The organism is Mesorhizobium sp. WSM4887, from assembly GCF_029625865.1.
Classification (GTDB): Bacteria; Pseudomonadota; Alphaproteobacteria; order Rhizobiales; family Rhizobiaceae; genus Mesorhizobium.
Genome location: NZ_JARTVP010000003.1, coordinates 1 through 57,671 on the forward strand (window position 1 = coordinate 1; position 57,671 = coordinate 57,671).

At 62.8% G+C, this 57,671-nt stretch carries 51 protein-coding genes, 1 tRNA gene and 1 pseudogene (1 of these 53 running past the window's edge); 44 read left to right on the forward strand and 9 right to left on the reverse strand.

Going from position 1 to position 57,671, the window contains the following annotated elements; translation table 11 throughout:
* Positions 1-164: 164 nt before the first annotated feature.
* Positions 165-1,514, reverse strand: coding sequence for an oxygen-independent coproporphyrinogen III oxidase (gene hemN / locus P9230_RS13565; RefSeq protein WP_063169226.1), 1,350 nt, complete (start codon positions 1,512-1,514; stop codon positions 165-167).
* 152 nt (positions 1,515-1,666) lie between these two features.
* On the opposite strand from hemN, the gene P9230_RS13570 reads away from it, so the two are divergent.
* The 12 genes from P9230_RS13570 to P9230_RS13625 all read left to right on the forward strand — a co-directional run bounded on the left by P9230_RS13570 (position 1,667) and on the right by P9230_RS13625 (position 15,825).
* Positions 1,667-2,410: a Crp/Fnr family transcriptional regulator gene (locus tag P9230_RS13570; RefSeq protein WP_024502861.1), complete on the forward strand. Its 744-nt coding sequence runs from the start codon at positions 1,667-1,669 to the stop codon at positions 2,408-2,410.
* Positions 2,411-2,904: 494 nt separating this feature from the next.
* Positions 2,905-4,524, forward strand: coding sequence for a cytochrome-c oxidase, cbb3-type subunit I (gene ccoN, locus P9230_RS13575; protein WP_063169225.1), 1,620 nt, complete (start codon positions 2,905-2,907; stop codon positions 4,522-4,524).
* Positions 4,524-5,255, forward strand: coding sequence for a cytochrome-c oxidase, cbb3-type subunit II (ccoO, locus tag P9230_RS13580; protein ID WP_063169224.1), 732 nt, complete (start codon positions 4,524-4,526; stop codon positions 5,253-5,255). The genes ccoN and ccoO overlap by 1 nt, the downstream gene beginning before the upstream one ends.
* An 11-nt stretch (positions 5,256-5,266) precedes the next feature.
* The gene (locus P9230_RS13585) at positions 5,267-5,416 is read left to right on the forward strand and encodes a cbb3-type cytochrome c oxidase subunit 3 (protein ID WP_024502864.1); all 150 of its coding nucleotides are present in this window, start codon (positions 5,267-5,269) and stop codon (positions 5,414-5,416) included.
* Between the two features lie 2 nt (positions 5,417-5,418).
* Positions 5,419-6,282: a cytochrome-c oxidase, cbb3-type subunit III gene (ccoP, locus tag P9230_RS13590; protein ID WP_063169223.1), complete on the forward strand. Its 864-nt coding sequence runs from the start codon at positions 5,419-5,421 to the stop codon at positions 6,280-6,282.
* A gap of 167 nt (positions 6,283-6,449) precedes the next feature.
* Entirely contained in the window at positions 6,450-8,009 is a 1,560-nt protein-coding gene (gene ccoG, locus P9230_RS13595) for a cytochrome c oxidase accessory protein CcoG (protein ID WP_063169222.1), read from the forward strand.
* Positions 8,006-8,503: a FixH family protein gene (locus tag P9230_RS13600; protein ID WP_063169221.1), complete on the forward strand. Its 498-nt coding sequence runs from the start codon at positions 8,006-8,008 to the stop codon at positions 8,501-8,503. The genes ccoG and P9230_RS13600 overlap by 4 nt, the downstream gene beginning before the upstream one ends.
* Entirely contained in the window at positions 8,500-10,779 is a 2,280-nt protein-coding gene (locus tag P9230_RS13605) for a cation-translocating P-type ATPase (RefSeq protein WP_063169220.1), read from the forward strand. The genes P9230_RS13600 and P9230_RS13605 overlap by 4 nt, the downstream gene beginning before the upstream one ends.
* A gap of 5 nt (positions 10,780-10,784) precedes the next feature.
* A complete protein-coding gene (gene ccoS, locus P9230_RS13610; protein ID WP_081714250.1) occupies positions 10,785-10,940 on the forward strand; it encodes a cbb3-type cytochrome oxidase assembly protein CcoS in 156 nt (51 codons plus the stop codon).
* A 728-nt stretch (positions 10,941-11,668) separates the two neighbouring features.
* Positions 11,669-12,286: a hypothetical protein gene (locus P9230_RS13615; protein ID WP_063169219.1), complete on the forward strand. Its 618-nt coding sequence runs from the start codon at positions 11,669-11,671 to the stop codon at positions 12,284-12,286.
* A gap of 280 nt (positions 12,287-12,566) precedes the next feature.
* A complete protein-coding gene (gene ubiM, locus P9230_RS13620) occupies positions 12,567-13,748 on the forward strand; it encodes a 5-demethoxyubiquinol-8 5-hydroxylase UbiM (RefSeq protein ID WP_024502870.1) in 1,182 nt (393 codons plus the stop codon).
* A 175-nt stretch (positions 13,749-13,923) separates the two neighbouring features.
* Complete coding sequence (locus P9230_RS13625) at positions 13,924-15,825, forward strand: EAL domain-containing protein (RefSeq protein ID WP_082826564.1); 1,902 nt, start codon at positions 13,924-13,926, stop codon at positions 15,823-15,825.
* 1,453 nt (positions 15,826-17,278) lie between these two features.
* On the opposite strand, the gene P9230_RS13630 is transcribed toward P9230_RS13625, so the two are convergent.
* Both P9230_RS13630 and P9230_RS13635 read right to left on the reverse strand, forming a co-directional pair.
* Positions 17,279-18,601: an integrase gene (locus P9230_RS13630; protein WP_063169217.1), complete on the reverse strand. Its 1,323-nt coding sequence runs from the start codon at positions 18,599-18,601 to the stop codon at positions 17,279-17,281.
* A 114-nt stretch (positions 18,602-18,715) separates the two neighbouring features.
* A tRNA-Ser gene (locus tag P9230_RS13635) sits at positions 18,716-18,805 on the reverse strand.
* 316 nt (positions 18,806-19,121) lie between these two features.
* Here P9230_RS13635 and rplU point away from each other — a divergent pair.
* The 3 genes from rplU (at position 19,122) to P9230_RS13650 (ending at position 20,921) form a co-directional block, all read left to right on the forward strand.
* The gene (gene rplU / locus P9230_RS13640) at positions 19,122-19,838 is read left to right on the forward strand and encodes a 50S ribosomal protein L21 (protein ID WP_067001574.1); all 717 of its coding nucleotides are present in this window, start codon (positions 19,122-19,124) and stop codon (positions 19,836-19,838) included.
* A 100-nt stretch (positions 19,839-19,938) separates the two neighbouring features.
* Complete coding sequence (gene rpmA, locus P9230_RS13645; protein WP_040991608.1) at positions 19,939-20,208, forward strand: 50S ribosomal protein L27; 270 nt, start codon at positions 19,939-19,941, stop codon at positions 20,206-20,208.
* Positions 20,209-20,333: 125 nt separating this feature from the next.
* Positions 20,334-20,921 carry a GNAT family protein gene (locus P9230_RS13650; RefSeq protein ID WP_067001577.1) on the forward strand — a complete coding sequence of 196 codons (588 nt, stop codon included), beginning with the start codon at positions 20,334-20,336 and terminating at the stop codon, positions 20,919-20,921.
* A 163-nt stretch (positions 20,922-21,084) separates the two neighbouring features.
* Here the strand turns inward: P9230_RS13650 and P9230_RS13655 are convergent, their stop codons facing one another.
* Complete coding sequence (locus P9230_RS13655) at positions 21,085-21,948, reverse strand: endonuclease/exonuclease/phosphatase family protein (RefSeq protein ID WP_278119500.1); 864 nt, start codon at positions 21,946-21,948, stop codon at positions 21,085-21,087.
* Between the two features lie 148 nt (positions 21,949-22,096).
* Here P9230_RS13655 and obgE point away from each other — a divergent pair, with 148 nt between their 5' ends.
* The 5 genes from obgE to P9230_RS13680 all read left to right on the forward strand — a co-directional run bounded on the left by obgE (position 22,097) and on the right by P9230_RS13680 (position 27,790).
* Positions 22,097-23,134 (forward strand): GTPase ObgE, encoded by a 1,038-nt coding sequence (obgE, locus tag P9230_RS13660; RefSeq protein WP_278119502.1) that lies wholly within the window; start codon positions 22,097-22,099, stop codon positions 23,132-23,134.
* Positions 23,131-24,288, forward strand: coding sequence for a glutamate 5-kinase (gene proB, locus P9230_RS13665; RefSeq protein ID WP_278057040.1), 1,158 nt, complete (start codon positions 23,131-23,133; stop codon positions 24,286-24,288). Before obgE ends, proB begins: the two co-directional genes overlap by 4 nt.
* A gap of 18 nt (positions 24,289-24,306) precedes the next feature.
* The gene (locus tag P9230_RS13670) at positions 24,307-25,593 is read left to right on the forward strand and encodes a glutamate-5-semialdehyde dehydrogenase (protein WP_278119504.1); all 1,287 of its coding nucleotides are present in this window, start codon (positions 24,307-24,309) and stop codon (positions 25,591-25,593) included.
* A gap of 249 nt (positions 25,594-25,842) precedes the next feature.
* Positions 25,843-26,430 carry a nicotinate-nucleotide adenylyltransferase gene (locus P9230_RS13675; RefSeq protein ID WP_067319708.1) on the forward strand — a complete coding sequence of 196 codons (588 nt, stop codon included), beginning with the start codon at positions 25,843-25,845 and terminating at the stop codon, positions 26,428-26,430.
* 82 nt (positions 26,431-26,512) lie between these two features.
* On the forward strand, positions 26,513-27,790 hold the full coding sequence (locus P9230_RS13680; protein ID WP_095799735.1) for an MFS transporter: 1,278 nt from the start codon (positions 26,513-26,515) through the stop codon (positions 27,788-27,790).
* 5 nt (positions 27,791-27,795) lie between these two features.
* Here P9230_RS13680 and P9230_RS13685 read toward each other — a convergent pair whose 3' ends face one another.
* The gene (locus tag P9230_RS13685; protein ID WP_095799736.1) at positions 27,796-28,647 is read right to left on the reverse strand and encodes a mechanosensitive ion channel domain-containing protein; all 852 of its coding nucleotides are present in this window, start codon (positions 28,645-28,647) and stop codon (positions 27,796-27,798) included.
* Between the two features lie 241 nt (positions 28,648-28,888).
* Between P9230_RS13685 and rsfS the strand changes: the two genes are divergently transcribed.
* The 10 genes from rsfS (at position 28,889) to P9230_RS13735 (ending at position 38,447) form a co-directional block, all read left to right on the forward strand.
* Positions 28,889-29,266, forward strand: a complete 378-nt coding sequence (rsfS, locus tag P9230_RS13690) for a ribosome silencing factor (protein WP_059189846.1) — start codon at positions 28,889-28,891, stop codon at positions 29,264-29,266.
* A gap of 61 nt (positions 29,267-29,327) precedes the next feature.
* Positions 29,328-29,810, forward strand: a complete 483-nt coding sequence (gene rlmH / locus P9230_RS13695) for a 23S rRNA (pseudouridine(1915)-N(3))-methyltransferase RlmH (RefSeq protein WP_095799737.1) — start codon at positions 29,328-29,330, stop codon at positions 29,808-29,810.
* A 147-nt stretch (positions 29,811-29,957) separates the two neighbouring features.
* Entirely contained in the window at positions 29,958-31,292 is a 1,335-nt protein-coding gene (locus P9230_RS13700; protein ID WP_127216286.1) for a murein hydrolase activator EnvC, read from the forward strand.
* 1 nt (position 31,293) lies between these two features.
* Entirely contained in the window at positions 31,294-32,625 is a 1,332-nt protein-coding gene (locus P9230_RS13705; RefSeq protein ID WP_067001610.1) for a S41 family peptidase, read from the forward strand.
* 212 nt (positions 32,626-32,837) lie between these two features.
* Complete coding sequence (locus P9230_RS13710) at positions 32,838-34,037, forward strand: divergent polysaccharide deacetylase family protein (protein ID WP_095824110.1); 1,200 nt, start codon at positions 32,838-32,840, stop codon at positions 34,035-34,037.
* Positions 34,038-34,088: 51 nt separating this feature from the next.
* On the forward strand, positions 34,089-34,604 hold the full coding sequence (locus P9230_RS13715; protein WP_067319545.1) for an RNA pyrophosphohydrolase: 516 nt from the start codon (positions 34,089-34,091) through the stop codon (positions 34,602-34,604).
* A 251-nt stretch (positions 34,605-34,855) separates the two neighbouring features.
* Entirely contained in the window at positions 34,856-35,947 is a 1,092-nt protein-coding gene (gene alr, locus P9230_RS13720) for an alanine racemase (protein ID WP_095824198.1), read from the forward strand.
* Positions 35,948-36,219: 272 nt separating this feature from the next.
* Entirely contained in the window at positions 36,220-36,639 is a 420-nt protein-coding gene (gene rnk, locus P9230_RS13725; RefSeq protein WP_067319541.1) for a nucleoside diphosphate kinase regulator, read from the forward strand.
* Positions 36,636-37,166 (forward strand): nucleoside-diphosphate kinase, encoded by a 531-nt coding sequence (locus tag P9230_RS13730; protein WP_278114299.1) that lies wholly within the window; start codon positions 36,636-36,638, stop codon positions 37,164-37,166. Before rnk ends, P9230_RS13730 begins: the two co-directional genes overlap by 4 nt.
* Positions 37,167-37,187: 21 nt before the next feature.
* Complete coding sequence (locus P9230_RS13735; protein WP_127216283.1) at positions 37,188-38,447, forward strand: D-amino acid dehydrogenase; 1,260 nt, start codon at positions 37,188-37,190, stop codon at positions 38,445-38,447.
* Position 38,448: 1 nt separating this feature from the next.
* Here the strand turns inward: P9230_RS13735 and P9230_RS13740 are convergent, their stop codons facing one another.
* Positions 38,449-40,539, reverse strand: a complete 2,091-nt coding sequence (locus tag P9230_RS13740; RefSeq protein ID WP_278120015.1) for a phosphatidylserine/phosphatidylglycerophosphate/cardiolipin synthase family protein — start codon at positions 40,537-40,539, stop codon at positions 38,449-38,451.
* Between the two features lie 68 nt (positions 40,540-40,607).
* A complete protein-coding gene (locus P9230_RS13745; RefSeq protein ID WP_095782605.1) occupies positions 40,608-41,048 on the reverse strand; it encodes a hypothetical protein in 441 nt (146 codons plus the stop codon).
* Between the two features lie 76 nt (positions 41,049-41,124).
* On the opposite strand from P9230_RS13745, the gene P9230_RS13750 reads away from it, so the two are divergent.
* A complete protein-coding gene (locus P9230_RS13750; protein WP_278119507.1) occupies positions 41,125-41,382 on the forward strand; it encodes a hypothetical protein in 258 nt (85 codons plus the stop codon).
* Between the two features lie 80 nt (positions 41,383-41,462).
* Here the strand turns inward: P9230_RS13750 and P9230_RS13755 are convergent, their stop codons facing one another.
* Positions 41,463-42,344, reverse strand: a complete 882-nt coding sequence (locus P9230_RS13755; RefSeq protein WP_127239276.1) for a LysR family transcriptional regulator — start codon at positions 42,342-42,344, stop codon at positions 41,463-41,465.
* Between the two features lie 374 nt (positions 42,345-42,718).
* Between P9230_RS13755 and P9230_RS13760 the strand changes: the two genes are divergently transcribed.
* From P9230_RS13760 to P9230_RS13770, 3 genes are all read left to right on the forward strand, one after another.
* The gene (locus tag P9230_RS13760) at positions 42,719-44,215 is read left to right on the forward strand and encodes a CoA-acylating methylmalonate-semialdehyde dehydrogenase (protein WP_067319526.1); all 1,497 of its coding nucleotides are present in this window, start codon (positions 42,719-42,721) and stop codon (positions 44,213-44,215) included.
* A gap of 430 nt (positions 44,216-44,645) precedes the next feature.
* Positions 44,646-44,945 (forward strand): hypothetical protein, encoded by a 300-nt coding sequence (locus tag P9230_RS13765; protein WP_067001648.1) that lies wholly within the window; start codon positions 44,646-44,648, stop codon positions 44,943-44,945.
* Positions 44,946-45,186: 241 nt separating this feature from the next.
* The gene (locus P9230_RS13770) at positions 45,187-45,504 is read left to right on the forward strand and encodes a hypothetical protein (RefSeq protein ID WP_067319522.1); all 318 of its coding nucleotides are present in this window, start codon (positions 45,187-45,189) and stop codon (positions 45,502-45,504) included.
* A 42-nt stretch (positions 45,505-45,546) separates the two neighbouring features.
* Here P9230_RS13770 and P9230_RS13775 read toward each other — a convergent pair whose 3' ends face one another.
* Positions 45,547-46,206 (reverse strand): GntR family transcriptional regulator, encoded by a 660-nt coding sequence (locus P9230_RS13775; protein ID WP_127216854.1) that lies wholly within the window; start codon positions 46,204-46,206, stop codon positions 45,547-45,549.
* A gap of 115 nt (positions 46,207-46,321) precedes the next feature.
* Here P9230_RS13775 and P9230_RS13780 point away from each other — a divergent pair, with 115 nt between their 5' ends.
* The 10 genes and pseudogenes from P9230_RS13780 to pyc all read left to right on the forward strand — a co-directional run.
* On the forward strand, positions 46,322-47,215 hold the full coding sequence (locus P9230_RS13780; protein ID WP_067319518.1) for a dihydrodipicolinate synthase family protein: 894 nt from the start codon (positions 46,322-46,324) through the stop codon (positions 47,213-47,215).
* A gap of 62 nt (positions 47,216-47,277) precedes the next feature.
* The gene (locus P9230_RS13785; protein WP_278119509.1) at positions 47,278-48,594 is read left to right on the forward strand and encodes an FAD-dependent oxidoreductase; all 1,317 of its coding nucleotides are present in this window, start codon (positions 47,278-47,280) and stop codon (positions 48,592-48,594) included.
* Positions 48,595-48,630: 36 nt separating this feature from the next.
* Entirely contained in the window at positions 48,631-49,632 is a 1,002-nt protein-coding gene (locus tag P9230_RS13790) for a 4-hydroxyproline epimerase (RefSeq protein ID WP_278119511.1), read from the forward strand.
* 453 nt (positions 49,633-50,085) lie between these two features.
* Entirely contained in the window at positions 50,086-50,988 is a 903-nt protein-coding gene (locus P9230_RS13795; RefSeq protein ID WP_067001669.1) for a branched-chain amino acid ABC transporter permease LivH, read from the forward strand.
* A 5-nt stretch (positions 50,989-50,993) separates the two neighbouring features.
* A complete protein-coding gene (gene livM / locus P9230_RS13800) occupies positions 50,994-52,385 on the forward strand; it encodes a high-affinity branched-chain amino acid ABC transporter permease LivM (RefSeq protein ID WP_067001672.1) in 1,392 nt (463 codons plus the stop codon).
* Positions 52,385-53,458, forward strand: a pseudogene (locus P9230_RS13805) (ABC transporter ATP-binding protein); the annotation flags it as partial. The gene livM and the pseudogene P9230_RS13805, both read left to right, overlap by 1 nt.
* A 32-nt stretch (positions 53,459-53,490) precedes the next feature.
* Complete coding sequence (locus P9230_RS13810) at positions 53,491-54,219, forward strand: ABC transporter ATP-binding protein (RefSeq protein ID WP_067319509.1); 729 nt, start codon at positions 53,491-53,493, stop codon at positions 54,217-54,219.
* A 17-nt stretch (positions 54,220-54,236) separates the two neighbouring features.
* A complete protein-coding gene (locus P9230_RS13815; protein WP_067001681.1) occupies positions 54,237-54,584 on the forward strand; it encodes a DUF6867 family protein in 348 nt (115 codons plus the stop codon).
* Positions 54,585-54,723: 139 nt separating this feature from the next.
* Positions 54,724-55,842 carry a branched-chain amino acid ABC transporter substrate-binding protein gene (locus P9230_RS13820; protein WP_067001684.1) on the forward strand — a complete coding sequence of 373 codons (1,119 nt, stop codon included), beginning with the start codon at positions 54,724-54,726 and terminating at the stop codon, positions 55,840-55,842.
* 263 nt (positions 55,843-56,105) lie between these two features.
* A protein-coding gene (gene pyc / locus P9230_RS13825; protein ID WP_278119514.1) for a pyruvate carboxylase crosses the window boundary here: on the forward strand, positions 56,106-57,671 show its beginning. 1,893 nt of this gene lie beyond the right edge of the window; 1,566 of the gene's 3,459 nt are visible here — the first part of the coding sequence; the start codon lies at positions 56,106-56,108; its stop codon lies off the right edge, out of view.

The following is a 57,671-nucleotide window of genomic DNA, read 5'->3' on the forward strand; positions in this document are numbered from 1 at the left end:
TTGTCGCTCTTGATTGCCCTGCTTCAAATCCGGCCGAAGCCGGTCGCCGCTTAGGGCTCGGATTGTTCACGGTCGACGATTTGATGCGGTAGTCGCCTATGAGCGGTCAAAACGAACGCAGCTGGTTCGCCGATCGACCAAACGGCGAGCGCACTGTGCTTTGCTCAGACCGCCACCGAGTGCCTCGCCGTTCCCCCTTTGAAATATGTATCGAACTTGGCCGCGATGGTTCGAATGAAGGGGCGACTTTCAGTCCGTACGAGGAAACTGTCACCATCGAATTCAAGCGCTCGGGCAGGATCGTGGAGTGCGATGGACCTCGAGCGATGAAGGAGCTGCTCGCCGGCTTTGCCGAACCGCTCCACCAGGTCGACTGCCGAGAAGGCAAAATCACACATCAGCCGCTCGATGATCCAGCCACGGACGCGATCGTCGTCGGAAAGGGCAACGCCGCGGACGGCAGCCAACCCGCCATCCGCAACCATGCGCCCGTACCCGGCAGTCGAAGCCATGTTCTGCACGTAGCCTTGGCGAAAACGACCGATGGACGAAGGGCCAAGTCCGATCAGTGTCGGGCAGCGATCCTCAGTGTAGCCCTGAAAATTGCGATGCAAAACCCCTGCGCGGGCCGCTATGGCCAGCGCATCGTCGGGCTTCGCGAAATGATCGAGTCCTATTGCCTCATATCCCTTGGCGACAATTGCCCGCGCCGCGAGTTGAGATTGGGCGAAACGCTCAGTGGGACTCGGCAGCCATGCCTCGTCGATCATCGTCTGATGCTTCTTGAACCAGGGCACATGTGCGTAGCCGAACAGGGCCATCCGGTCTGGCTCCAAGGTCAGTGCCTGCGCCACCGTGGAACAGATCGTCTCGCGTGTCTGATTCGGGAGCCCGTAGAGCAGGTCCAGATTGACCGATTCGACGCCCCGCGAACGAACCCCGTCGACGACTGCCTTGGTCTGCAAAAAACTCTGCTCACGATTAATTGCTTTTTGCACTTGCGGATCGAAATCCTGCACGCCGAGGCTCGCCCGCGTTACGCCGATTTGAGCAAGTGCATCAAGGCGCGCCTTGTCCATGTCGTTGGTTTCGATTTCGATGCTGACCGTAGCATCCGGGAGAAGGTCGAAGCTGTCCCGCAAGGCCGCTCCAAGAGCAACCATATCATCGGGCCTCAGAATAGTTGGCGAACCGCCACCGAAGTGGATTGCACGGACATGTGCCTTGCCGCTCACCAGACCGGCAATCGTGACGATTTCGGCATTCAGCGAGCGCAGATAAGCGGCCACCGGCTCATATTGGTGCGTCTGCTTGGTGTGGCAGGCGCAGAACCAGCAGAGCTTGTCGCAGTAAGGAATGTGCAGGTACAGCGAGATTTCGTCGCCGCTTTCCAGCGTCTCCAACCAGCCACGGTAAATGGCAGCATCGATCCCCGAATGGAAATGCGGCGCCGTCGGATAGCTGGTGTAGCGTGGGACGTTCTCGCTGAGTTTGACAGCTATTTCCGATTGCATCTCGCGTTCACCGTGTTGCCCGCCGGAACACTGCACGCATCGCTGAAGCAGACCCTGATCTCGATCAGCCGCGCTCATGGACAAACCGCCGCAGGATTTCTCTACCCTGGATGGGTATCCTGCCGGCAGTTAGGATCGGGTAAGGCGAACGCATGACCTTTCGGCAAGACATTCATAGTTCCGGCATTCCTGTTCTTTGCTTCCCTTGCGAGGCACGGCGTCGCGGTGTCTGCGGTGCGCTCGATCCAGACAATTTGGTTGGGCTCGCCAAGACTTGCTCGCGTCGCCGGATCGAGTCAGGAATGGAGTTGACCGGCGAGGCACAGAACGTCGACAGCTACTCCAACGTGCTTTCAGGCGTGGTAAAGCTATCAAAGAGCCTGTCGGATGGGCGCCAGCAGATCGTCGGTCTCCAGTTTGCACCGGATTTTCTGGGACGTCCTTTCAAGGAGGAAAGCTCGATCAATGCGGAAGCGGCAACAGCAGTCACGCTGTGTTCGTTTCCGCGAGCGGCCGTCGAACGGATGATGAAGGCGTCACGGGAATTCGAGCATCGCCTGCTCAAACAGACGCTGAATGAACTCGATGAGGCGCGCGAGTGGATGGTGACGCTGGGGCGCAAGACAGCTCCGGAAAAGGTGGCGACTTTTCTCCTCATGATGGCCCGGAATATCGATTCCAGTCTCGATGCGGCTTCCGGGTCGGCCTCCTTCGATCTGCCGCTGACGCGTGCCGAAATGTCTGATTTCCTTGGAATCACCAGCGAGACCGTGAGCCGCCAACTGACGCGATTGCGGGCTGACGGGGTGATTCGGATTGAGAACGCACGCCATGTGACGGTGGACAGCATAAGCCGTCTGGAGAAGCGCTGTGGCGGCGGACGCGAGCGGCCCTAAGCGGCGAGGCCATGTCGCATGACTCCGGGGCGGGCCGTGTTTGCCTTTTAATGCGATGTCGCCGCGCCTTCGACGAAGCGGCGTCACGGTTGTCGAGACAAACAGCTTTCGGGCTTTGATAGGAACGTGACCAATCGCCAGGTGTGTTTCGGCACATACCGGCGAAGCATGGTCCTTAATCTGCCACGGCTCGGCGGAACGATCGCGTTCGTTTCCAATGGGATCCGAACAACGTTTGGCAGGGCATCGGCAATAGCATCCAACGCGCGCAGAGCCTCAGCTTTCGCCTCAGCGATCGCGTCTGCGCCCGCCCAACCCAGGGAACGCCTTCCATGAGGGAGTGAGCCCGCGCTGCGTTCCTCGTTCATTCGCCACCTGCTGATTGCGCCGCACAAAATCGTGCGGCCTGACATAGATCAGGGCGAGGGGGCGGCGGCTGCGCGATTAGTGCGCTGCGGATTTGGCATCCACCAGATTCGAGATCGGGATCTGCAATGAAATTCGGCACAGAGATCGTCCTTCTAAGCGTGTTCGCTTTTGCGGCCCTGGTGGCCGCCGGCTTCGGCGTGGATGAACCTTTCCGCCGACACATGTGGGTGTTGTTCTTCGCAGTGGCTGGTTTCACTGCGATCCTGTTGCGCAACACGGAGTTCAGGCCAGCAGCTCCGATTGACCCATCCGCTTACATGGATGGTCCGATCCGCTACGGCGCGATCGCCACCGTGTTCTGGGGTGTCGTCGGCATGCTGGTCGGCGTGGTGATCGCGCTGCAGCTCGCCTACCCCGATCTCAACATCCAGCCCTGGTTCAATTTCGGTCGTTTGCGGCCGTTGCACACATCCGGTGTCGTTTTCGCCTTCGGCGGCAACGCGCTGCTTTGCACGTCTCTGTATGTCGTGCAGCGCACCTGCCGCGCGCGCCTCTTCGGCCGTGATCTCGCCTGGTTCGTCTTCTGGGGCTACCAGCTGTTCATCGTCATGGCCGCGACCGGCTACCTGCTCGGCATCACCGAGGGCCGCGAGTACGCCGAACCCGAATGGTATGTGGATGTCTGGCTGACCATCGTCTGGGTCGCCTACCTCATTCTGTTCCTTGGCACGATCCTGAAGCGCAAGGAACCGCATATCTACGTGGCCAACTGGTTCTACCTGTCGTTCATCGTGACCATCGCGATGCTGCATGTGGTCAACAACCTGTCCATACCAGTCTCGTTCCCGGGCTCCAAGAGCTACTCCGCCTTTTCAGGGGTCCAGGACGCCTTGACGCAATGGTGGTACGGCCACAACGCGGTCGGCTTCTTTCTCACCGCCGGCTTCCTCGGCATGATGTATTATTTCGTGCCCAAGCAGGCGAACCGGCCAGTCTATTCGTACCGGCTGTCGATCGTCCATTTCTGGGCTATCATCTTTCTCTACATCTGGGCCGGGCCGCATCACCTGCACTACACCGCCTTGCCCGATTGGGCGCAGACGCTCGGCATGGTGTTCTCGATCATGCTGTGGATGCCGTCCTGGGGCGGCATGATCAACGGCCTGATGACGCTGTCCGGCGCCTGGGACAAGCTGCGCACCGATCCGATCATCCGCATGATGGTGATGGCCGTCGCCTTCTATGGCATGTCGACCTTCGAAGGCCCCATCATGGCGATCCGGGCGGTCAATTCGCTGTCGCATTATACCGACTGGACCATCGGGCACGTCCATTCGGGTGCGCTCGGCTGGGTCGGCATGATCTCGTTCGGCGCGATCTACTACATGGTCCCGAAGCTCTGGAACCGTCAACGGCTCTACTCGCTGAGGCTCGTCACCTGGCACTTCTGGCTGGCGACACTCGGGATCGTCGTCTACGCCGCGGTGATGTGGGTGTCCGGCATCATGCAGGGCCTGATGTGGCGCGAATATGGCGAGCAGGGCTTCCTGGTCTACTCCTTCGCCGAAACCGTCGCCGCCATGCACCCCTACTATGTCCTGCGCGCCATCGGCGGCGCCATGTACCTCTCCGGCGCCCTGATCATGGCCTGGAACATCACCAGGACCATCCTCGGCCACCAGCGCGAGGAGGAGCCGATGCCGAGCCCCGTCGCCATCCGACCTGCGCGATCAGGAGCCAGGTAATGGGCTTGATGGACAAACACGCAATCATCGAGAAGAACGCCACGCTTCTTCTCGTTGGCTCGCTGCTCGTGGTGACGGTCGGCGGCATCGTCGAGATCGCGCCTCTCTTCTATCTCGACAACACGATCGAGAAGGTGGAAGGCATGCGCCCCTATTCGCCGCTCGAACTTGTCGGGCGCAACATCTATATGCGCGAGGGCTGCTACCTCTGTCATAGCCAGATGATCAGGCCGTTCCGCGACGAAGTTGAGCGCTATGGCCACTACAGCCTGGCTGCCGAGTCCATGTACGATCACCCCTTCCAGTGGGGATCGAAGCGCACCGGGCCGGATCTCGCCAGAGTTGGCGACCGCTACTCGAATGCATGGCATGTCGCGCATCTTACCGACCCGCGCTCGGTGGTGCCGGAATCGATCATGCCGAGCTATGGGTTCCTGAAAGACACGCCGATCGACGTGAAGGATTTCTCGACGCATCTGGTCGCCAACAGGCTTGTAGCCGTCCCTTACACCGATGACATGATCGCCCACGCCAATGCGGATCTGGCGGCGCAGGCCGATCCCAATGCCGACACATCAGGCCTTGAGGCGCGTTACCCAAAAGCCAAGATCGGCGACTTCGACGGCAACCCGCAACAGGTCACCGAAATGGATGCCCTGCTCGCCTACCTGCAGATGCTTGGCACACTGGTCGACTTCAAAAATTACGACGAAGCCGCCGGCTACCGCTGAGGAGAACGCTGATGACCTACAATTTGATGCGGGCGTTTGCCGACAGCTGGGGCCTGGTTGCGATGGCGCTGTTCTTCGTGGGGTGCATCGCCTTTGCCCTACGCCCCGGCAGCCGAAGGCTGGCCGACGAAGCGGCCCGCATTCCGCTCGAGGACGAGTGATCATGAGCGACGAGCATATCGATGAAATCTCTGGCGTCTCGACCACCGGCCACGAATGGGATGGTATCCGGGAGCTGAACAACCCGCTTCCCAGATGGTGGGTTATCACTTTTTACGTCACCATTGTCTGGGCGATAGGCTACACCATTGCCTATCCAGCATGGCCTCTGTTGCACTCGGCGACAACGGGTGTGCTCGGCTATTCCAGCCGCAACGAGGTCAGGAACGAGCTGACCGCGGCTGAGGCCGCCAAGGGCAAATATATCTCGGCGGTGGAGTCCAAGAGCGTCTCGGAAATCGCCGCGGACGACGGCCTGCGCGAATTCGCAATCGCCGCCGGTGGCGCCGCTTTCAAGGTCAATTGCGTACAATGTCATGGCTCCGGCGCCCAGGGTTCCAAGGGCTTTCCCAATCTCAACGACGACGACTGGCTGTGGGGCGGCAAGGCCGAGCAGATCCAGCAGACGATTACGCACGGCATCCGCTTCGCATCCGATCCGGACACGCGCCTGTCGGAAATGCCGGCCTTCGGCGACATCATTACCGCCGACCAGATCGCACAAGTCAGCGCCTACGTGGCCAGCCTTTCCGGCAAGGTCCGCGATGCAAGTCTGATCCAACCCGGCGCCAAGGTCTTTGCCGAGAATTGCGTGGCCTGTCACGGCGACAATGCAAAAGGCAACAGGGAATTCGGCGCCCCCGACCTGACCGATGCGATCTGGCTCTATGGATCCGGTGAGACAGCCATCGCCGCACAGGTCCGTGCGCCAAAACAGGGCGTCATGCCGGCCTGGGTTGGCCGTCTCGGCGAGATCAAGGTCAAGGAACTTGCAGTTTATGTCCATTCGCTTGGCGGCGGAGAATAGGAATGGAAGGTCCTATTCTTCGGTCCCCCCTGCCAAGCGGACGAGGCCCGGCGTGAGCCGGGCCTCGACACCATCCCTAATGCGATCTGCACAACCCGGCAAGGCTATCCTACGGCGAGGCTTTACGACAGGTGCCCCTGACATTGGCTGGGAAAGTGGAGTTGCACATGCGTGACAAGACGCAGTTGACAGGGCTCGAAACAGAAACTGTCAATTCCGCCAAAACCCGCAAGCCGCTTTATGCCGCGCGTCAAAAGATCTTTCCGAAGCGCGCCTCGGGCAACTTTCGTCGCTTCAAATGGCTGGTGATGACGATCACACTTGGCATCTATTACCTGGCTGCGTGGCTGCCTTGGGCTCGCGGTCCATTTGCCCCGGACCAGGCAGTCCTGCTCGATCTCGCGAACCGGCGCTTCTACTTCTTCTTCATCGAGATATGGCCCCAGGAATTCTTCTATGTGGCCGGCCTCCTGGTCATGGCGGGCGTCGGTCTTTTCCTGATCACCTCGACTGTCGGCCGTGCCTGGTGCGGCTATGCATGCCCTCAGACGGTGTGGGTCGATCTGTTCCTCGTCGTCGAACGTGCGATAGAGGGCGACCGTAACGCTCGCATGAAACTCGATGCAGGCCCCTGGACCGCCCGCAAGCTGATGCTGCGCTTATCGAAGCACGCCGTCTGGCTGGTCATCGGTGCGGCGACCGGCGGCGCCTGGATTTTCTATTTTGCCGATGCGCCGACGCTGGTTGGCGAACTCTTCACCGGCACCGCGCCACCCGTCGCCTACATCACTGTCGCCGTGCTGACGGCTACCACCTACACGTTCGGCGGTCTGATGCGCGAGCAGGTCTGCACCTACATGTGCCCATGGCCGCGCATCCAGGCAGCGATGCTCGACGAAAGTTCTCTCACCGTCACCTACAATGACTGGCGCGGCGAACCGCGTTCTCGCCACGCCAAGAAGGTCCTTGCCGCAGGGCTGCCGGTCGGTGACTGCGTCGACTGCAATGCCTGCGTCGCGGTCTGCCCGATGGGGATCGACATCCGCGATGGCCAGCAGATGGAATGCATCACCTGCGCGCTGTGCATAGACGCCTGCGACGGGGTCATGGACAAGCTCGGCAAGGAGCGCGGGCTGATCTCCTATGCGACACTGTCCGACTACAACGCCAACATGATGCTGGCGACCGCGGGCGGCTCCAGTTCAGTCAACCCGTCGCAGGTCAGGACCGCTGATGGCCTGTTCTCCGACAAGGTGGCGCATTTCCATATCCGCAAGATCTTTCGGCCACGCACCTACGTCTACATGGGTATCTGGTCGCTGATCGGCCTGGGTCTGCTCTATTCGCTGCTGACGCGCGATCGGCTCGAAGTCAACGTGCTGCATGATCGCAATCCGCAATTTGTCACGCTGTCCGACGGCTCGATCCGCAACGGCTACACCGTCAAGCTGCTCAACATGATCCCCGAGCCAAGGACGATCGTTGTCGCGATTCAAGGCTTGCAGGGCGCCGAGATGAGCGTGGTCGGCGACGACATCCCGGAAGGCCGTTCTTTTGCCATTCCGGTCGAACCCGACCGCCTGAAAATGCTGAAGGTCTTCGTGCGCCAGCCGGCGGATCAAATCCAGGGCACAGCGCAGACCTTCAAGTTCCGTGTCGAGGACAAGGCGAGCTTCGAGGCGGACGAATACACCGCCACCTTCAACGCGCCGGAGACTGCCAGATGACCGCTAACGCTGAAAAACCCCGCGTATTCACCGGCAGGCACATGCTGGCCATCATCCTAGCCTTTTTCGGGGTGGTCATCGCGGTCAATCTGACGATGGCAACGCTCGCCAACACGAGCTGGACCGGCCTTGTCGTCGAAAACACCTATGTGGCGAGCCAGCAGTTCAACAAGAAGGCCGAGGAGGGGCGGGCGCAGGCAGCGCTCGGCTGGACCGGCAAGCTGACCATCGCATGGGGCGAGGTCCGCTATAGCCTTACCGACGCCGTCGGCAAGCCGATTGCCTTGCATGGCGTCAAGGTGCTGTTTCGCCATCCCGCCTACGAGAAAGAGGACAAGGCGGTCAACCTCGCCCTCGCCTCCGGCCAGGAATTCGCAGCCCAGCACATGCCGAAGGATGGCGTCTGGATCGTCGAAGTCGACGCTGACGCCGGTCTGGCCGAGCCCTACCGCGAAGTCCGCAGGATCATGATTTCCCATGGAGCGCTGAAATGAGTTGTTGTGCACCGGGCGCCGAAATGGCGCTTGATCTGGGCAGCACCACGTCGGTCCTGCCGTCTAGTCAAGAGATCAGGCTGGCGAGCCGATCGCTTGGAGATGATCTCCGCCAAACCGATCTTTCGGTGCCGAGCGTTCATTGCGCAGCTTGTATCCAGACGATCGAGACGGCGTTGGGAACGCTCGATCGCGTCGAGAGCGCCCGCGTCAACCTGTCGACGAAACGGGTCTCGGTCCGCTGGCGTGGCGACGAGGTTCCACCGTTCGTCGCCGCGCTTGGACGGCTCGGCTACCAGGCGCATCTCTTCGCCCCCGAGATTGATGAAAAGGACAGGACGCTTTCGGAGTTGATCCGCGCCGTCGCGGTTGCCGGGTTCGCGGCGGGCAATATCATGCTGCTTTCGGTCTCTGTCTGGTCCGGGGCCGAAGGGGCTACCCGCGACCTGTTTCACTGGGTCTCCGCATTGATCGCCATCCCAGCGCTCGCCTTCGCCGGCGGCATCTTCTTCCGCTCGGCCTGGAATGCACTGCGCCACGGCCGCATGAACATGGACGTGCCGATCGCGGTCGGAGTGTCGCTCGCTTACGCCATGAGCCTCTATGAGACGATCAACCATGGCGACCACGCCTATTTCGACGCGTCGGTTTCGCTGCTTTTTTTCCTTTTGATCGGCAGGACGCTGGATCACGTGATGCGCGAACGTGCCCGCACCGCGGTGAAAGGCCTGTCGCAGCTGGCCGCACGCGGCGCCATGGTGCTGCGCGGCGATGGCGCGCGCGACTATCTGCCGGTTGGCGAGATCGAACCGGGGATGCAGCTGCTGATCGCGGCCGGTGAAAGGATCCCCGTCGACGGCAAGATCATCCACGGAGCGTCTGATCTCGACTGCTCGCTGGCCTCAGGCGAAAGCGCGCCGAAAAACGTGGCGCCGGGCGAAGCCGTGCAGGCCGGCGTGCTCAATCTTACCGGCCCGCTGACGATCGAGGCGACCGCCGCCGCGAAGGATTCGTTCCTCGCCGAAATGGTTCGGCTGATGGAAGCCGCAGAGGGCGGTCGCGCGCACTATCGCCGCATCGCTGATCGCGTGTCGGCACTCTACGCGCCCGTGGTTCATCTCACCGCCTTCGTGACATTCCTGGGTTGGATGGCGGCGACGGGCGACTGGCACCGGGCGATGACGATCGCCATTGCCGTTCTGATCATCACCTGCCCGTGCGCGCTCGGCCTCGCCGTACCGATCGTTCAGGTGGTCGCCGCGCGGCGTCTGTTCGAGAACGGCATCATGGTCAAGGACGGTTCGGCCATGGAGCGCCTGGCGACGATTGATAACGCAGTGTTCGACAAGACCGGAACGCTCACGCTCGGACAACCCCGGCTCCTCAATGCATCGTCGATCGATCCGGCCATGCTGGCAATCGCGGCAGACATGGCCGCGCACTCGCGTCACCCGTTTTCAAAGGCCATAACCGGCTTTGCCGCTCCTGGCGGGCAACACAAATTCGATGCCGTCACAGAGCATCCGGGGTTCGGGATCGAAGCCACTGTCGCCGGAAGCATCTGGCGGCTGGGTCGACGCGGATGGGCTGGATGGAAGGCCCGGACCGGTGGTGAAGGCAACCATGGCTATGGCGGAACGGTGCTGACAAAAGACGGGTTCATTGTCGCGACCTTCGATTTCGAGGATGCGCTGCGCGCCGACGCGGCGGCGGCGATCAAGCGATTGAACGATACTGGGGTGTCGATGCAAATGCTGTCGGGCGATACCGCAGGTGCCTGCGGTGAAGTTGCAAGAATGCTGGGTGTCGAGGACTTCGTTCCGTGCCTGCTGCCGTCGGGCAAGGTCGAGCGCATCGAGACCCTGGCGAAAGACGGACACAAGGTTCTGATGGTTGGCGACGGCCTCAACGACACGCCGGCGCTGAGCGCGGCGCATGTCTCGATCGCTCCGGCCACCGCCGCCGACATTGGCCGCAATGCCGCCGACTTCGTATTCCTGCGCGAAAGCCTTCTGGCAGTGCCTCTCGCGCTGGACGTCTCGCGCAAGGCGGGACACCTGATCCGCCAGAACATCGCGATTGCGATCGTCTACAATGCCGTCGCCGTGCCGATCGCCATCCTGGGCCACGCCACGCCTTTGTTAGCGGCGATTGCCATGTCTGCCTCATCGGTGCTTGTTATTGGAAACGCATTGCGCTTGCACGGCTTCGGGGCGAATGCGACGCTGCAAGTTATTCAAAAAGTCGGACGCTCCGCAGTCAGCTATTCGGCATAATCCTCGTGACGACGTTGCTCTATCTCATACCAGTGGCCCTTTTTCTGGGTGCACTGGGTGTGTCCGGCTTCGTCTGGGCATTGCGAAGCGGTCAATACGAAGATCTCGACGGAGCCGCCGAGCGGATACTAATTGATCGGGACGACAAACCGGAACGCTGATTTCAATCCGCTGTGCATAAGATGCGCGGATCGCGCTCGTCAGTCGAGCCGGCTCGGTCGGGAACAAGCTGTCCATGCTCCATGCTCCATGCTCCATGCTCCATGCTCCATGACCATCTTGACCTAAGCTGCACACTACATTTGTGAAAAGCCTCTGTCGTGCGAAGGACTGCCTCCCATTGCACCCAGTATGAGGCGTGTGATGCCACGAGAGTACCTCGCGTGGCCGGACGAGAGCTTGGCAATGTGCGCACGGGTTCCAAAGTGGAACGTCACGGTCGATCACCTGACCGTGAACCGCCAGTGCCGATTGGTCATGTCTGGCTGATCCAGATCAGGGTCATACTCATCGGCGTGGTCTATTGACCAGTCTTCGACGGAGAAATGCATGACTTACGGAAAGATTGGTCGTCATTATCAGCACCTTCACGGTTCTGGGTTTTCTGTCGTGTGGTCGGCCATGCCTTGTGCTTACGGCGCAGCCATTAGCTGACCGGCGTCGTGTGTATCTCGCTTGCTGGCTGACCATCCGCGTGGCTTGCGCGGACAGGGGGCCGATCAACAGCTTTCGCCTTTGATGGGTTGTGTGCGTCGTTGCCGATCCATCCCGATTCCCGGCCCGCGCCTTGAGGCTATGCGACGGTACCGGAACCCAGCGCACGTCACGCGGTTCCGCGCGCGTGGTGTCCGCTCGTCACGACGATGAACGAACAAGCGGCTGGAGTACCATGAACACCGTACACATCATCGACTGCCACAATGCAAATGACTACTTCGCCGACAGGCAAGAGGGACCGATCGTGCAGCACTTGTTAAAGGCTGTCAACATCCGCGCGGAGCTCCAAATGGCGTTGAACCGAACGAAATTTGGTGAGGCTGTAGTACGAGCGATGGAGGCGGAGTGCGACGTGCTTCACATCGCCGGGCACGGCAATGGTGACGGGATCGCTTCGTCCAGTGGGCGAAGTGGCCTTCTTTGGGCTGACTTCGTAAAAATGTTCCAGGGCTCGCATCCAGCGCCGAAGATCCTCGTGATGTCAACGTGCTGCGGAGCATCATCGGGGTTGGGACGTGCGTTTTCGAAATCGATCAACCGTCCGAAGTTGATCATTGGTTCGAGTGACGCGCGCTATTTCGACGACTATGTCGCCGCGTGGGCTTTGCTCTATCGGCGACTGAATTGCAAGGACATCGACATCGAAGCCATGCAGCAGGTTCTTGATGAGATATGCGCGGTCGTGGATAAAAGTTTCCGCTACCTTGGCTGGGATGACGAGAGAGAGCGCTACGTTCGATACCCTCACCCTCGCAAGAGAGCCCGCTTCGACGTCGTGGAGCGTGAGTAGTATGCGCAAGGGTTCCAGGTGGAATGTGGCGATCGATGCGGCGCGGCCGTCGCTGACCAGCGTCGCGAGTGTCTCGCTTGCTGGCGGCGATCTGCGCGGCTGCGCGGCGAAAGGGCGGGATCGGTTAGCCGCATCCACCTCTGAGCGCTTTGAGTGCTTCGTTGCCGATCGATGCGAATCTCCCGGCCCAGCGCCTTTAGGCAATGCGGCGGGCACGGAGCTCATGTCACTCGGCTCAGTTCCACCGTTACACGAGGATAGGCGACCGGATGGCGGCACGCTGATGGGCTCTGACGATAATTTTGACATCGTTGTCGTTGGAGCCGGCCCGGTCGGCCTTTCGTTCGCTGCGTCGCTTGCCCAAAGCGAACTCAAGGTGGCAGTTGTTGAACAGAACACATTCGATAGTCTGGCGAATCCGGCTTTCGATGGTCGCGAAATCGCGCTGACCAACGCTTCGATCAGAACCCTTCGCGAGCTCGGCGCCTGGGATGTCATCCCGGCTTCGGACAAATCAGCACTTCAAGGCGCGCGCGTGCTCAACGGCTCGAGCGCATTCGCTCTTCGTTTCGATCCTCCCAGCAACTCTGGAGAACCGCTGGGGGTTTTGGTTCCAAATTGCCGGATCCGCGAGGCGCTGTTCAAAATCGTCCGCTTGCAGGATCGCGCCCGGCTGTTGTGCGGCCACTCGGTCGTCGATGCAACAAACAGCCAAGAAGGAGCAGTCGTAACGCTCTCTAATGGCGCGCGTTTAACTGCTCGGCTGGTTGTTGCCGCGGATTCGCGTTTGTCCGCCACGCGTGATCTGCTAGGCATCGGCGCCGATATCAACCGGCTTGGCCACTCGATGCTGATTTGCCGAGTGAGGCACGAGCGCGCCCACCACCAGATCGCCATCGAATGGTTCGATCACCATCAGACGATAGCGATATTGCCCCTCGCGGAGGGCATGTCGTCGCTGCTGCTCACATTGCGCTCAAACGAGGCCTATAGACTGCTTGCCTTCGATGATGATTTGTTCCTGTCGGAGTTGACGAAACGGTGTCGAGGGCGCCTTGGAAAAATGACCTTGGCAAGCAAGCGCCACACCTATCCGCTGGTCACGACCTGGGCGCACAAATTCCGGGCGCCGAGCGCCGCACTCATCGGCGACGCTGCCATCGGCATGCACCCGGTGACCGCTCACGGATTCAACATCGGTCTCAGCAGCCAGAAGCAACTCGCCCGTGGAATCATGACTGCGTGCCGCGACGGCCGCAATGTTGGCGACCCCGACATGCTGCATATATACGAAAGGCGGCTGCGCCTGTCGGCGGCGCCGCTCTACCATGCAACGAACATATTGGTTGGACTCTACTCCAGAGACCACCTGGCGGCACGGCTTGCAAGGCATCTGGGGCTTCGCTTTGCCCAACATGTTCCCCTTGTCCGGCATGGGATTTCGGCGGAGCTCCAGCGGTGATACTGCACCAGCAGTCGCATTTTTGCGCGTGCTGGGCGAGCGATGAGAGAGTGCATGATGCACCGGAGTAATCCTGCTCCCCGACGCTGATCTCCGATTGAAGAATTAACCCGTCCTTCAGGGGGGCTGCATAGGCTGCGGACAAGCAGGAGTAAGCAAGCTGACCCGTCCAGCCTTGGAAAAAGAAGATCCGCTGGAGGCGAGAATCCTTCAGGACCAGCTCGCTGATCTGAGGGCAGGCCTTTTCGTCTCAATGCCGATAAGCATTGTGCTGTCCGGGCTGATTTTGACCGTGCAGGCCCTTTCCGGGAACGGTCTTGCTGGCGCGGCCTGGTTTTCGGTCGTTAATGCGATAAATGCCGCCCGCCTTGCACTCGCCCGTCATCAGCTGAAGGAACCCGGAGTCCAGGATGATCTGACACGGGTTTGGCTGCGGCTTCGCTGGTTTGGCAGGCTTGCTCTTCTGGCGGGATTCACCTGGTCATTCCTTGCCGTCCTAACGGCTGGATACACGACGTCTCAAGCATCGCTGCATCTAATAATTCTGGCGGGCATTTCAGCTGGCGCGGTCACGTACGGCAGCTCATATGCTGCGGCAGCGATATGCTTCATCACACCGCCACTCCTCATTGCCGCCGCATGTTTGCTGACGAAGGGAGCCCCGGAAAACTACATTCTGGCTTTTGCCGTCCTGCTTTTCGAGGGCGGCCTGGTTCGATCCTCGTTCGTTGGACAAGCGCGCTTCCGTGACGCGAGCCGCCTGAGACATCAAGCCGAGCGGCTTGCCGCGGAAATGGAGCGCAATTCCAGGGAGGACCATCTTACCGCGCTCCTCAACAGGCGGGGCCTCGAACATGCAATCGATCAGTTTGAGAACACCGATGGACCCTTTGTGGCCATGCTGATTGATCTGGACGGGTTCAAATCTGTCAACGATACCTACGGTCACAGAACGGGTGACGAGCTGCTTGCCAGGATCGCCCGCCGAATAGAGGAAGAAGCACCGGAGGGCTCAACGCTCGCCCGCATCGGTGGGGATGAATTCGTGCTGGTTTTTTCTTCGCGAAAGAATTCTCCTTCTCCCACCAATCTCGCGTCCAATCTCATAGCCAAGCTTGCTCGCCCCTATCCTGGGATCGCATCAGTCCGCATTGGAGCGTCTATAGGAATCTACTTGGCTGAAAACCCCGGACTAACGGAAATGTTGTTGCGGGCCGACATCGCCCTTTACACAGCTAAGCGCCGCGGCAGGAATGAATTTTGTCTGTTCGATGCCGAGCTAGCCCGGGAGTTGCAACGCCGCCAGTCAATCGAACGCGATCTTCATTCGGCGATAACGATGAGAAGCTTGGTCGCTTGGTTTCAGCCAATCGTAAGACTCGAAACTGAAGCCGTCGTCAGTTTTGAAGCCTTGCTAAGATGGTCTCACCCGCTTCACGGTCCCATTTCTCCGCCCGAGATCATGACAGCGGCACGCGAAACTGGAATGCTTCAGCTGCTAACTCAAACGGTATTCGCCGACTGTTGCGCTCTTATCGAGGGCTTGGTCAAAGCTGACCGTCGTGATGTTCGTGTGGCGATGAATGTTTCACCGTGCGAGTTGGAAGCTGGCGATATTGACGAGATGATTCTTAATGGTCTGGCGGCAAAAGACCTCCCTGCAACGATGTTCGACATCGAGATTACCGAAGAAGCCCCAGTGGATCCGGACAGAGTGGATGAAAAGCTCGCCCGGCTTTCACATGCTGGCATTTCTATCGCGCTCGATGACTTCGGCACCGGTTTTTCGACGTTGGCATCGCTCAAGGACAGTCGGATCAGGAAGGTGAAAATAGATCAGGGCTTCGTTCGCGGCTTAGCCAAGTCCCGGGAGAATCGGCTGCTTGTCAAAGCGGTGATTGATCTTGGTAGGACGCTCGGGATCGAGGTCATGGCCGAGGGCGTTGAAACAGAGGCAGATCGGCAAACTCTGTACAAGCTTGGCTGCAGAACCGCGCAGGGCTTCCTGTTCTCTAAGGCAGTGCCTCTCCATTTGGCACTTGATTCGGTAGTAAAAGAGCACGCGAAGGAGTTGTGACCGGCCTCTCCGTCCGTGCTGCTCGCGGAACTTTCATGTGGGGTGGACCTGACGCGCGAAAGCCGTTTCGGACGGTAGAGTTATTACGGGGGCGAAACTGAGCACGTGGTTTGGATAGCAGCAATCCGGTCCACCGGCGCACATGCAGCGGCTTCATACAAGCGTTCAAGTTGCGAGATGAGCTTGAGTGAACGACGTCGGAGAATTGCGTCCTTTGGACGCTGGTTTCGCGGTTCCCGTAGGATTCGATTACGGGAAGCGTTCTTGGCTGCTTCTCGGCTCAGCGCTCATCGGGATGAACAACGTACCCGCGGTCAAGGTCTTCGCGACCTCAACCCAGTCACCATCCCGCAACAGCAGCGGTCGGGTCCTGATCAAGCGCTCAGCCTCAGCACAGGTGCTGGAGCAACGGTAGAGCGCGGAAAACGTGTATCGGAATGCGCTGGCTCACCATAGGAAGCTGCCACGGCATGTCGAATGTCCCCAGGGGGCGGACCGTTCCCTTGCATTTGTCTCGATGACGGGCTCTCAAAGCTAAAGCCAAGAGAGCTTTATAAAAATCGCACCCGATCGGCTGCGCAACGACGACCAGCTGAGGCCCGATCGGGTGCTAAGGTCGTGCCAAAAAAGGCGCGTCACTGTCGCATTTCTAGCCGGCTTGCGATCGGACGTCATCTCTTGGCGATCGCTGCCCCTTCTCTCAAATGCGCTTAGCGGCGCCGATGGCGAATAGCGCAAGCTTTTCCACCCGTTTCTACTCCACTACCGAGACTCGTCACCAACCTCCTTTTATTCGCTTCCATATGGCCCATCCTGTCTCCAATCGAGGAGGAGCGCGAACATGGGCCAAGCCGTAGAACGTCTCAGTCTCGGGAATTCTTCTGCTCGCCAAACTGCCGTTGTCGCCGGCACCATATTTGGCAGGGTGACAGTGCACGACAAGATATCAGGCGTTCTTGTCTGGGCTGAACTATGCTTGCAAGCCATAACCCAAAAATCGCCGATCCCTTTGAATTCGAGCCGGATGAATGGGTGTTTCAAAATTTTTGGCGGTTTTAGGCAGAACCCTCCGATGGCCCGCGTACCGGTCAAGCTTCGTGAGCACTTTAGGTTCGTCGATCAGGCATAGGTTTCTTTCCCATGCCACATGCTGGCCGTTTGCCTAGTTCGGAAGCCCTCGAGAGGCGTTGCTCGTCTTGGTATGGCGTCGCCCCTTTTTCCGATCCATCGGCCACGGAGCTAGAATGGTGTCTAGCTGTTGCCGCCTACTTGGTCATCCGGCATGGAGATGCCTATATACCGACCTTCGAAAGGCTGGAATACGAGGTCGAACAAATGCGGCGGAAGCTCGGAAATCGCGAGCGAGCGCAGCGCGTGCTGGCCACGCTCAACCTAAATGGCTCGGACAGCTGGAGCCGTGAGGTTGGTTCTCAAGGCCTGGATGGCGCCGCAATCACATTCGCCCGGGCGGGGTAAAAGCGATTTTTTGGAGCCACTCGCGCTTTTGCGCTAACGAAGGTCCCGCGCCGTATTTGGGCCGGATCCATTTGTGGCCCATCAGAGAAGCAATTACCTTCTCCGGCGCCTCAACTGCCGTCAGCCGGTCCTCGAAAGTGTGTCGCAGGCTATAAAGACTATGCTCGGAAGTCGGCAGAAGTTCCTTGCTGGCGAGCACCTTGTTGACGAGCGCTGAAAGTGACGCGGCCTTGTCGCGATAACGAGGAAAGCCGTCCGGATGGAGCTTGATGGCTGCAAGTGCGCCGCCAACCAAGGGAATGTCACGGGCTGAATGACCGGTCTTCAAGCGACGGCCATTGGGGCGCACCCGCACATGCGGGATTTCTCGATCGAGGTGGATTGTTTCGGTGGTGAGGTTTGCCGCTTCAGAAAGCCTGAGTCCGGTATCGGCAATCACATAGATTAGATGGCGGGCTTCGTCATTGAGTCCGTCGAGCGCGCCTTCAGCGAGTATCTTCTCCTGAATGAACTCCGCTGTGAACGCAGCGCGTTGCCCGGGGACGGCGCCGGAAAGACGCAGGTTTCGAAAAACCGGCTCCAGCTTGAGCTGGTGAGTCAGATCGACGACGCGCAGCATTTTCGAAACATGGCCGATGTCCTTGTTGGCCGTACCGATATCAAGTCCATCCTCAACGATCCGCTTTTGCCACCACTCGCGGAACGCGATTGCGTCGTCCCGAGTGAGGCTTGCGATCTCCTTGTCGCCAATGACTCCAACCAGATTGGCAACTGCGCGCTTTTTGGGGTTACGCCATTTCTTGATTTGGTTGGGCGACATGGTCAGCAAGTTCTGTTGCTCGATCGTCTCGAATTCCTTGATAAGACCGCTCAGGCGGACCGCTGGCCGCTTCTCCCCACCCATGACGGCCGAGACGTCCTGCGCGTCCTCGATCGATTTTTTGTCGAGGAGCAGCTTGATACGGGCCATGAGTTCGTCGAGCGGCCCCGCTGCTAGTTCCTCGTTAGTGCGATAGGCCAATCCAAATGACCGCGCGCGCTTCCTCGCGGCTTCGAAACGCAGCCCCGCCTCGGCGGATTGGCCTTCCCGCAGTCTACGCCAATACGCCTCCAGCCCCGCGCCGAGGCTTTGCACTGCATCTCGCGCCCGTACACCGCGGGGATCGTCAGCCACGGCGACGCCCGTGGAAATGCGTACTAGGCAGCGGCGATCAAACGCCGCGAATTCCTTCGGCACCCTGCGGACGAGATACCAGATGCCTTCACGTTTATGCGGCTTTGGCGCTGCGGAACGTCGCATTATCTTTCTCTAATGTTACACAGTTTGTTACACAGTCTAAGATATGTTTCGCTTCGTGCTGGTCAAGCGCAACAAGGAAGCTTTTGAAAGGAAAGGATTTTTATGGAAGCTAAATGGCGGAGAGGGAGGGATTCGAACCCCCGATACCCTTGCGAGTATGCCGCATTTCGAGTGCGGTGCATTCGACCACTCTGCCACCTCTCCGCGAGGTCATGGTCGGCCGTTGCCGGCGCGGCGCACTAGATAACGGCTGACCGCCGCAGTTACAAGGCCCTAGTCGACCGATTTCCCGCTTCTTGAAAAAGCGTCGGCGAGGCGACGGACCGGCGCGCGGCCCGCGGCATGCTCAGGAGCAAGGGCCGCTCGCCTTGACTTCCTTGCGACCTTCGGTTAGGGACAGCCCGCATCCGGCGTGGGGCTTCTCCGCGCCGCTTGTTTTTTGAACCCGCAGACTGACAAAAAGACGGCCGAACCGCCTGAAGCGGTTCATCGAGGCCGACCGAACAGCGAAAGGCAAAAAATGTTCGCAGTCATCAAAACGGGCGGCAAGCAGTATCGCGTCGCCGCCAACGATCTGCTCAAGATCGAGAAAGTCGAAGCCAAGGTCGGCGAGATCGTCGAGATCGGCACTGTTCTCGCGCATGGCGAGGGTGAGAATGTCACCTTCGGCGCGCCGTTCGTCGATGGCGCTCTGGTCACGGCGGAAGTCGTCGAGCAGGGCAAGAACCGCACCGTCATCGCTTTCAAGAAGCGCCGCCGCCAGAATTCGCGCCGCAAGATCGGCCACCGCCAGCTTCTGACCACCGTCCGGATCTCCGAGATCCTGCTGGGCGGCGCCAAGCCGTCGAAGAAGGCCACCGCCAAGGCTGAGGCCAAGGCGCCCGAAGCCAAGGCAGACGTCGCCGCCGAGGCGAAGGCCGAAGCCGCTCCGAAGGAGGCCAAGGCCAAGAAGGAAGCCAAGGCAGAGGCCGCCCCCAAGGAAGCTCCCGCCAGCGAAGAGGCCAAGGCCGCGCCGCTGTTCAAGGCACCGAAGGGCGAGCCGGACGATTTGACCGTGATCAAGGGCATCGGTCCCGTCGCGGCGAAGGATCTCGCCGAGCAGGGCATCGTCACCTTTGCGCAGCTGGCCAAGCTGACCGAGAAGGATGTCGCCAAGATCGACGAGCACATGCCGTTCAGCGCCGACCAGATCAAGGATTGGCGCGAGCAGGCCAAGGAGCTGGCGAAAAAGAAGTAAGGACGGTCGGCGATAATCGTCGCCGGTACGCACTTGAAACGGAACGCGAACGCGTTCATAAGACCATTCAAGCGCCTCAGGGCGCATCGGAGTTAGTTAGATGGCACACAAGAAAGCTGGCGGTTCGTCGCGCAACGGTCGCGATTCGCACTCCAAGCGTCTCGGCGTGAAAAAGTTCGGTGGCGAAGCCGTCGTCGCCGGCAACATCATCATTCGTCAGCGCGGCACGCAATGGCATCCGGGCACCAACGTTGGCATGGGCACGGACCACACCCTTTTTGCGCTCGAAGCCGGCGCAGTCACCTTCAACAAAAAAGCCAACGGCCGAACCTACGTCTCGGTAAACCCGATTACCAAAGCAGCGGAGTAGCCGGTTCCGCACCATAACACCGGCGCCCATCTCGGGAACCGGTGTCTGGCCAGGCCAGGAAAAGGATCAGGAGAGATGGGCTTCCATCTCTCCTTTTTCATTTTTCTTTGCCCTGGAGGACTAAAATGGTTGCCGAAGCGGAAGACACCGAAGACGAAAGTTACGCGATCGATTGCCCGGTGCTCGCCACCGAGCGCCTGGTCATGCGCGCTCCGCGCGAGAGCGATCTCGCGCAACTCGTCGCTCTGGCCGACAACCGTCACGTCGCCGAAATGCTGGCCCGCATGCCGCATCCTTACGGCGAAGCCGAGGCCCGCGCCTTCCTCGCCATGGCCTCGTCGCGACGCGCCGGCATCGCCTATGCGCTGACGCTCGCCGGCACCGGCACTTTCGTCGGCTGCGCGGGGTTGAATACCACCGATCGCGGGCTGGAGCTGGGCTACTGGATCGGCGAGCCTTACTGGAAGCGCGGCTATGCGACCGAGGCGGCGCACGCGCTGGTCGACCTTGCCTTCCAGAAGACCTCGATCCAGGTGCTGCATGCCTCGACCAGGGTCATCAATCCGGCATCGCGCCGCGTCATCCACAAGTGCGGCTTTCAGTATGCCGGCCAGGGCATGCTGAACTCGATCGTCGCCGGCCAGGTGCCGGTCGAGCGCTACCGGCTGGACCGCAAGACCTGGACGAGCCTGCGCAACTGGGTGCACTTCTAGGCATGTTGAAATTCAGGTGAAGCCGGCCTGCAAATGACGGTTTCCTGCGCTTCCGGTGCTCGCGTACTTTCAGTACGCTCCGCTCCGGTTCTCGGAAGCCGTCATTTTCGGCTCAGCCTGACCTGAATAGCAACACGCCTAGGCGTCGGCGCTCAAAGACGACTCAGCCCAATTCGACCCAGACCGGCAGGTGGTCCGATCCGCGCGCCTGCCGGTCGGCCCACAGGCGCTTCAGCGAGCCGGCGAGCGAAGCGCTGGTGAAGACGTAGTCGATGCATTTGTGGCGGCCCGCATCGTTGGGACGATTGGGGTCGATCCAGGTGAAGAGGCCGGAAACCTCCAGGCGCTGGGCGACATCGACGGCGAGATCGGCGGTGAGAGGCATGCCGAATTCATGGTCCGGACGTCCGGCGAGTTCGACATATTCGGGCGATTCGGGCAGCATGTTGAAGTCGCCCATGACGATGAAGGCTTCCGGATAGGGCAGGTCCGGCAGGCCGATTTCGGGAATGCCGGAAAGGCCGCCGCCTTCCAGCGCGTAGTTGAGCAGGCGCTGGCGCAGGAAACGGATCTGGCTCTGACGCTCGACGGGGCTGCGGTGGTCGAGATGGGTGGAATAGAAGCGGATGAAGCCGAGCGGCGTCTCGATCAGCGCCTCCAGCGCGCCGCGCTGGAAGTTCATCCGCTCCAGGCTGCGGCTGCGCGGCAGAAGGAGATTACGCGACAGATGAATGGGCGTCTTCGACAGCACCATGTTGCCGAGCTGGAAGGTGCGGGTGACGGCGCGGCCGGCATCCAGGCGCGAGCCGATATTGACCTCGAAATTGCTGGCATAGGCGACAAAATAGTCCGGCAGGGCCTCGCCGATCTCGGCCACCATGTCGCGGTCGCCGTTGCGCGGGTTGTTGCGGGTGACTTCCTGCAGGGCGATGACATCGGCGCCGCGCACCGCGTCGGCGATGCGGTCGACATCGTATTTGCCGTCGAGGCCGATGCCATACTGGATATTGTAAGTGACAAGCTTCATTCGCGCCTCCCGGTCTCGCCCGCGAACAGTGCTACCGCGCCCCTGGCTAAAGTGCATCCGGCGCTTTAGTTGCAAACGGGCCTCGCCCTTGGCTCCACCTTGGTTTAGAGCAATCCCGCAAGCGCAATAGCAGAAACCTGAAAATCCGATGAAATTCCTCGACCAAGCCCGAGTTTACATCCGGTCCGGCGACGGTGGTGCCGGATCGATGTCGTTCCGCCGAGAGAAATTCATCGAGTTCGGCGGTCCGGACGGCGGCGACGGTGGCCGAGGCGGCGATGTCTGGGTCGAAGCCGTCGATGGCTTGAACACACTGATCGACTACCGTTACCAGCAGCATTTCAAGGCCAAGACCGGCATGCACGGCATGGGCCGCAACATGACGGGCGCCAAGGGCGCCGACGCGACGCTCAAAGTGCCGGCCGGCACCCAGGTATTCGCCGAGGACAATGAGACGCTGATCTGCGATTTGACCGAGGTCGGCCAACGCTTTCTGCTCGCCAAGGGCGGCAATGGCGGCTTCGGCAACCAGCATTTCAAGACCTCGACCAACCAGGCGCCGCGCCGCGCCAATCCCGGCCAGCCGGGCGAGGAGTTGAGCATCTGGCTGCGGCTCAAGCTCATCGCCGATGCCGGCCTTGTCGGCCTGCCCAACGCCGGCAAGTCGACTTTCCTTGCGGCTGTCACCGCCGCCAAGCCGAAGATCGCCGACTATCCCTTCACCACGCTCTATCCCGGCCTCGGCGTCGCCCGCATCGACGGCCGCGAATTCGTGCTGGCCGACATCCCCGGCCTGATCGAGGGCGCGCATGAGGGCGTCGGTATCGGCGACCGCTTCCTCGGTCATGTCGAGCGCACGCGCGTGCTGCTCCATCTCGTCTCGGCGCAGGAGGAAAATCCCGGCAAGGCCTACAAGACCGTGCGCGCCGAGCTCGCAGCCTATGGCCATGGGCTGGCCGAGAAGATCGAAATCGTCGCCCTCAGCCAAGTCGACATCCTCGACGCGGACGCCCGCAAGAAGAAGGCTGCCTCGCTGAAACGCGCCGCCGGCCGCGCGCCGATGCTGTTGTCGGCCGTCACCGGCGAAGGCGTCGAGGCTGTGCAGCGCGCGCTGATGGCGGTGGTCGCCGAGGCGCGCGATGCCGTTCCCGCTCCAGTCGATACGCGCTGGCGGCAAAACCCATGAAATCGCTGAAGTCATACCGGCGCATAACCGTGAAGATCGGCTCGGCGCTGCTCGTCGACCGCGCGACCGGCTTGAAGCGCGATTGGCTGACCTCTTTAGCCGAGGACATCGCGGTGCTCGCCAATGCCGGCGCGGAGGTGCTCGTCGTCTCCTCGGGCGCCATCGCGCTCGGCCGCACCATTCTCGGGCTCGGCAAACGTGCGCTGAAGCTTGAGGAAAGCCAGGCGGCGGCGGCCGTCGGCCAGATCGCGCTTGCGGGCGCCTGGTCGGATGCGCTGGGCAGGGACGGGCTCAAATCCGGGCAGATTCTGTTGACCCTCGGCGATACCGAGGAGCGCCGCCGCTATCTTAACGCCCGCGCCACGATCTCGACCTTGCTCAAAATGAAGGCGGTGCCGGTCATCAACGAGAACGACACGGTCGCGACCTCCGAAATCCGTTATGGCGACAACGACCGGCTGGCGGCGCGGGTGGCGACGATGATGGGCGCCGATCTTCTGGTGCTGCTTTCCGACATCGACGGGCTCTATACGGCGCCGCCGGCCAAGGACCCGCAAGCCAAGTTCATTCCGGTGGTCGAGCGCATCACGCCGGATATCGAGGCGATGGCGGGCGCCGCCGCTTCGGAACTCTCGCGCGGCGGCATGCGGACGAAACTCGACGCGGGCAAGATCGCCAACGCCGCCGGCACGGCGATGATCATCACCGCCGGCACCAAGCTGTCGCCGCTGATGGCGATCGAGCGCGGCGAGCGCGCCACTTTCTTCAAGCCCAGCGCCAACCCGGTGAAGGGCTACAAGACCTGGATCGCGGGACAGTTGGAGCCGGCCGGGAGGCTCACCGTCGATGCCGGCGCTGTCGGCGCGCTGAAATCGGGCAAGTCGCTGCTGCCGGCCGGCGTCAAGCTCGTCAGCGGCAATTTCTCGCGCGGCGACACGGTGGCGATCCTGTCGCCCGAGGGCCGCGAGATCGCGCGCGGGCTGGTTGCCTATGATGCCGCCGATGCCGTAAGGATCGCGGGTTTGAAGACGGCCGAGATCGAAAATGTGCTCGGCTACGAGGCGCGCTCGGCGATGATCCATCGCGACGACCTTGTGGTAAGCCGATCCAGTGATCAAGTATTGGCCGACGACCAAGTTTTGGCCGACGAATGACCCAGCGGAGGATGAACCATGCTGAAGCTGCATGACAAATCCGGGGAACATACGGTGACGCTGATGGCCGATATCGGCCTCCGCGCCCGCGCCGCTGCCCGACCGTTGGCCGTCGCATCGACCAAGGCCAAGAACGACGCCTTGGCCGCGATGGCCGACGCCATCCTGCGCAACGAGCAGGCGATCCTAGAGGCCAACGCCATCGATATGTCGAACGGCGAGGAAGCCGGGCTGTCCGGTTCCTTCATGGACCGGCTGAAACTCAACCCCTCACGTATCAAGGCGATGGCCGACGGCATTCGCGAGATCGCGGCGCTCAAGGATCCGGTCGGCGAGGTGATTGCCGAATGGGACCGGCCAAACGGCCTCCATATCGAGCGCGTGCGCACGCCGCTCGGCGTCATCGGCGTCATCTATGAAAGCCGGCCGAACGTGACGGCCGATGCCGGCGCGCTCTGCCTGAAAGCCGGCAATCCCGTGATCCTGCGCGGCGGCTCGGATTCGATCAATTCATCGTCGGCTATCCATGCCTGCATGGCCGAAGGGCTGAAGGCAGCCGGTCTGCCGCAAGACGCCATCCAATTGGTGCCGACCACCGACCGCGCCGCGGTCGGCGAGATGCTCAAAGGCCTAGGCGGCAATCTCGACGTCATCATCCCGCGCGGCGGCAAGAGCCTGGTCGGGCGCGTGCAGACCGAGGCGCGCGTGCCGGTCTTTGCCCATCTCGAAGGCATCTGCCATCTCTATGTCGATCGCTCGGCGAAGCTCGACATGGCGGTCCAGATCGCCGTCAACGCCAAGATGCGGCGCACCGGCGTGTGCGGCGCCGCCGAGACGCTGCTCGTCGACCGCGCGGTGGCGTCCACGCATCTGGTGCCGATCCTGGAGGCCCTGCGCGCCGCCGGCTGTGAGGTCCATGCAGAGGTCGAGGTGATGAAAGCCTTTGCCGACGCCAGCCCGGCGACCGACGCCGACTGGGTGACGGAATATCTCGACGCGATCATCGCGGTGAAGCTGGTCGACGGCGTGGCCGGCGCGATCGAGCATATCGAGACCTTCTCCTCGCATCACACCGAGGCGATCGTCGCCGAGGATGCGCAAGCGGTCGACAAATTCTTCAGCGAGATCGACTCGGCGATTTTGTTGCACAATGCCTCGACACAGTTCGCCGACGGCGGCGAGTTCGGCATGGGCGCCGAGATCGGCATCGCCACCGGCAAGATGCATGCGCGCGGACCCGTCGGGGTCGAGCAGCTGACCTCGTTCAAGTACCGCGTGCGTGGGTCGGGGCAGGTGAGGCCTTGATATCGCTTGCCCTAAGAGGCTGAAGCTTGCGCCTAGGCACCCCCCTCTGGCCTGCCAGGCATCTCCCCCGCAGGGGGGGAGATCAGCTGATTTTCCCGGTTTCGCCAGTCGCCAACACTGCAGGATTTGCGGCTGCGAAGGAGCTGCCAATCTCCCCCCTTGCGGGGAGGATGCCCGGCAGGGCAGAGGGGGGTGCCTAGCGTCATGCTTTCCCAGCCCGAGCAGCCCGTCCCCGCGCCCTATCTCCACATGCCCCACGCTGGCAAAGGGCTGGCCGTCGGCCTGTTCGGCGGCTCGTTCAACCCGCCGCATGCCGGTCACGCGCTGGTCGCCGAGATTGCGCTGAGAAGGCTGGCCCTCGACCAGCTCTGGTGGATCGTGACGCCCGGCAATCCGCTGAAAAGCGCGCGCGAGCTGGCGCCGCTCGCCGAGCGCGTCGCGCTGTCCGAAAGGATCGCCAGGAATCCGAAGATCAAGGTTACTGCCTTCGAGGCGGCGCAGCATGTCCGCTACACCGCGGACACGCTGGCGCTGGTCAAGGCGCGCAATCCGGGCGTCGACTTCGTCTGGATCATGGGCGCGGATTCCTTACGCGACTTCCATCGCTGGCAGCGCTGGCGCGAGATCGTGCTGACCTTCCCGATCGCCGTCATCGACCGACCGGGCGCCACGCTCTCCTTCCTGTCCTCGGTCGTCGCCAAGACCTTCGACTATGCCCGCGTCGACGAAGGCGACGCGCCGCTGCTTGCCCGCATGCGGGCGCCGGCCTGGACCTTCATCCACGGCCCGCGCTCGTCGCTTTCCTCCACCGCGATCCGCAAGGCGGCGAAGGGCTGAGGCCACCCTTCTTCCACAAGGGGCCGAGCGATGTCGCTTTTACGGCGGCCTTTCGCGTTCCGATCAGCCAAGCTGCGAGGGCATGCTGACGCAGACCCAAACCGATCCCGGACAATCGGCGCCGCTGATTGCCATTGCCAGCGTCATCGTGTCGATGGCGCTGATCGCGATCGGCAACGGGCTGATGTTCGCCTTCATTCCGGTGCGGCTCGGCGCCGATGGTTTCGATCCGACCTGGGCCGGACTGATCGTCACCGGCCTTTCGGCCGGCGGGCTCGCCGGCTGCATCCTGACCGGACCCTTGGTGCGCCGGGTCGGCCATGCCCGCGCGTTCATGGTGCTTTCGGCGCTCATCGCGCTCTCCAACGTGGCGATCGGCGCCGGACCGATGCCGCTGCTGTGGATCGCGGCGCGGGCGCTCTACGGCTTCGCCATATGCGGCCTTTTCATCGTCGCGCAGAGCTGGCTCAACGACGCCTTGCCGAACGCCATACGCGGCCGGGTGATGGCGGTGTTCTACGTCGCCTATATCGCCGGATTGGGCGTCGGTTATGCGACGCTCGCCGCGATCGACATCCAGACGGCGGCGGCGCCGCTGATCGGCATCGCCTTCACCGCGTTGTCCATCCTGCCGGTGGGCATGACGCGGCTTGCCCAGCCGCCCGCGCCGCAGGCCGCTTCGGTGGCGCTCGGCCAAGCGTGGAGGATCTCGCCAGTCGGCGTCGTCGGCATGCTGGCGGTGGGCGGCCTGTCGATGATCATTTCCGGTTTTGCGCCGATCCACGCCACCGCCAAGGGTTACAGCCAGGCAGAGGTGGCGCTGCTCTTGTCGGCGATGCCGGTCGGCACGCTGATCCTGCAGATACCGCTCGGCTGGCTCTCGGACCGTACCGACCGCCGCTATGTGCTGGCGGGCACGGCGGCGCTGGCGGTGGCGGCGAGCCTGCTCGCCATCGCCTTCGATGGCGGCGCGCTGATGGCCCTGGTGGCGATCTACCTGATCTGGGACGGTGCATCGGAATCGATCTATTCGCTGTCCAGCGCCCACGCCGCCGACCGCGCCAGGAAGGAAGAGCTGCTGGCGCTGTCGAGTTCGCTGCTCTTTGCCTGGTCGCTGTCCGGCTTCATCGTACCCGGCATCGTGACGGCGCTTTCCGCCGTCTTCGGCACCGGGACCTTCATCTATGTCGGCATCGCCATCGCTTCCGCGTTTTGCCTGTTCGTGCTGTGGCGGGTGTTTGCGGCGCGACCGATGCCCGCTGCCGCAACCGGCAGCTTCGCGCCGATGTCGGCGCAGACGCCCCTGCCGGTGGAGCTCGCCTTCGCGTCGGAGGAGCCGACAAAGCCGGCCAAGGCCTGACGAGATTATTGCTTGCGGACTTCCGGGGACGGTATCTCGGGCGGCGGCAGGGGGATCGAAATGCCCTCGTTGTCGAAGGCCAGCTTGGCGCGTTTGGTCAAGTCGATCTGGGTGGCGAAATAGTCGGCCGCGGAAGTCCAGTAGCGCAGGGTCAGTGAAACCGTGCTCTCGCCAAGCCCTGCGATGAAGGCGATCGGCGCCGGCTCGCGCCGGATGCGCTTCTCGGCATTGGCGATGGCAAGCAGCGTCTTCTGCCCGCGGTCGATGTCGTTCCATGAACCGATGCTCAAGCTGATATCGGTGCGCCTGACGCCGTTGCGGGTGAAATTCCGTACCGGCTGGTTCCACAGCGTCTGGTTGGGCGCCAGAATGTAGATGCCTTCGACAGTGCGCAGCTTGGTCGCGAACAGGCCGATCTCCTCGATCGAGCCGGCGATCGCACCGACCTCCACATATTCGCCGATGCGGAAGGGCCTCAGCGCAAGCAGCATGATGCCGGCGGCGATGTTCTGCAGCGTACCTTGCAGTGCAAGGCCGATCGCCAGACCGGCAGCGCCGATCGCGGCGATGATCGAAGCCGTCTGCACGCCAAACTGGCCGAGCACCATGATAACGACAAGGATCAGGATGCCGTAGCGGACGACCTGGGAGAAGAAGTGGCGCAGCGTCTCGTCAAAGCCGTGAATATGACCGAGCCCGGCATAGATCGATCGCTCGGCAAGGCCGGCAACGAGGTAGCCGACAACCAGAAGGATCACAGCACCGATTGCCGAGAAGGAATAGGAGACTATCAGCGAGCTGAGCTGCGCAAGCCCGGCCTGAATCGTGATGAGGGCGCTCTGCGGGTCGATTGGCATGGTTGGGAATCCCCTTTGTCCGGTGTGCCGATAACCCATGCGGCGCGCAGGGGTTCCGCTCTTTTCAGCCTTCCGAGGGCCTGTCCGGCCTGCCGAGGCCGCCCTGAGAGCGCGCCCGTCTTGAAACTGCAATGGAACTCTGCCTATCTAAGCAGGGTCACCTGATTTGCCGGGTGATTTGGTTGTTCTTATTGGGAAAGGAAACACACTGAGAACAGCACTGCGGAAGAAGGCCGATATCGTGCCTTCGCCGGCCGGGATCAGCGGAAGCGATGCTGCCTCCCTCGCCATCAAGACAGTCCTTGCCAGTCTGGAAGACTCCAAGGCCGAAAACATCGTCTCAATCGACATCCAGGGTAAATCGAGCCTCGGCGACTATATGGTCGTCGCATCGGGCCGATCGCACCGCCATGTCTCGGCGGTCGCCGACCATCTCCTCAAGGCGCTCAAGGATGCCGGTCTCGGCATGGCGCGCGTCGAAGGGCTGGCCAGCGCCGACTGGGTCCTGATCGATTCCGGCGACATCATCGTCCATGTCTTCCGTCCCGAAGTCCGCGAATTCTACAATCTCGAAAAGATGTGGCAGGCGCCGGATCTCGAGGAAGAGACCTTGCACTGAGCCGTATCGCGGGCCGTGACCGTTCCGGTCCGGCGCCGATCGAGAGCTCGCCGAGGCGAGGATGAAGATCACCGTTCATGCCGTGGGCCGGATGAAGACCGGCCCCGAGAGAGAGCTCGCCGACCGCTATTTCGAGCGCTTCGCCAAGAGTGGGCCCGCGGTCGGGCTGGAATTTGCCGGCGTTGTCGAGACATCCGAGAGCCGCGGCCAGAGCGCCGACGAACGTCGCCGCGAGGAGGGCCAGAAGCTGCAGGGTCAGCTGCAGCAAGGCAACGTGCTGTTCCTGCTCGACGAACGCGGCAAGGCGCTGTCCTCGGAGGACCTGGCGGCCCGCATCGGCCAGTTGCGCGACAGCGGCCGCAAGGCGCTGGTCATCGCGATCGGCGGCGCGGACGGCCATCACAAATCCTTGCGCGAAGAGGCCGATCTGGTGTTGTCGTTCGGAGCGCTGACCTGGCCGCATCAGCTGGTGCGCGTCATGCTCGGCGAACAGCTCTATCGCATCGCCACCATCCTTGCCGGGCATCCCTATCACCGCTCGTGAGTCATCGTTCGCGCTGTGACCCCGAAAGCTGGGGATCACGTCCGCTTGCACCGATTTCCGCCTCAATGAACCGACATCACGGTTGTTGCGGGTGCTCCAACATGGTTGATGGTTCGTTAACGAAGCGGCGGATAGAGTCGAGGCCTGATGTCTGAAGGCTGGAATTCGAGAACGCGCGCCTGGCGCAGCCGCTGCGGCTTGACACTAGTCGCCGCGCTGATCGCGCTCGGGCCGGCTATGGCCGCGGAAAATTCGCTCGATGTCGCACCGGACCCCGACAAGAGCCGGGTCGAATACGAGCAGGTCTCCAAGGAAATCTCGTTGTCCTCCGAGCGGCTGGCCAAGCTTGCCGCCGACGTCGCGACGGTGAAGAAGGACCATGCCTCGATCAGTGCGGCGCTGATCCAGTCGGCGATGACCGAGCAGAAGCTCGGCCAGGACATCGAGGACATCGGCGCCAAATTGGAAGGACTGAAGGCCGAGCAAGAGAAGCTGCACGCTTCGCTGGTGGCGCGGCGCGACGTACTTGCCGAGGTGCTCGGCGCGCTGCAGCGCATGGGGCTCAATCCGCCACCGGCGATCCTGGTCAAGCCGGAGGACGCGTTGTCGTCGGTGCGCAGTGCCATCCTGCTCGGCGCCGTGGTGCCGGAATTGCGCCAGCAGACCGACAGGCTGCTCGCCGATCTCAAGGAACAGACCCGGGTGACGGCCTCGATCGAGGCCGAACGCGCGCGGCTTACCGCTGCAGTCACCGAGCAGACGGCGGAAAAGAAACGACTGACCATGCTGCTCGAGGCCAAGCAGAAGCTGCAGGCCGATACCGAAGCGGCCCTGGCAGCAGAGCGGCAGCGCTCGCAGCAGCTGGCGGACAAGGCCAGCAGCCTCAAGGACCTCATCGCCTCGCTCGAGGCCGACAAGGCGCGCAAGGCGGCCGACCAGGCCAAGGCGGCCGATCGGAAATCGGCGGACGCCGACACGACCGCATCGACGGCGGAACCCGCCGCGCCGCCGGTGCCGGAGGGCAATCGTTTAACCGCTTCCGCCCCGTTCGCGGCGCTCCAGGGCCAGATCGCGCTGCCGGTCATCGGCAAGATCAAACGGCGCTTCGGCACCGACGACGGCAATGGCGCAATGATGCAGGGAGACATGGTTGCGACACAATCGGGGGCCATCGTCACCGCGCCGGCGGATGGAAACGTTCTTTATGCGGGGCCGTTTCGCTCCTATGGTCAACTCTTGATCCTCAATGCGGGCGATGGGTATCATGTCGTCCTGGCGGGGATGAGCAGAATCAGCGTCGCGACCGGACAGTCGGTGCTCGCAGGAGAGCCGATCGGCGCGATGGGAGAGGCCCGGGTGGCTAGCACCTCGGCCTCGCAGAATGGAAATGCGACGCCGGAGCTCTATGTTGAGTTCCGCAAGGATGGAAAACCCGTCGATCCGAACCCCTGGTGGGCGGACCGATTTTCTGGAAGGACGTGAAATGATGCGGAAATTGTCGCTTCTGTTTGCCGGCGCGCTGATGGGCGCATCGGCAATGAGCCTGGTCTACGGCGCACCCGGCTCGGCGGCGAATGCTGCGGGTTCCGAGACCTACAAGCAGCTGGCGATCTTCGGCGACATATTCGAGCGCGTGCGCGCGCAATATGTGACGCCCCCGGACGACAAGTCGCTGGTCGAGAACGCCATCAACGGCATGCTCGCTTCGCTCGACCCGCATTCCTCCTACATGAACGCCGAGCAGGCGCAGGATATGCGCGTGCAGACCAAAGGCGAGTTCGGCGGCCTCGGCATCGAGGTCACGATGGAGAACGACCTGGTCAAGGTGATCACGCCGATCGATGACACGCCGGCCGCAAAGGCGGGCGTGCTTGCCGGCGACTATATCGCCAAGATCGACGGTGAGGAGGTGCGCGGCCTCACCCTCAACGATGCGGTCGAGAAGATGCGCGGACCGGTCAATACGCCGATCAAGCTCACCATCCTGCGCCAGGGCGCCGACAAGCCGATCGAGCTCACGGTCGTGCGCGACATCATCAAGGTCAAGGCGGTGAAGTACCGGGTCGAGAATGACATCGGCTACATGAAGATCACCTCCTTCACCGAGAAGACCTATGACGATCTCGAGAACGCCATCGAGAACATCAAGAAGCAGGTGCCCAACGACAAGCTGAAGGGCTATGTACTCGACCTGCGCCTCAATCCGGGCGGCCTGCTCGACCAGGCGGTGAGCGTGTCGGACGCCTTCCTGAAGCGCGGCGAGATCGTCTCGACCCGCGGCCGCGATCCGAAGGACGTTACCCGCTTCGACGCCAAGCCGAAGCAGAACGACGACATCGGCGGCAAGCCGCTGATCGTGCTGGTCAATGGCGGCTCGGCAAGCGCGTCCGAGATCGTCGCCGGCGCGCTGCAGGATCTGCGCCGCGCCACCGTCGTCGGCACGCAGTCGTTCGGCAAGGGTTCGGTGCAGACCATCATCCCGCTCGGCGAGAACGGCGCGCTCAGGCTCACCACCGCGCTCTATTACACGCCGTCGGGCAAGTCGATCCAGGGCAAGGGCATCACGCCCGACATCAAGGTCGAGCAGCCGCTGCCGCCGGACCTGCAGGGCAGGGACCTGACCCGCGGCGAATCGGACCTCAAGGGCCACATCAAGGGGGCCGACGAGAGCTCGACCGGCTCGGGCTCGGCCGCCTATGTGCCGCCGGAGCCGAAGGACGACCTGCAGCTGATCTATGCCGAACAGCTGCTGCGCGGCCAAAAGACCGATCCGGCCTTCCCGCCGAACCCGGACAAGGCTGTGCTGAACCAGTAAAGACGGGGAGGGCCGGGGCAGATCACTCTGGCCGGCCGACCGAAGCGATGCAATGCTGCCGGGACCGCGAGGTTCCGGCAGTTTGATTCGGGGACAGGGTGGTTCGGCAACGGGCGCTGCGTCGCCTAAGGTTTTGAATTTGCGCGTGAGCGCTGACGATTCGATCAGCTGCGCTGATCCGATCAGCCGCGTCACGGGCCTGGGGATGCGGCTTGGCTGACATCGGCAAGGACATCGAACGCCCGCTCGGACAGACGCTCCGGCCAGAGCGCCCTGCCTCGCGCACCTTCGGCGCCGGCACGCTTGGCGCGGCGGTCGCCGTCCTCACTGTAGTGGGTATTTCCGGTGCGATCGCGTTGCGTGAAAAACCTTTCCGCAAACCGCAAGAGACGGCCGTTTCGACGCCGAAGGTAATCGTGGCGCCGGCTCCCGCGCCGGCACCGGCGCCGACGCCGGCACCGGCCGAGGTGGCGGCGGCGAAGCCCAATGCGAGCACGCCGATGAAGAGCGATGGCCCGCAAATCATCCATCTCCAGTCTGAAGAGGGCGATGGTCCGCCGAAGGCCGGTATCGTCATCCGCGATCCTTCCACACTCAGCCAGAATCTCAAGGTCGCGCATATTCCCGACAGGGCGCTGATCGAGGCGAGCGACAGCGGCCCGCTGCCGGTGCGCTCCGCCGATGGCCGGCGACCGTTCGACGTCTATGCGCGGCCCTGGTCCGGCGCGCGCGGCGCGCGCGTGGCGATCGTCATCGGCGGGCTCGCCGTCTCCCAGACCGGCACGCAGGCGGCGATCGCCAAATTGCCGGCCGAGGTGACGCTGGCTTTCGCGCCGCAGGGCAACAGCATCGACCGCTGGATGAAGGCGGCGCGCCAGAGCGGACATGAGATCGTCATGCAGATACCGCTCGAGCCGTTCGATTATCCCAGCGTCAATCCGGGACGCAACACGCTGACGGTCGCTGCGAGTCCGGACGAGAACCTGAAGAGCCTGCGCTGGGCGCTGTCGAGGACGACCAACTATACCGGCGTCATGAACTATATGGGCGCGCGTTTCTCGGCTGATGCAAACGCGATGGGACCGTTCATGGCCGAGCTCGGCAAGCGCGGCCTTGCCTATGTCGACGACGGCTCCTCCGCGCGAAGCCTGGCGCCCAACCTCGCGCTGAAGGATGGCGTTCCTTTCGTCGCCGGCGACATGGCGATCGATGCTGTGCAGGACCGCGGCGAAATCCTCAAGAAGCTGGACAGCCTCGAGGCGACGGCACGCGCCAAGGGCAGCGCCGTCGGCATCGGCTCGGCCTTCGATATCACCGTCGACACGGTTGCGTCCTGGGTGGCAGAAGCGAAGAAGCGCGGCATCGAGATCGTGCCGATTTCGGCGGTGGCGATCGATCCGCAAAAAGGCTGACGCCGACCCTTTCGCCTGAATGCATCTCCAAAACGGCTGGAAATCTCAACGATGGCCAAAAAGATCGATCCTGAAACGCTGCCCTATCGCCCCTGCGTCGGGCTGATGATCCTCAACCCGGCCGGGCTGGTCTGGGTCGGTCATCGCATCGCCGAGCCGGACAGCGAATTCTCCGGCACCACGAAACTCTGGCAGATGCCGCAGGGCGGCATCGACGAGGGCGAGGAGCCGCTCCCGGCGGCGGAGCGGGAGCTTTACGAGGAGACCGGTATGCGCAGCGTGTCGCTGCTTGCCGAAGCGCCGCATTGGATCAATTACGACCTGCCGCCGCATCTGGTCGGCGTCGCCTTCAAGGGCCGCTATCGCGGCCAAACGCAGAAATGGTTCGCCTACCGCTTCGAGGGCGACGAGAGCGAGATTGAGATCAATCCGCCGCCGGGCGGCCACAAGGCCGAATTCGACCAATGGGCATGGCGGCCGATGCGGGAGCTGCCCGACCTGATCGTGCCCTTCAAGCGCAAGGTCTACGAGCAGGTGGTGGCCGCGTTCCAGCATCTTGCTCGCTAGGCGTTGGCAGGCGCGCTTCCAACTAAGTACGGTTAGCGAAGAGGTTGGCACCGTAGTCGAGATCATGCTTTGTTGATGCAGATGCGCCGCAGGCAAAGAGGCAAACATGAACGACGCGCGACAAGCGCACTTCGCCGGCGTCGAGAAGCATGCAGCTCCGCAACAAGTGTGACCCGACTTTGTCCGACGCAATTGCCCCGATGACCGGCACCAAAACGTCTTTGCCGCAAACGACCGCCACCAGCGGCTTTATGCCCGGCGAAACTTCAGCCGGCGCGATCCTGACCATCGATCTTGGCGCCATCCGCGAGAACTACCGGCGGCTGAAGGCGCGGCTGGCGGGCGTGCGCTGCGCAGGCGTGCTCAAGGCTGACGGCTATGGCCTCGGCGCAGCGCGCGTGGCATCGGCGCTGATGAAGGAAGGCTGCGAGATCTTCTTCGTCGCGCTGCTCGGCGAGGGCATCGCGCTGCGCAAGGCGCTTGGACCCGGACATGAGATCTTTGTGCTCAACGGCCTGCCGCCGGGCTCCGAGCCGGAAGCGATCGCGACTGGGCTTCATCCTGTCATCAACAGCACCGCTCAGTTGAGGGCGTGGCGTGAAGCGGCGCTTGCCGCCGGCCGAAAGCTGCCGGCCGCTGTTCAGGTCGACAGCGGCATGTCACGGCTCGGCATGCCGCCGGCTGACGTCGAGGCGCTCGCGGCGGATGCTTTCGGCGGCATCGACATCCGCCTGGTGATGAGCCATCTCGCCTGCGCCGACGAGCCGCGCAATCCTGCCAACGAAGCGCAGCGGCTCGCGTTTGAGCGGCTGCGCGGGATGCTGCCCAAGGCGCCGGCCTCGCTTGCCAATTCGTCCGGCATCTTTCTCGGATCGGCCTACCACCACGACCTCGCGCGGCCGGGCGCGGCGCTCTACGGCATCAACCCGACGCCGGGCGAGGCGAACCCGATGATGCCGGTGGTCCGGCTGCAGGCGAAGGTGGCTCAGACGCGCAACGTCGAAGACGGCGCCGGCGTCGGCTACGGCCACAGCCATCATGCGCGCGGACCGCTCAGGCTGGCGACAATCTCGCTCGGCTATGCCGATGGCTGGCACCGGCGCGCGGCGTCGGCCGCCTGGTTCGAGGGCGTGCGGCTGCCTTTCGTCGGGCGGGTATCGATGGATTCCATTGTCCTCGACATTTCAGCGCTTCCGGTCGATCAACTGGGCGAGGGCGACCTCGTCGAGCTCATCGGGCCGTCGCAAAGCCTCGACGACGCGGCCGCGCATGCCGGAACCATCGGCTACGAGGTGCTGGCCAGCTTGGGTGCGCGCTTTCACCGCCGCTACATCGGCGGGTGAAAGGGGCGGCTTGCTTGACAAGCCGATGCATCTCGGCAAGGGTCGAGGCATGAGCAACCTCGCCCATAGCAGAACCTTTTTCAGGGTTTGCCCCATCGCGGGAGCGTAGCCCCGGCGCGGTCGTGTTGGCGACCGCCGAGCCGGGGCATTTGAATTCCTGACATCGTCATTCGAGCCAGCCAGCCTTTCGCGGCTGTCGGCTCTTCGTCGCCGCCTTTGAGCGGGCTGCAGCGCGCGTCGGTTCGTCGACGTGCAAATCCAGGAGGTTTGCCATGAATGCCACAACCCAATCGCGTTCCCGAAACACGATCCTCGTCAGCGACGCGGACCACGACCGGCTCAGCGGCCTTGCCAGAGCCTTTCTCGAGCGGACGCCCGAGATGGCCGAGGACCTGCTCGCCGAGATGGACCGCGCGCGGATCGCCGCCGAAGCGGCGATGCCAGCCGATGTCGTGCGGATGGGCACGACGGTGACGCTTCACGACGGGGAAGGAAGCATTCAGCGCGTCACGCTAGTCTATCCCGCCGAGGCCGACATCGCCGAAAAACGCATCTCGGTGCTGACGCCGCTCGGAACCGCGCTGATCGGCGCGCGTGCCGGCCGCACAGTCTCCTGGCGAAGCCGCGACGGCCGGGTACTTTCGGCGACCATCCACGCGGTCGAGCAATCCGCGTCGCGGAGAGCGCCATGACCAGGACCATATATCGTCTCACGACGAAGGATCTCGCGGTTCTCGAAGCGATGCTGATGCGCCGGCGCGCCTTTGCCGACGCGATCGTGCCGATGCTCGAACGCAAGCTCGCCGAGAGCAACATCATCCCGGCCGGCATGGTCGAGCCCGACATCGCCACGCTGAACAGCCGGGTAGTCTTCCGGATCAACGACGGAGCCCCGGAGACGAGGACGTTGATGCTGGGCGACGCCTCCGCTCCTGTCGGATTCGGCCTGCCGCTCGGCACCTGGCGCGGCCTCTGCCTGCTCGGCATGAGGGCGGGCCAGTCGGTAGTGGCCGAGCGCCCCGACGGCAGCCGCGAGCGCATCCTTCTCGAGGATGTGGCCTACCAGCCGGAGGCCGAGCATCAGGCGGCTCGGACTGCCGCACAGCGACCCCTTGGCCCGAGGCTGGTGTACAGCGCCGCAGGCGATCGTTGGCCCCTTGGCGGGGGCGGCAAAATCCGGCAGACAGAAGGCGACGATCCCGGCCCTTCGGCGGCATGATCGGTTTGAGGGAGCAATAGAATGAAAGTCCTGGTGCTGGGCGGCGGTGTGATCGGGATCACCACCGCCTACTTCCTTGCCGAGGCTGGCCATGAAGTCACGGTGATCGACCGGCAGCAGGGACCGGCGCTGGAGACCAGCTTCGCCAATGCCGGCGAAGTGTCGCCGGGCTATGCCTCGCCATGGGCCGGGCCCGGCATTCCCGTGAAAGCCGTCAAATGGCTGTTGATGAAATACGGACCGCTGGTGGTGCGGCCGGCCTTCGATCCGCATATGTGGACATGGCTCTTGAAGATGCTGCGCAACTGCACGGCCGAGCGCTATGCGCTGAACAAGTCGCGCATGGTGCCCTTGGCCGAGTACAGCCGCGACACGCTGAAGGCGCTACGCGCTACGATCGGCATCAGCTATGACGAGCGAGCCAAGGGCACGCTGCAGCTCTTCCGCAAGCAGAAGCAGCTCGACGGCACCGGCGGCGATGTCGAGGTGCTGAAAAAATATGGCGTTCCCTACGAGCTCCTCGACCGGGACGGCTGCATCGCGGCCGAGCCGGCGCTGGCCGGTGTGCGGGAAAAATTCGTCGGTGGGCTGAGGCTGCCCGGCGACGAGACCGGCGACTGCAAGATGTTCACCGACAAGCTGGCCGAGCTTTGCGTGGCGCGCGGCGTCGCCTTCGAATACGGCACGAGCATCCGGCGCGTCGTCAGGAACCGAAACCGCGTCGTCCAGGTCGGCACCGACAAGGGCTGGCGAACGGCGGAGGCTTATGTGATGGCGCTTGGCAGCTATTCGGCTCCCTTCATGCGCAAGATGAAACGGCCGATCCCCGTCTATCCGGTCAAAGGCTATTCCATCACGGTGCCGATAACGGACGCGGCGGCGGCGCCGGTGTCGACCATCATGGACGAGACTTACAAGGTGGCGATCACCAGGCTCGGCGACCGCATCCGCGTCGGCGGCACCGCGGAGATTTCGGGCTTCGACCTTCGTCTGCATGAATCGCGCCGCCGCACGCTCGAGCACTCCGTCGGCGACCTGTTTCCGGGCGGCGGCGATCTCAAGGCGGCGAGTTTCTGGTGCGGCTTGCGGCCGATGACGCCGGACGGGCCGCCGCTGGTCGGGCGCAGCGAATTGTCCAACCTCTATCTCAACACCGGCCATGGCACGCTGGGCTGGACCATGGCCTGCGGCTCGGCGAAAGTGCTTGCCGATATCATTTCCAACCGGGTGCCGGAGATCAACGCGCTCGACCTCAGCCCGGACCGCTACATCAAGGCTTGATTTAAAAGGCCTGTTTCACCCACCCATTGCTGAACAGCAGCCGGTAAGCCCAGCCGATCGTGACATTGGTGGCGACCGGCTGCGAATGGGCGAGATAGTCGTCATAGACCGACTTCATGCGGCGGTAGAAGGCCGGATCGAGCACCATCATGCCGTTTTCCGAGTCGTGGACGAAGCTGCGATTGTTGAGGTTGACCGAGGAGATCGTCACCAGCCGCTGATCGATCATCATGATCTTGGAATGCAGCACCACGTCGGGCGCCTTGAATTCGCGGATGTTGATGCGGTCGCCATATTTCTCCACGAATAGCTTGTTGAGCGCGGTGAGGAAGCGGCCGCCTATGTCGCCCTTGAGATCGATGCGCCCGACGACGTCGATCTTGACGCCGCGGGCCAGCGCCCGATCGAATGCTCTCGCGATACTGGGCGTGAGGTTGAGATAGGGATTCACGATCTCGATGCGATACTCGGCGGTGTCGATCAGTTCGACGAAGTAGTTTTCCAGTGCATGCCCGTCCGCGTAAGGCACGGAAATGAAGTGCCGCACCACGCCTTGCGGATGGCCACCGGAACGAACCGGAATGGAAAACGGCCGTGACAGATTGGTGTCGGCATCGCGCAGCCAGACGGTCGAGAAATGCGCGGCCAGCGTTTCGACCGTCGCCGGGTCGGCGATCTCGATGTCGAAGTCGCTCCAGTTGGAATAGTAGTTGAGCGAGAAGCCGTCGGTCTTGCCGTATTGCTGCAGCTGAGGGTAGCGCGACAGGTCGATCGGCTTATGAAACAGGAACCCGTCATGGATGTTGCGGCCGCCGATGATGACGCGCGAGCGGCCGGGTTCCTCGGCCAGGGTCGCCAGCATCTTGATGTGATGGGTCTTGTGCAGCTGTGAGAGCTGCTCGTCGATCGGCGCGCCGTGATCGGCCTGCCAGCGATATTCCTGCAATTGGACATTGGGAAACTCCGCCGCCAGCCGATGCAGCAGGGCGTCGTCCTTGTCGCGCTCCAGCACGTCGGTGACCAGGATGCGTACCTTGGTGCCGAGCGCCGCGTGGTGGCGGATCAGCCGCTCCATGATGCGGCCGGAAAAGTCCGCCTTGAACTCCAGCGACGACAGATAGATCAGCTTGAGTCTCGGCGCGTTGGAGAAATTGAGCGGCAGTTCGGGATCGGCCTTGTCGAAGGCGCTGTCGGGCAGCGTCTTGCCGAGCAGCGCCTCGACCTTGGAATTGAAGCCGTCGCGCGATTTGCGCAGCAAGGTCGGCGACCTGAGCGGCAGCGCGCAGGTCTGCGACAGCCAGCGACCGGCATAAAAGGCGCGGTCGAGCGCTTCGAGCCCGGCCGGATCTGGCACCGGACAACGATCATAGCGGCTGTCGAGTGCCGCGATCCATGGGTCGGCGGCCTCCTCGCGCAGGATGGTCAGCTTCGCGCCGGACGGCGCGAGGCTGGAGCTGACGGTGAGATCGCAACGGGTGAGCGCTTCGCTTGGAAACAGGCTGGCAGATGTCTCGGTCGCCGGCAGGCTGAGATGGAACGCGGCACCTTTGGCAATTGTCCGCGACCGGCCCGAGATGCGCATCGCCAGCGATCCGTCGCAGCTGCCGCCGATCACGACCGTTTGCCGGCCGACCTGGCGGAGCACGATCTCGACCGAGCGCGCCTGCAGGCCGGAGAAGCTGAAGCTCTTGGGTGCGGACGGCCTGGCGGCAGCGTCGAGATAGAGCGTCTGGCGCGACATGCGCCAGCGACCGGTGAAATGGCCTTCGCCCGGTTTGCCTGGTGCCAGCGGCTGCTCCGTGCTGTCGAGCGGCTTCGCCAGCCGTTGCAGCGCCGGATAAGTTGCCTGGAAACGATCATTGTGGACGTCGCGCCAGTCACGGCCGAAGCGGCCGGTACCATTGGTGCGGTCGAGCGCATCGATTCGGCTTTGGGCCAGCAACGCCTCGAATCGCTTTTCATAGGCGGCACTGCCATTGTCCGCGAAGTAACCGGCGCTGGCGATCTCGGCGCCGCTTCGATCCGCCGAGATGGGCGGACGCGCGCAGGCTTCGTCTCCCGGAAAGAAGGCGCAGGCGGAACGGCCCGGCATGCCGGCGCATCCGGCGAGCGCGGTCAGCGCCAGGCCAAGCAGCAGCCTTGTCACGACGGCTCCCGGTCTCACCCGGTCGCCCCGTTCATGACCTTGAGCTGGGCGGGGTCGCGCGGCGGCATGAAGCCCTGCGGAAAGACCTTGCAGACCGGAAGCGCGAAGGTGGCTATCAAGAGCTCGGCCTCGCCGCGCATCTTCCTTGGCGCCGTCTTGTCGCCGCGGATCGTCCTTGCCGAAGCGATCAGCGCGCCGTCGCAATCGCAATGATTGTGGCGGGCGATATAGCAGGCATCGTGGATCCGGCAGGCGGCATCGAGCCGGTCGACCGGGGTGGCCGAGAGATCGCCGGTACGGGTTCCGGGACCGCAATAATTGCCGAAGACGAAAGGCGAGGGGCGGGCCATCGCATAGCGGATCGACTTCGGCAGTTCCGCTTCGGGAACCCTGGCCCACGGATTGGCGCAGCCGGAGAGGCAAAGCAGCGGCAGGATGGCAAGAATGGCTCGCATGTCTGCGCCGGCTTTCCCAGATTCCCCCTCGCCTGCCATGGCATGGCGAAGTACTGGTGCCACACTGGCCGATTTTGTGGCAAGCGCAAGGCAGGTCGGCTCCGCCTTCGGTTCGGCCAGTTTCAGCAACGACAGGCTGGCGCGACTCCCGGACGGCTATCCCGTGCGGATGGCTGACATGGATTTCCACCTCGGCGACGGCGATGTCAGCTTCTACGGCCACGCCAGGATCGCGATTTCGATACGCGACCGCCACTATGGTTTCGTCACCTGCGGGCTGATGGGCAACAGCGCCGAGGAAGCCGGCCGGGATGTGGGCGGCGTTCGCGGCTGAGGCCGACGAGGTTGTGAATTCTTTCGTCCTCGATGCGGCTCAATGGCGGTTCGAAAGCGGATCGGCCTTTTTGGACGGCATCACACGAACAACCCTTTTTCCCGCTCCACCGCCCTGGTGATGAAATTGGCGACGAGCTGGACCCGGCGCAGCGGCCTCACCGATTCGTGATAGACCAGCCAGTACGCGCGGCGGATGGGCGCGACGATGTCTACCGGCACCAGCTCCGGCATCGAGCGGGCGACGAAGGTATGCAGGATGCCGATGCCGGCGCCCGAGCGCACCGCCTCCGCCTGGCCAAGCGCTGACGAGATGGCGAAGCTGGTGCGCCAGTCCGGGCTGAACTCCGCGGCATAGTCGAGCGAAGGGCTGACGATGAGGTCGGGCACATAGCCGATCAGCGTGTGCCGATCGAGCTCGGCTGCTGACTTCGGCAGGCCGTTGGCTTCCGCATAGGTGCGGGAGGCGAACAGGCCGAGCGTATAGTCGACCAGCTTTCCTGCCACCAATCGACCCTCGGTCGGCCGCTCGACGGTAATCGCGATGTCGGCCTCGCGCCGCGACAGGGAGAAGGAGCGCGGCACCGGCACCAGCTGGATGGTCAGCTCGCGGTGGAGCGCCGTCAGCTCGCCCAAACGCTTGGCGAGGAAGGCGACACCGAAACCGTCGGGAGCGCCGATGCGCACCGTGCCGGAGACGTCGTCGCCCTCGCCGGCGATGGTCGATCGCGCGGCGATCATGTCGCTCTCCATGCGCTCGGCGATGTCGAGGAAGCGCTCGCCGGCCGGCGTCAGCTCGCTGCCGGTGGTCAGGCGGCGGAAGAGTTTCGTCCGCAGCGCTTCCTCGAGCGCCGCGAGCCGTCGCGAGACGGTGGCGTGGTTGAGCTCCAGACGTTTTGCCGCGCCGAGGATCTGGCCGGCGCGCGCCACGGCGAGGAAGATGCGGACATCATCCCAGTTCATGGGGATGGTCCAGGTTAGTCGCCAGCGCTGCGTTCCCGCCCACCCCCCTCTGTCCTGCCGGACATCTCCCCCGCAAGGCGGGAGATCGGATGTCGCGTTCGCTTTCGCCAATCGCCAACGGTGCAGGAAGAGCCCCGGCGATGAAACTGCCAATCTCCCCCCATGCGGGGGAGATGTCCGGCAGGACAGAGGGGGGTGTGAAGGAACTCAATCTTCGATCCTTTCAATGACCGATCATCATCACCTTTTGCGGCAATTAATGCACGTCCGACTGCCGCTGTCTATTTCGCGCACAACGGTTGCGTTCTAGCTCGCGTTGCCATTGCGGACGCAAAGGCGGACAATGCCTCATCACCAAAACAGGGAGAGAACCCATGATCGAGTACGGTCATTTCATTGGCGGCAAGCGTGTCGCCGGCACCAGCGGCCGCAAGCAGGACGTCATGCAGCCGATGGACGGCTCGGTGCGCGCTACGGTGGCGCTGGCCTCGGCGCAGGAGCTGCGCGCCGCGGTCGAGAACGCCAAGGCCGCGCAGATCAAGTGGGGCGCCACCAACCCGCAGCGCCGCGTGCGCGTGCTGATGAAGTTTCTCGAACTGGTCCAGCGCGACTATGACGAGCTGGCCGACATCCTGGCGCGCGAGCATGGCAAGACCATTGCCGACGCGCGCGGCGACATCCAGCGTGGCCTCGAAGTGGTCGAGGTCTGCATCGGCGCGCCGCATATGATGAAGGGCGAGTTCACCGACGGCGCCGGTCCGGGCATCGACACCTATTCGATGCGCCAGCCGCTCGGCGTCGTCGCCGGCATCACGCCGTTCAACTTCCCGGCGATGATCCCGCTGTGGAAGATCGCGCCGGCGATCGCCTGCGGCAACGCCTTCATCCTGAAGCCTTCGGAGCGCGACCCGGGCGTGCCGATCCGCATCGCCGAGCTGTTCATCGAGGCCGGCCTGCCGGAAGGCGTGCTGAACGTGGTCAACGGCGACAAGGAAGTGGTCGACGCCATCCTCGACGATCCGGACATCAAAGCCGTCGGCTTCGTCGGGTCAACGCCGATTGCGCAGTACATCTATGCGCGCGGCTGCGCGGCGGGAAAACGCGTGCAGTGCTTCGGCGGCGCCAAGAACCACATGATCATCATGCCCGACGCCGACATGGACCAGACGGTCGACGCGCTGGTCGGCGCCGGCTACGGCTCGGCCGGCGAGCGCTGCATGGCGATCTCGGTGGCCGTGCCGGTCGGCAACGACACCGCGAACCGGCTGATGGAAAAGCTGGTACCGCGCGTCGAAAGCCTGAAGGTCGGTCCGTCGACCGACTCCTCGGCCGATTTCGGCCCGCTGGTGACACGCCAAGCCCTGGAACGCGTCAAGGGCTATGTCGATATCGGTGTCAAGGAAGGCGCCAAGCTGGTTGTCGATGGCCGCGGCTTCAAGATGCAGGGCTACGAGAACGGCTACTACATGGGCGGCTGCCTGTTCGACAACGTGACGCCGGAGATGCGCATCTACAAGGAAGAGATCTTCGGGCCGGTGCTTTCGGTGGTGCGCGCGCCGACCTATGAGAACGCCATCAACCTCGCCAACGACCACGAGATGGGCAACGGCGTCGCCATCTTCACCCGCGACGGCGACGCCGCGCGTGACTTTGCTTCCCGGGTCCAGGTCGGCATGGTCGGCGTCAACGTGCCGATCCCGGTGCCGATCGCCTACTACACCTTCGGCGGCTGGAAGGCGTCTTCCTTCGGCGACCTCAACCAGCACGGCCCGGACGCGTTCCGCTTCTACACCAAGACCAAGACGGTCACCTCGCGCTGGCCGTCCGGCATCAAGGACGGCGCCGAGTTCGTCATCCCGACGATGAACTGACCGGACGGTTTTCGGCCGCGCGTCCTCGCCGCGTTGCGGCTGCGGGCACGCGGCAGGCATCAAGGACGGCGCCGAGTTCGTCATCCCGACGATGAACTGACCGGACGGTTTTTTTTCGAGAGCCTCGTGAGAAAGCGCGGTTTGCACCCGCGCTTTCTGTTTGGGGCCTTGCAGAGGAGGCTGGTTGTCCTTCACCTCATCGATATTTGGCGTAGCTTGTCGTCTCGCCCGGTCGTCGCTTGCAACTTCAGATGCATGATTTGCGACGAGACACGTCGAGGCTGCATCCGCACCTCCTAATGATTCCATCGCCGTGTGATGGAACCAACAGGCCGCCATTCGCCTTAGGCTGTATTCCTGCCATGCGTGCAGGCCAATCAAACAGCGCCGGTGGCAGCCGGGGTTCTCGTCTGGCGCGAGGAGGTGTCGGATGACACGATTTCTTATGGCGACGATGTGCCTTGCGGCGGCAGCGCTGTCGGTCGGCCAGGCCAATGCGGCAGCACAATGCGCACCACGCGCCGACATCATCAAGGCGCTCGGCGACAAGTTCCACGAAAGCGAGGCAGGGCGCGGGCTGATCAATCCGAACGTCGTGCTCGAGATCTTTGTCTCCGACCAAGGCAGTTGGACCGTTCTTGCCTCCGATACCAAGGGGCAGAGCTGCATCCTGTCCGTTGGCGAAGGCTGGGACAGCCCGACGATCACGGCAGCCGTGCCGGGAGCCTAACACTCACTGGCGCCACGGCTCGTTCAGTGAAAGCCGCGCCGGCGCCCGCATCAACGCCCGCTTGTCTACCGGGCGCAGCTTCACCATATCGAATGCAGGGAGTGATAAATCTCCCTGCGACAGACCGGAAACCAGAAGGAGTGACGTGATGGCGACGTCGAGTCCGGCCTGGAGCGTTCCGGCACACTGAGGCGGCCGAATGTGCCTCTTTTGCCGGAATGCCACGGCGAAGGAGGTGCCCATGGCACGCAGATTTTCGTTCCGAGTGGTGAAGGCGGCAGTCGCCGGCGCCGTCATGGCTTTGCCGGCAGTCCCGGTGCAGGCGCAAGTCCTCTGCGGGGGCCATGACGATCTGGTCGCGGGGCTGGCAGAGACGTTCGAAGAGAAGCGGCTGGGCTATGGCCTGGGTGGAGACGTCGCCATCTTCGAGGTGTTTGTGTCGGCGAGCGGAACCTGGACCATCCTGATGACCGACGTTAAGGGCCAGAGTTGCATCCTGGCGGCCGGCGAGGGATGGGAGCACACGCTGGCCACCGCGGTCCGGCACCCGGGCGGGTGAACTGCGTAACCGGACAGTTCAGCTAAGGCGGAACCGCTCCGGTCAGCGCGTCGCGGCCGCCTCGGCGTGGTGGCGCAGCAGCGCCATCAATTTCTTGGCGTCCTTGGCGGCGGCTTCCTCGTCGCCGTCGAGGATCGAGCGGATCAGCGCGACGTGGTGCTCGGCCGATTCGGCGAGCCCGGTATCCGCCTTGTAGCGGAACCAGAAGCGCCGGCTGTGCGTCTGCAAGGGCGCCGCCACGCGCGCCGCGAATGGATTGTCGGCGGCGATCGCCAGCGCCTCGTCAAGTTGCTTGTCGGCCTGAATGAAGGAAAGCACGTTGCCGGAGATCACTGCCTTCTGCATGGCAAGGGCTGCTTCGTGAAACAGGTCGGCCGCCTCGCGGGTGACGAAGCGGGCGGCCGAGCGGGCAAGCACCACCTCGATGCCGCGCCTGGCATCGATAACGCGCAGCCAGTCGCCGGGGTGGAGCGGAGCGACCGCGATGCCGGCGCGTGGTCTGACGTCGAGCAAGCCCTCCCAGGCCAGCCTTTGGATCGCTTCGCGCACCGGGGTACGGCCGAAGCCGAGCCGCTCGATCAGTGCACCTTCGGTGACGAAGCTTGAAGGCGCCAGTTCAAGAGTGACGATCATGTGCTCCAGCACACGATAGGCCCTGGTCGCAACCGGCTCGAAGGTTGCGCTCGTGTCGTTGGATATCAATGCGGATATCAATGGGCCAGCTCCTGATATATTTTTCATATATCATAGCGGATTCAGCATTGACAGCCCGCGTCTTAATAAATATACCGCTGATATATCAGACGGAGAGATAGCCATGTGGGCCGGAGTTTTCCCTGCAGTCACGACCAAATTCACCCCCGACGACCGCCTCGATCATGCCGAAATGGAGCGTTGTTTCTCCTTGCAGATGGAGGCCGGCTGCGACGGCATCATCGTCTGCGGCTCGCTCGGCGAAGGGCCAATGCTGTCGCATGACGAGAAGATCGAAGTGCTGAAGACGGCGCAGAAGGTCGCCGGGACAAAGCCGGTGCTTCTGACCGTCAACGAACCCGGCACCCGCGAGGCGGCAAGCATCGCACGCCGCGCAGCCAAGGAAGGCGCCAACGGCCTGATGGTGGTGCCGAGCCCGATCTACCACACCAATGCCGAAGAGACGGTCGCCGCACTTCGCGCCGTCGCGGAGGCCGGCGACCTGCCTGTCATGATCTACTCCAACCGGCTCGCCTATCGCGTCGACGTCACTGTCGACCTGATGGAGGAGCTGGCGTCCGACAAGCGCTTCGTCGCAATCAAGGAATCGTCGGACGACATCCGCCGCTCGACCGAGATCATCAATCGCCTCGGCGACCGCTACGACCTCTTCACCGGCGTCGACAACCTCGCCTTCGAGGCGCTGTCGGTCGGCGCCATCGGCTGGGTGGCGGGCCTTGTCACGGCCTTCCCGCGTGAGACCGTCGCCATCTACCAGTTGATGAGAAAAGGTCGCCGCGAAGAAGCGCTGAAGATTTACCGCTGGTTCAGGCCACTGCTCGACCTCGATGTCTCGACCTACCTGGTCCAAAACATCAAGCTTGCCGAAGTGCTGGCGATCGGTACCAATGACCGCGTTCGCATGCCGCGCCAGCCGCTGTCGGGCGAGCGCCGGAAGGCGGTGGAAAAGATCGTCAGGGATGCGCTGGCCGCGCGGCCGGAACTGCCGGCGTTCTGATAGCCTTCTGCTCCCGTTCACGCGGAGCAGATGGCGGCAGACAGACGAGGGACAGCGCCAGCGTGCAAGGAAATGCCAAGCCGACCGAAGAGGGGCGCCGCCCTTCATCCGCCCGTCGGGCGCCTTCTCCCCGTGACCGAGGAGAAGGGGAAGATATCGCCATCATCGGCGGCGGCATCATCGGCATTTGCGCCGCCACCTTGCTCGCGGAGGCGGGACGCAGCGTCACCATTTTCGATCGGACGGGCATTTGCGAGGAGACGAGCTCCGGCAACGCTGCCGCCTTCGCCTTCTCCGACGTGCTGCCGCTGGCGCATAAGGGGATGATCAGGCAGTTGCCGAAATGGCTTGCCGATCCGCTGGGGCCTCTTGCCATCCCGCCGGCCTATCTGCCTAAACTTCTTCCCTGGCTGTTCCGCTTCTGGCGCGCGGGCGCCGCCAGGCACTTCGAGGCGAGCCTTGCGGCGCAGGCCGGCATGATGAAGCTCGCCGAAGCCGAATGGATGGGTTTGCTCGACCGCTCTGGCACGCGGCCGATGCTGCATGAGGACGGCTCGCTCGAACTCTACGAAAGCGAGGCCGAGTTCCGCGCCTCGCTGTCCGGCTGGAGGGCGCGCGAACGTTTCGGCATAGGCTTCCGCCATGTTGAGGGTGAGGGGATGGCGGCGCTGCAGCCGGGTCTTTCGCCGCGCTTCGTCAAGGGCACCTTCGTGCCGGGGTGGAAGACAGTCGCCGATCCGAAACTGCTCGGCAAGGCGATCTGGGCCTATGCGGAGCGGCTCGGCGCGCGCTTCGAGCACGCGCGCGTCGAGCGTATCGGGACCGGAACAAACGGCGTCACGCTTATGCTTGCGGACGGCACGGACCGAAAAGCGAAGCAGCTCGTGATCGCCGCCGGCGCCTGGTCGCATCTGCTGGCCAAAGATATCGGCGACCGCATCCCGCTGGAGACCGAGCGCGGTTACAACACCACGCTGCCGGTGTCGGCCTTCGACGTGAAGCGGCAGCTGATCTTTTCCGGGCACGGCTTCGTCATCACGCCGCTGGAAACCGGCTTGCGCGTCGGCGGCGCCGTCGAGCTGGGAGGCATCGAACGAGCGCCGAATTTCGCGCGCTCGAAGGCGATGCTGGAAAAAGCCAAGCGTTTCCTGCCCGGGCTCGATCCGTCGGGCGGCCGCGAGTGGATGGGCTTCCGGCCATCGCTGCCGGATTCGCTGCCGGTCATCGGCAGGGCGCGGGCGCCGAACATCGTCTACGCTTTCGGCCACGGCCATCTCGGCCTGACCCAGGCGGCAGCGACCGGCCGCTCGATCCGAGATCTCCTTCTCGGGCAGGAGCCGCCGATCGATCTCACTCCTTTCCGCCCGCAACGGTTCTGACAATTCGCCAGATTTCTGATATTTCAGGGAGCCATCATGGCCAAGACATCCTTCTTCTGCATCGACGGCCACACCTGCGGCAATCCGGTGAGGCTGGTTGCCGGCGGCGGCCCACCGCTAGAAGGCGCGACGATGATGGAACGGCGGGCGCATTTCCTCGCCGAATATGACTGGATCCGGACCGGGCTGATGTTCGAGCCGCGCGGTCATGACGTGATGTCCGGCTCGATCCTCTATCCGCCGACGCGCGAGGACTGCGATATCGCGATCCTCTTCATCGAAACCTCGGGCTGCCTGCCGATGTGCGGCCACGGCACCATCGGCACCGTGACGATGGCGATCGAGCATGGGCTGGTGAGGCCGAAGACGCCGGGCGTGCTCAGGCTCGACACGCCGGCCGGCCTAGTCGTCGCCGAATACAAACAGGTCGGCGAATATGTCGAGGAGGTGCGCATCACCAACGTGCCGTCCTTCCTTTACGCCGAAGGGCTGTCGGTGGAGTGCCCGGTGCTTGGCGAGATCAGCGTCGACGTCGCTTATGGCGGCAATTTCTATGCCATCGTCGAGCCGCAGGAGAACTACCGCGACATGGCCGACCATTCGGCCGCCGACCTCATCGCCTGGAGCCCGCTTGTGCGCCAGCGCCTGAACGAGAAATACTCGTTCGTGCATCCGGAGAACCCGGGCATCAACCGGCTGTCGCACATGCTGTGGACCGGCAAGCCGAGAGATGCCGAGGCCGATGCCCGCAATGCCGTGTTCTATGGCGACAAGGCGATCGACCGCTCGCCTTGCGGCACCGGCACCTCGGCGCGCATGGCGCAGCTCCACGCCAAGGGCAGGCTCGAGGTCGGCGACAGTTTTGTCCATGAGTCGATCATCGGCTCGCTGTTCAAGGGCAGGGTCGAAAAGGAGGTCAGCGTTGCCGGCAAACCAGCCATCATCCCCTCGATCGGCGGCTGGGCGCGCATGACCGGACTGAACACCATCTTCATCGACGACCGCGATCCGTTCGCGCACGGGTTCATCGTCACCTGATCGCTCCCGTTCGGCGCGTCAGGCCGCCTCGTCGTTCGTCGAAACCTGACTACCGAACCAATCGGCAAAGGTGATTTCGGCCGCCGTTCGCCTCGCCGTCACATGACCGTCATACCGAGCAGAATCCTGACTTGGCGGAATGCGCGGGACGGCAAAATCGAGCGCTGCTGCTGACGCAAGGAATCTTCTCATCAATTTATTTTGACGGCGATTTCTTCGAAACGACGCGCATGATACGGCTTAATCGTCAAAGACATTGCGTTGTGCCAATGATAGGGTCCGCGATAGTCCAGGGGCCGGGTGCGAGAAAGCGGGCAATCGGGCAGCGTGCTTCCAAACCACGCGCGGCGATTGAAAAATCACGTTGCAATCCGGGCTTGAAACTTTACGACTAGGGGCAATACGAAAAGGAATGCGTCCTCGAAGGCGACATTCCAGGGGAGCCGCTTAAATATGCAGTATTTCGTCCAGCAGCTTATCAACGGGCTGACGCTGGGATCTATCTACGGGCTGATCGCGATCGGCTACACGATGGTCTACGGCATCATCGGCATGATCAATTTCGCCCATGGCGATATCTTCATGGTGGGCGCCTTCACGGCCCTCATCGTCTTCCTGATCCTCGGCGCGATGTTCTATTCGGTGCCGGTGGTGGTGGCGCTCCTGATCATGATGATCGTGGGCATGCTGCTCACCAGTCTTTACAACTGGACGATCGAGAAGGTGGCCTACAGGCCGCTGCGCGGATCGTTCCGGCTCGCGCCGCTGATCACCGCCATCGGCATGTCGATCGCCCTGTCCAACTTCGTGCAGGTCACGCAAGGGCCGCGCAACAAGCCGATCCCGCCGCTGGTCAGCCAGGTCTATACGATCGACGGCATCAGCGTCTCGCTGAAGCAGATCATCATCGTGCTCGTCACTGCCGTGCTGCTGGCGATCTTCTGGTATCTCGTCAACAGGACGGCATTGGGGCGGGCGCAGCGCGCCTGCGAGCAGGACCGCAAGATGGCGGCGCTGCTTGGCGTCGACGTCGACCGCACAATCTCCATCACCTTCATCATGGGCGCGGCGCTTGCCGCGGTCGCTGGGACGCTTTTCTTGATGTATTATGGCGTGGTGGTCTTCTCAGACGGTTTCGTGCCGGGCGTGAAGGCCTTCACGGCGGCGGTGCTTGGCGGCATCGGCTCGCTGCCGGGCGCAGTGCTCGGCGGGCTTTTGATCGGCTTCATCGAGAGCATGTGGTCGGCCTATTTCTCGATCGACTACAAGGACGTCGCGGCCTTCTCGATCCTGGCGATCGTGCTCATCTTCCTGCCCTCCGGCATCCTGGGCCGGCCTGAAGTCGAAAAGGTCTGATCCTCATGGCCGTTACCGTTTCTCCGGAGCGCGACGTCGTCGCTACTCCCATCCAGCGCGCGTTCCGCGAAGCGCTCTACGCCGGCGCCATCGCGCTCGGCCTGTTCGTGCTGTTCATCGGTCTCAGGACCGATCAGAACATCAACAACGAGCTGATCCTGGTGCAGCGCTGGGGGCTGCTCGCCCTGGTGGTCCTCGCCGTTGTCGTCGGGCGCTTCCTCTATGTTGCCTATGCGGTTCCGGCGCTCGAACGATCAAGGGCTGAAAGGGCCAAGGCGCCTGCGATCGCCGTGGAGCCCGGCTTCGTGCGGCGAAACTTCAACAAGATCGGCGCCACGGTGCTGATCCTCTATCCAGTGGCGATGGTGCTTCTGTTCGGCTTCCAGGGCTCGCTGAAATGGGTCGACAATTTCGGCATCCAGATCCTGATTTATGTGATGCTGGCCTGGGGCCTCAACATCGTCATCGGTCTAGCCGGCCTGCTCGACCTCGGCTATGTCGCCTTTTACGCCGTTGGCGCCTATGCCTATGCGCTGCTCGGCACGCATTTTGGCCTGTCGTTCTGGATCCTGCTGCCTGCCGCCGGCGCCATGGCCGCCTTCTGGGGCGTCATGCTCGGCTTCCCGGTGCTGCGGCTGCGCGGCGACTATCTGGCTATCGTCACGCTCGCCTTCGGCGAGATCATCCGTCTGGTGCTGATCAACTGGCGTGAGGTGACCAATGGCTCGGCCGGCATTTCCGGCATCCCGAAGGTCTCCTTCTTCGGGCTCATGTCGTTCAACGTCTCGGACCCGAACTACATCGCCAAGGTGCTGGGGATCGCTCAGTCGGGCGCCTACTACAAGATCTTCCTCTATTATCTCATTCTGGCGCTCTGCTTCCTCACCGCCTTCGTCACCATCAGGCTGCGCCGCCTGCCGGTGGGCCGCGCCTGGGAAGCGCTGCGCGAGGACGAGATCGCCTGCCGCTCGCTCGGCATCAATACCACCACCACCAAGCTGACGGCGTTCGCCACCGGCGCCATGTTCGGCGGCTTCGCCGGCTCGTTCTTCGCCGCGCGCCAGGGCTTCGTCAGCCCGGAATCCTTCGTCTTCCTTGAATCGGCGATCATCCTGGCCATCGTCGTGCTCGGCGGCATGGGCTCGTTGGGCGGTATCGCGGTGGCGGCGCTGGTGATGATCGGCGGCACCGAGATCCTGCGCGAGCTGGGCTTTCTCAAGGTGGTGTTCGGTCCGGACTTCACGCCGGAGCTCTACCGCATGCTATTGTTCGGCGTTGCGATGGTGATCGTCATGCTGTGGAAGCCGCGCGGCTTCGTGGGCAGTCGAGAACCAACAGCCTTCCTCAAGGAGCGAAAAGCGGTGTCAGGCTCCTTCACCAAGGAGGGCCACGGCTGATGAACGCGCAAGTTTCCATGAACGACTTCATCCTGCAGGTCGAGCATCTGTCGATGAAGTTCGGCGGCCTGATCGCCATCGGCGACCTGTCGTTCCAGGCCAAGCGCGGCGAGATCACCGCGCTGATCGGACCAAACGGCGCCGGCAAGACGACCGTGTTCAATTGCATCACCGGCTTCTACAAACCTTCGGAAGGCATGATCACGCTCAGCCGGCGCGACGGCTCGAACTATTTGCTCGAGCGCCTGCCCAATCACGAGATCCCCGCGCGCGCCAAGGTAGCGCGCACCTTCCAGAACATCCGCCTGTTCTCGGGCATGACGCTGCTGGAGAACCTCCTGGTCGCCCAGCACAACAAGCTGATGAAGGCCTCGGGCTATACCTTCCTCGGCCTGTTCGGCTTCTCCAGCTACCGGCAGGCCTCGGCTGAATCGATCGATCTCGCCAAGCACTGGTTGGAAAAGGCCAATCTCGTCGACCGCGCCGACGATCCGGCCGGCGACCTGCCCTATGGCGCGCAACGGCGGCTGGAGATCGCGCGCGCCATGTGCACCGGACCTGAGCTTTTGTGCCTCGACGAGCCGGCCGCCGGTCTCAATCCGAAGGAATCGGCCTCGCTCAATGAACTGTTGATGGACATCAAGGACAACACCGGCACGTCGATCCTGCTCATCGAGCACGACATGTCGGTGGTCATGCAGATCTCCGACCACGTCGTGGTGCTGGAGTACGGCCGCAAGATCTCCGACGGCAGCCCGCAGTCGGTCCGGACCGATCCGCGCGTGATTGCCGCGTATCTCGGCGTCGACGACGAGGAAGTGGAAGAGGTGCTGACCGAAGTCGGCGACGAGGATGTCATCGAGCAGCTGGATACCGGGCCTGATGCGGCGCACGGGCCGGGCAGTTCCGCCTCGATGATGGCGGGGCCGGTTTCCGACACTGTCGAACACGCGGACGAGGGCGAACGGGTCATGGTATCGAGAGGCGCCTCGAAAGCGGCTCAGGTCGATGCCAAAGCCAAAACGCCAAGAAAGTCGTCCGAGCGGGCCACGGGCAAGCCGGCCGCGAAATCCTCGACAGCCAAGCCGCGCGGAGGGCGTAAGTAATGGCCGGCACAACGCTGCTCGATATCAAGGGCGTGCAGACCTATTATGGCAACATCCGCGCGCTGAACGGTGTCGACGTCACCGTCAACCAAGGTGAGATCGTGGCGCTGATCGGCGCCAACGGCGCCGGCAAGTCGACGTTGATGATGACGATCTTCGGCGCGCCGCGTGCGCGCAGCGGCACCATCACCTTTGCCGGCAACGACATCACGCAGTTGCCGACGCACGAGATCGCGCGGATGCGCATCGCCCAGTCGCCTGAGGGACGCCGCATCTTTCCGCGCATGACGGTGATGGAAAACCTGCAGATGGGCGCCAGCCTCGACAACCTAAAACATTTTGACGAGGATGCCGAGAAGGTGTTTGCGCTGTTCCCGCGGCTGAAGGAGCGCATCGGCCAGCGCGGCGGCACGCTCTCGGGCGGCGAGCAGCAGATGCTGTCGATCGGCCGTGCGCTGATGGCCCGGCCGAAGCTGCTTCTGCTCGACGAGCCGTCGCTGGGATTGGCGCCGCTGATCGTCAAGCAGATCTTCGATGCAATCCGCGAATTGAACCGGACCCAAGGGCTGACCGTGTTCCTAGTCGAGCAGAACGCTTTCGGCGCGCTGAAGCTCGCCAATCGCGGCTACGTCATGGTCAACGGCAATGTGACGATGAGCGGCACCGGCAAGGAGCTGCTCGCCAATCCGGAAGTGCGCGCCGCCTATCTCGAAGGCGGCCACCACTGAGTTCAGGAGACTTCATCATGCAGGGCATTCTCTACGAGGAAGCCTCGATCTGGCAGTTCCTGTTCGTCACCTGCCTGCTCGGCGGATGGGCGGCCTGGATGACCGGCAAGGCGAGCGCGCAGACTTGGCGCAGCTTCTTTCAGCTGTTCCTCTATATGCTCGGACTCGGCATCGGCATAAGGTTCATCCACCACGCGCTGTTCGACGGCACGATGTTTTCGCTGCACTACTATATCGTCGACACCATCGTGCTAATGATACTGGGCTTCCTTGGTTATCAATACACGCGCACGAACCAGATGGTCACTCAGTATAATTGGCTCTACGAAAGAGCCTCCTTATTGAGCTGGAAACCAAAGGGTTGACGTTCATGATCAACGCCGTTCCGGGGAATGAATTTGGCGTGACAAGTGCCTGAAAATCGGCATTCTATGCTTTCTGCGATAAGGGTGGGCATCGCATGAAAGTATCATCCACGCCCACTCCGTAAATGGGAGCGTTTCAATGAAAAAATCACTCTTGTCCGCCGTGGCGCTGACCGCGTTCATCGCGTTCAGCGGCAGCGCGTGGGCCGACATTCTGATCGGCGTCGCCGGTCCGATCACCGGTCCGAACGCGGCCTTCGGCGCGCAGCTGCAGAAGGGCGCCGAACAGGCGGTCGCCGACATCAACGCGGCTGGCGGAGTCCTCGGCCAGCAGCTTAAGCTGAGCGTGGGTGACGACGTGTCGGATCCGAAGCAGGGCATCTCGGTCGCCAACAAGTTTGTCGCCGACGGCATCAAGTTCGTCGATGGCCACTTCAATTCGGGCGTCTCAATTCCTGCGTCGGAAGTCTATGCCGAGAATGGCATCCTCGAAATCACGCCGGCCGCGACCAATCCCAAGTTCACCGAACGCGGCATGTGGAATACGTTCCGCACCTGCGGACGCGACGACCAACAGGGCAAGGTTGCCGGCGACTATGTCGCCAAGAACTTCAAGGACGCCAAGATCGCGCTCATCCATGACAAGACCCCTTATGGCCAGGGCCTTGCCGATGAAACCAAGAAGGCGCTCAACGCCAATGGCGTCAACGAAGCCATGTATGAAGGCATCAATGTCGGCGACAAGGACTTCTCGGCGCTCATCGCCAAGATGAAGGAAGCCGGTATCTCCGTCGTCTACTATGGCGGCCTGCATACGGAAGCCGGCCTCATCATCCGCCAGCTCGCCGACCAGGGCCTCAAGGCCCAGTTCATGTCGGGCGACGGCATCGTGTCGAACGAGCTCGCCTCGATCGCCGGCGACGCCGTCCAAGGCACGCTGATGACGTTCGCGCCGGATCCGCGCAAGAACCCGAACGCCAAGGAGCTCGTGGAGAAGTTCCGCGCTGCCGGTTTCGAACCGGAGGCCTACACGCTCTACTCCTACGCCGCGATCCAGATCATCGCTGCGGCCATCACGAAGACCGGCTCCGCCGACGATGCGCAGAAAGTCGCCGAGACGATCAAGTCGGGCGGCCCCTGGAAGACCGCCATCGGCGACATTGGGTATGACTCCAAGGGCGACATCACCCGCCCGGACTATGTCATGTACACCTGGAAGAAGGGTGAAGACGGCAAGTACTCCTACTTCGAGCAATAAGCCGGCAAAGAAGAGCCGACTTTCCGAGATGCCCGGCGCTGAGCGCCGGGCATTTTTTGTTGGCCGCGCATCCATCCTGCCTTCGTGTCCCTCGCCGAGTTCGTCGGCGTTGTCGTCCAGGCGCTCGGAGGCCGTCGCGAAGGTTTGGCGCAAACGAACGATTTAAATCGATTGAAGTGTCGCGCTATTTTGTTTGCGCTGCAGCATTTTCAAGCTAATCATTGCGCCGGTTCACCTCACCTTCCGCTACTGGAGCCCAGTCCTTGGCAATCACGAAGATCCTAGTCGCCAACCGGTCCGAAATCGCCATCCGCGTCTTTCGCGCGGCCAACGAACTAGGCCTCAAAACCGTGGCGATCTGGGCGGAAGAGGACAAATATTCGCTGCACCGCTTCAAGGCCGACGAAAGCTACCAGGTCGGGCGCGGCCCGCATCTCACCAAGGACATGGGTCCGATCGAAAGCTATCTGTCGATCGACGAGGTGATCCGCGTCGCGCGCCTCTCGGGTGCCGATGCGATCCACCCCGGCTACGGCCTGTTGTCGGAAAGCCCCGAATTCGCCGAGGCCTGTGCTGCCGGCGGCATCACCTTCATCGGGCCGAAGCCCGAGACGATGCGCCGGCTCGGCAACAAGGTGGCGGCGCGCAACCTGGCGATCGACGTCGGCGTGCCGGTCGTGCCCGCCACCGATCCGCTGCCCGACGATATGGACGAGGTGAAAAAGCTCGCCGCGGAAATAGGCTATCCGGTGATGCTCAAGGCATCGTGGGGTGGCGGCGGCCGCGGCATGCGCGCCATCCGCGCTGAAGCCGACCTCGCGCGCGAAGTCATGGAAGGCAAACGCGAGGCGAAGGCCGCCTTCGGCAAGGACGAGGTCTATCTCGAAAAGCTGATCGAGCGCGCCCGCCATGTCGAGGTGCAGGTGCTGGGCGATACCCAGGGCAATGCCGTGCATCTGTTCGAGCGCGACTGCTCGATCCAGCGCCGCAACCAGAAGGTCGTCGAACGTGCGCCGGCTCCCTACCTCGGCGAGAAACTGCGCGAGGAACTCTGCGGCTACGCGCTGAAGATCGCGCGCGAGACCAGCTACATCGGAGCCGGCACCGTCGAGTTCCTGCAGGACGCCGACACCGGCAAGTTCTATTTCATCGAGGTCAACCCGCGCATCCAGGTCGAGCATACCGTCACCGAGATGGTGACCGGCATCGATATCGTGAAGGCGCAAATCCACATCCTCGACGGCTTCGCCATCGGCACGCCGGAGTCCGGCGTGCCGGCGCAGAAGGACATTAAGCTCAACGGCCACGCCCTGCAGTGCCGCATCACCACCGAGGACCCGGAACACAATTTCATCCCCGATTACGGGCGCATCACCGCATATCGCGGCGCCACCGGCTTCGGCATCCGCCTCGACGGCGGCACCGCCTATTCGGGCGCGGTCATCACCCGGTTCTACGATCCGCTGCTCGAAAAGGTGACGGCCTGGGCGCCGACGCCGGGCGAGACGATCGCGCGCATGAACCGGGCATTGCGCGAGTTCCGCATCCGCGGCGTCGCCACCAACCTCACCTTCCTCGAAGCGATCATCAACCACCCGAGCTTCGCCGACAATTCCTACACCACCAAGTTCATCGACACGACGCCGGAGCTGTTCGAGCAGGTCAAGCGGCAGGACCGCGCCACCAAGCTGCTCAATTATCTCGCCGACGTCAGCGTCAACGGCCATCCCGAGACGCGCGGACGGCCGGTGCCGAAGGCGGATGCGGCGGCGCCTGTCGTGCCCTATCTCAACGGCAAGGTGCCGGACGGCAGCAAGCAGCGGCTCGAC

Excerpts from the sequence above, each read along its gene's own strand:
- hemN (WP_063169226.1), bottom strand. The coding sequence starts at position 1,514 with ATGCAATCGGAAATAGCTGTCAAACTCAGCGAGAACGTCCCACGCTAC.
- P9230_RS13570 (WP_024502861.1), top strand. The coding sequence starts at position 1,667 with ATGACCTTTCGGCAAGACATTCATAGTTCCGGCATTCCTGTTCTTTGC.
- ccoN (WP_063169225.1), top strand. The coding sequence starts at position 2,905 with ATGAAATTCGGCACAGAGATCGTCCTTCTAAGCGTGTTCGCTTTTGCG.
- ccoO (WP_063169224.1), top strand. The coding sequence starts at position 4,524 with ATGGGCTTGATGGACAAACACGCAATCATCGAGAAGAACGCCACGCTT.
- P9230_RS13585 (WP_024502864.1), top strand. The coding sequence starts at position 5,267 with ATGACCTACAATTTGATGCGGGCGTTTGCCGACAGCTGGGGCCTGGTT.
- ccoP (WP_063169223.1), top strand. The coding sequence starts at position 5,419 with ATGAGCGACGAGCATATCGATGAAATCTCTGGCGTCTCGACCACCGGC.
- ccoG (WP_063169222.1), top strand. The coding sequence starts at position 6,450 with ATGCGTGACAAGACGCAGTTGACAGGGCTCGAAACAGAAACTGTCAAT.
- P9230_RS13600 (WP_063169221.1), top strand. The coding sequence starts at position 8,006 with ATGACCGCTAACGCTGAAAAACCCCGCGTATTCACCGGCAGGCACATG.
- P9230_RS13605 (WP_063169220.1), top strand. The coding sequence starts at position 8,500 with ATGAGTTGTTGTGCACCGGGCGCCGAAATGGCGCTTGATCTGGGCAGC.
- P9230_RS13615 (WP_063169219.1), top strand. The coding sequence starts at position 11,669 with ATGAACACCGTACACATCATCGACTGCCACAATGCAAATGACTACTTC.
- P9230_RS13630 (WP_063169217.1), bottom strand. The coding sequence starts at position 18,601 with ATGCGACGTTCCGCAGCGCCAAAGCCGCATAAACGTGAAGGCATCTGG.
- rplU (WP_067001574.1), top strand. The coding sequence starts at position 19,122 with ATGTTCGCAGTCATCAAAACGGGCGGCAAGCAGTATCGCGTCGCCGCC.
- rpmA (WP_040991608.1), top strand. The coding sequence starts at position 19,939 with ATGGCACACAAGAAAGCTGGCGGTTCGTCGCGCAACGGTCGCGATTCG.
- P9230_RS13650 (WP_067001577.1), top strand. The coding sequence starts at position 20,334 with ATGGTTGCCGAAGCGGAAGACACCGAAGACGAAAGTTACGCGATCGAT.
- P9230_RS13655 (WP_278119500.1), bottom strand. The coding sequence starts at position 21,948 with ATGAAGCTTGTCACTTACAATATCCAGTATGGCATCGGCCTCGACGGC.
- obgE (WP_278119502.1), top strand. The coding sequence starts at position 22,097 with ATGAAATTCCTCGACCAAGCCCGAGTTTACATCCGGTCCGGCGACGGT.
- proB (WP_278057040.1), top strand. The coding sequence starts at position 23,131 with ATGAAATCGCTGAAGTCATACCGGCGCATAACCGTGAAGATCGGCTCG.
- P9230_RS13670 (WP_278119504.1), top strand. The coding sequence starts at position 24,307 with ATGCTGAAGCTGCATGACAAATCCGGGGAACATACGGTGACGCTGATG.
- P9230_RS13675 (WP_067319708.1), top strand. The coding sequence starts at position 25,843 with ATGCCCCACGCTGGCAAAGGGCTGGCCGTCGGCCTGTTCGGCGGCTCG.
- P9230_RS13680 (WP_095799735.1), top strand. The coding sequence starts at position 26,513 with ATGCTGACGCAGACCCAAACCGATCCCGGACAATCGGCGCCGCTGATT.
- P9230_RS13685 (WP_095799736.1), bottom strand. The coding sequence starts at position 28,647 with ATGCCAATCGACCCGCAGAGCGCCCTCATCACGATTCAGGCCGGGCTT.
- rlmH (WP_095799737.1), top strand. The coding sequence starts at position 29,328 with ATGAAGATCACCGTTCATGCCGTGGGCCGGATGAAGACCGGCCCCGAG.
- P9230_RS13700 (WP_127216286.1), top strand. The coding sequence starts at position 29,958 with ATGTCTGAAGGCTGGAATTCGAGAACGCGCGCCTGGCGCAGCCGCTGC.
- P9230_RS13705 (WP_067001610.1), top strand. The coding sequence starts at position 31,294 with ATGATGCGGAAATTGTCGCTTCTGTTTGCCGGCGCGCTGATGGGCGCA.
- P9230_RS13715 (WP_067319545.1), top strand. The coding sequence starts at position 34,089 with ATGGCCAAAAAGATCGATCCTGAAACGCTGCCCTATCGCCCCTGCGTC.
- alr (WP_095824198.1), top strand. The coding sequence starts at position 34,856 with ATGCCCGGCGAAACTTCAGCCGGCGCGATCCTGACCATCGATCTTGGC.
- rnk (WP_067319541.1), top strand. The coding sequence starts at position 36,220 with ATGAATGCCACAACCCAATCGCGTTCCCGAAACACGATCCTCGTCAGC.
- P9230_RS13730 (WP_278114299.1), top strand. The coding sequence starts at position 36,636 with ATGACCAGGACCATATATCGTCTCACGACGAAGGATCTCGCGGTTCTC.
- P9230_RS13735 (WP_127216283.1), top strand. The coding sequence starts at position 37,188 with ATGAAAGTCCTGGTGCTGGGCGGCGGTGTGATCGGGATCACCACCGCC.
- P9230_RS13740 (WP_278120015.1), bottom strand. The coding sequence starts at position 40,539 with ATGCCGGGCCGTTCCGCCTGCGCCTTCTTTCCGGGAGACGAAGCCTGC.
- P9230_RS13745 (WP_095782605.1), bottom strand. The coding sequence starts at position 41,048 with ATGCGAGCCATTCTTGCCATCCTGCCGCTGCTTTGCCTCTCCGGCTGC.
- P9230_RS13755 (WP_127239276.1), bottom strand. The coding sequence starts at position 42,344 with ATGAACTGGGATGATGTCCGCATCTTCCTCGCCGTGGCGCGCGCCGGC.
- P9230_RS13760 (WP_067319526.1), top strand. The coding sequence starts at position 42,719 with ATGATCGAGTACGGTCATTTCATTGGCGGCAAGCGTGTCGCCGGCACC.
- P9230_RS13765 (WP_067001648.1), top strand. The coding sequence starts at position 44,646 with ATGACACGATTTCTTATGGCGACGATGTGCCTTGCGGCGGCAGCGCTG.
- P9230_RS13770 (WP_067319522.1), top strand. The coding sequence starts at position 45,187 with ATGGCACGCAGATTTTCGTTCCGAGTGGTGAAGGCGGCAGTCGCCGGC.
- P9230_RS13780 (WP_067319518.1), top strand. The coding sequence starts at position 46,322 with ATGTGGGCCGGAGTTTTCCCTGCAGTCACGACCAAATTCACCCCCGAC.
- P9230_RS13790 (WP_278119511.1), top strand. The coding sequence starts at position 48,631 with ATGGCCAAGACATCCTTCTTCTGCATCGACGGCCACACCTGCGGCAAT.
- P9230_RS13795 (WP_067001669.1), top strand. The coding sequence starts at position 50,086 with ATGCAGTATTTCGTCCAGCAGCTTATCAACGGGCTGACGCTGGGATCT.
- livM (WP_067001672.1), top strand. The coding sequence starts at position 50,994 with ATGGCCGTTACCGTTTCTCCGGAGCGCGACGTCGTCGCTACTCCCATC.
- P9230_RS13810 (WP_067319509.1), top strand. The coding sequence starts at position 53,491 with ATGGCCGGCACAACGCTGCTCGATATCAAGGGCGTGCAGACCTATTAT.
- P9230_RS13815 (WP_067001681.1), top strand. The coding sequence starts at position 54,237 with ATGCAGGGCATTCTCTACGAGGAAGCCTCGATCTGGCAGTTCCTGTTC.
- P9230_RS13820 (WP_067001684.1), top strand. The coding sequence starts at position 54,724 with ATGAAAAAATCACTCTTGTCCGCCGTGGCGCTGACCGCGTTCATCGCG.